Genomic DNA, 57,671 nt, shown 5'->3' with positions numbered 1-57,671 from the left:
TTTCCAAATCGTTAGTCCATTGGCACCTAATACTCTTTGCATGACATCTACAGGCATGTCCTGTATTGTTTTTACCTGTCTAACTCCTAGATTGCGAAGTGTCTGAAATGTTTTATCACCTACCATCGGAATTTTTTTAATAGATAGTGGAGCGAGAAAAGGTTTTTCTTTACCAAAATCAATTTTTAATTGGTTATTGGGTTTCGCTTCATTAGTAGCTACTTTAGAAACTACTTTGTTTTGAGCAAAACCTAAAGAGATCGGTAATCCAGTTTCGGATATAATTTTTTGCCTTAATTCTGATGCATATTTATAGGCACCAAAGAATTTATCCATTCCAGAAAGATCTGCATAAAACTCATCGATACTGGATTTTTCTAATACAGGAACTTTTTCTTTGATGATTTCTGTAACGATATCAGAATATTTACTGTAGGTACCTGCATTACCTTTTATAACAGTAGCTTCAGGACATAATTCTTTAGCTATTTTCATAGACATTCCTGAATGCACACCAAATGTTCTAGTCTCATAACTACAAGCCGCTACAACACCTCGATCGCTAATTCCCCCTACTAGCAAAGGTTTTTGTTGCAAAGAACTGTCTATGAGTCGCTCTACAGATACATAAAATGTATCCAAGTCTAAATGTAATATAGTTCTCAATTTTACTTTTTTTGGAATAATTCCAAATTTATGGAATTATTCCAAATTATTCAAAATTGATACTTTGTTTTGTTCTGATTACAGCAAAAAAAACGACACTTAGTTAAAAGTGCCGTCCCTGAAAAATTTTATTTTGGGGCTACAAAATAAAATTCAATCGTATTAATTTTCTGTGTAACCAGCGAATTGTTGCATAGCACTCTTGGTTAGTTCTTTTGCTCTATTTACGTAGAAACTTTTTGTATCGTCAAGAGTTTCGTTCATTAAATCGTTTTCACTTCTTACATAATCTTTCTGAGTTTCAAATGTAGAGTTGTCATCAAAAGCAATACTTAATTCTTGCAAAGCACTTTCTAATTTTTGTAATGCCTGCTCAGCTTTCGCTTTTACTGCAGTTTGTTGCTTTAATTCTGCTGCACGTTGTGCTTCAAATTCTGCTTGTGCTTTTTGCTGTGCTGCAATTTGCTCTTGTAATTTTTGTTGTTCGATTTCTAACTGACGTCTTTGCGCTTCTAATTCTTTTTGCTTTTGAGCCACTTCTTCAGAAGCAGCAGCAATAGCTTCTTCTTCCTCACTTACATCAGCAATATCTTCAGAATAAGAATCACTACCTTTATTTGCTTGACAATTTGTTAATTGCTCTAATAATTTAGGACCAAGCTCCTTCGCTTGTTTAGCATAGTATCTACTACGCTCATAAGTGTCCTGATCCATAGAGCTTACCATTTTGGTTTTAGCTTGATAAGCTGTTTCATTAGCATCATCACATCCACATTTGTCAGCAAGAGCTTCTACTTTTTCGAAAGCTTCTATAGCTTTATCAGCATATTCTTGAGTGTGGAATACATTGTTGGCACCATGAGCTTTCTTAGAGTGAGAGTATGCATAGCTAGCGGCTGTTAAGGCATCTTCATAAAGATCTTGGGCATTAATTTGGTTAACAAAACAAAGTAAAAATAAAATTGATGCTATCCTTTTCATTTGTATGGGGCTTTTTAATGAACAGTACAAGTATACAATATTTTCCAAGTAACATCCAAAAATAAACGTCATTAATCGATGAAATGCGCACTTTGTCTTAATTTTTATGGAAAACCCATAAGTAAAGTGATAGATATCCTACTGTTTACCAACGGCGGTTATCATTTGATTTATCAATAACGATATTGGATATTGAGTAGTATATACTTCTCTGCGTTATTTATAATTTTAACGTTTTTCAAAAGTTATTATGTAAGTTTATTGTGTATCTTACGTCAATATTCCCTATGAAAGAACTTATAATATCCTCAATAAACCACAATCTCAATAATGCAATTGCATTATTAGACGCAATAGATTTAAAAACTTACTGTAATGCTTCTGTAGGACCTTATTACTCAAGTATTGGTTCGCATATAAGACATACTCTTGATTTTTTTGATTGTATTATAGACGGATTAGATACAAATGATATTGATCTTACTGCACGTAAAAGAGATGAAATTTTATCTACCAATATTGATGCAGCAAAGGACCATATATATATGTTGCAGAAAACATTACTCTCTTATATAGATGCTAACACAGACTATTTGATTCATGTTACTGATAATATGGGGCAAGGTAAAGTAACTGTTAATTATACATTAGAAAGTATCTTGGCACATGCTAATAGCCATGCGATTCATCATTATGCTACTATAGGATATATTCTAAACCAATTGAATGTAGAATTAGAAATTTCTGGGTTTGGTTATAATCCTACTACTCCAATAAATAAAAGAGAAGGAATTTAGTAAATGACAAACTTATTCGATAATCTCTTTTATTATTATTTAATTTCCGCGGTTCGCTAATGTTTTAGTTATAATCAATCTAAAATAAGTTTTAAGCGTTTATCTTTGATATACTATTATCTAAGTATGTATTGATTCATACTTTAATCATCACCAACTATGATCAAAGTAAAAGATATATTTATATTCATTTTTTGCCTTACCAATATCAATATATATACTCAGAGCTTAGAAGATCATTGTGATTTATGGAGAAAACAAAAGGATACGATTACAAGTTCGGAGTCTTTATCAAAACTAAATAGCTATATAATTAATAAAGTTGATGATGCGTGTAAATTTGAAATTTACATAGCATCAGGATCATTATATACTATTTTAGGTAAAAGTAATTTTTCTCTAGAGTATTTTAATAAGGCAGAAAAAATTGCAGAAAAACTCAATGATAGTCTAATCTTACTAAAAGCTTATTCAGAAAAGGCGTATGCCTTGGCAGTTAGTAATGCTAATGATAAAGAAGTATTAAAATACTTAAATAAGATAAGATTAGTTTTAGAAAATAACCCTGAAAATGAAAATTGGCTTCCTTACTATGATTCGTTAGCTCAAATTGCAAGAGGTAATGAAGATTATTTTCGAGCTATAAAATACACGGATACTTTAATAACATTCCTGAAAAAATTTGGGTATACCGCGGGACTTCCTAATAGATATCAAAATAGAGGTTTATATTATTTTAATATGTCAAATTATGAAGCTGCAGCAAAGGATTTACTGCACTCTATAGAATTGAATGAAAAATTAGGTAGTCCAATATTAATAGAAGATACATATTACTTTCTAGGGCTTAGTTATCTAAAATGGAAACAATATGATGTAGCTATTAAGTATTTAGAAAAAAGTATCTCTATAGCAAAAGTTAAAGAAAATTATAAAACATTAATTTTTGGATTTTCTGATTTGTCAAAATGCTTTTTGGAGTCCAATCATATAGACAAATCCATTACTTATGTAGATTCGGCCTTATATTACAATAAGCTATTAAAAAATGATCTTGTTCAAGCAGAGGTTTTAAATCAAAAAGGAAATATATTTTTTAAAGGTTATAAAGAATTAGATGATGCAGAGAACCTTTTTACTGAATCTTTTGAATTAGCAAATGTCTCTAAAGATCGTAAAGTATTATATATTTCTACGTTGAGTTTGATAGAACTTTATAACGATAAAAAAGAGTATAATAAATCAAGCAAATATATTTCCATACTTCGAAAAATATCCAAACAAAGAGACATTTTATTATGGAAACAAAGATCGTATAAAATCTATAGTGAATATTTTGAAGGAATACGTCAATTTGATTCAGCTATGAGATATTTGAAAAAGTATTATAAGATTAAAGACTCTGTGTCTAATCAACAAGTTCAAACTAAAGTTGCAGATCTAGAAAAGAAGTATGATACCAAAAAGAAAGAACTTAAAATAGTTACTCTCAATAAACAAAAAGAAGAGCAAGAACGGATTGCTCAACAAGCAAAAAATCAACAATACTTATACCTGATCATTACTGCTTTTTTATTACTATTCTTAGGAATTGGAACCTGGACATATAGAAAACTTAGAAAACAGCAAAAGAAGTTGGTCTCAACGAATCAAATTAAAAATCGTCTTTTTTCTATTATCGCTCATGATTTAAGAGGTATGATTATTCCGTTTCAGAGATCAGGAAAAATATTAAAATATCACATTCAAAAGGAAAATTATGATAAAACAATAGAACTCTCTCAGGCTTTAGAACAAAACTCTGAGCGTTTGTCTAATATGCTAGATAATTTATTAAACTGGTCATTAGAACAAATGAATGGATATAAAATCAATCCTGAGAAAATCATAGTTGGAAAAGAACTAAAAGATATTATTTCTGGATATAAACAACAAGCCTCTTATAAAAACACGAAACTAGAATTAAAATATAAAAATGAATTATCAATTGATTTTGATAAAGGTGCTTTCCATGTTATTTTCAGAAATCTAATTAATAACGCATTGAAGTATACAGAAAATGGTAGTATAAGAATAGAGTTTACAACCAAGGGTAATGTGTTTGTATGCTCAGTTGTTGATACTGGAATAGGAATGTCTTCTGATCAATTAACACATCTTTTTGCTTTAGAAGAAAGAAAATCTACTATAGGTACGCAAGGTGAAAAAGGAACAGGATTAGGTCTTAACCTTGTATATGGTTTTATAAAAATGCACAAAGGAACGATAACTGTTTCATCAGAAAAGAGAATTGGCACGCGATTTGACTTAAGTGTTCCTACAACATTAACTTTGATAGAGAAAGATAGTGCTACTACCGAACCTTTATCTGCCTAATTAAAAGCATAAGTCATGGATATTTATATAGTGGAAGATAATATATTTCATTTAGAAGATATTAAAATCACTTTAGAAGAATTAGAATATAATTGTGTAGGTACTTCAGATGATCCTTTTGAGGCTTTGGAACAGATTGGAGACTTAATGCCGGATGCAGTTATTTTAGATATTCATCTTCATGAGAAAGATTCAGGAATAGCACTGGGACATCAAATAAAGTCTTTATATCATATTCCTGTATTTTTTACCACCTCTGATACAGATAAAAATGTAATGAATAAAGCAGCCGAAATCCATCCCGTTGCTTATTTAACAAAACCCATCGATAAAGATGATCTACAGGCAGCTTTAATTTTGGCCCAGAAGCAGGAGGTAATCTTAAGGAACAATGGTGGTGCCGGAAAAGAATATATCTTTATTAAAAGTGGTAATAAATTGGTGAAAGTACATTTAGATTCCATATTATTTGCGCATACAGATTCAAAAAACTATTGTACCATTGTCACTACAGATCATAAAAAGCTATCAGTGCGTTATTCTATTTTAAAACTTAGTAAAAAGTTAAAAGGGTTAGAGTTTGTACAAACTCATCGATCTTATATTATTAATTGGAATAAGATTGATTCGCTACATGAATATGATCAAACAATAGAAATACAAGGACATCATATCCCTATAGGCAGAACGTTTAAAGAAGATATCTATAAACGCTTGAAAGTGATATGAAAAAGTCAAATAGACTATAACTTATTAATGCTATATCCTTGTGTAGCTATTATATACAAACACAAGTTCGACCACTGATAGGGACTGTTTTTGTAGAAATACCACAATCCCAAACGGTTTTAGCGCAGATGGTGGGTTTCGTAAAACAAACTTCTGGATCAAAAGTTTCTGTATCCGTATCTTCTTGTTGCCCTCCTTTAAATGAATCAAGATGATCAAGTTTGGCAATCTTTATTTTATCTAGAGTTAGCTTTTTTTTGTTGTTTTTCATCATAATTTGGTTATGATTATTTAAATGCAAACACAAGTTTGACCACTAACGGGAACTGTTTTTGTGGATATACTTTCCCAACAAAAGAAGGGATGGGTTTCACAGTGTTCTGATTTAGAATCTGTAGGAAACTCATCGTTACCAATACCACCAGAAATTAGCTCAAGATTATGTAATCTTGCAATTTTGATCTTATCTAAACTTAACTTTTTGTTCCCTTTGTGTTTCATTTTTTTATGTTTTATTAATCGTTAGATATCATTTGGATCTATACTACCAGTACCGATAGGAACAGTTTTAGTAGAAGTCATACATTGATCATTAATACTCGCTAAATTATGGTCAGAAAGAGGCTCGGAATCCTCTTCTATGATGATGATAGATCCGCCTTTTATAGCATTTAGATTCGTTAATCGTGCAATTTTGATTTTATCGAGATTTAATTTTTTATATTTTTTCATATCAATATTTCTTAAAGATGAAGACTTCAGCGCCTAAATACAATTTCTAGTATTACTTACTGGAAAGGTTTTAGTAGAAGTATGTGTAAGCATACAATCTTTTTTAGAAGCTGTTTCCGTACAATTATCGATTAAGGTTGATTGGTTGGTTGCTGTATTTGGGTTAAATCCACCTCTTACTTTATATAGAGGATTTAATTGAGCAATCTTAATACGATCTAGGCTTAGTCGCTTTAATTTTTCCTTTTTCATTTAGATTTTTTGTGTTTCACACAATCTACGATTTTAAGAAGAAAAATACAGGTTATCATACTTGAAATTTATAAATTTCAAGAGATATAAGTGTTTTTATTTGTTTGAAAATTAATCTTTTAGATGTTTTATAAAGTATGAAGGGTAGATACCTGTTTTTTTATGAAAGGCCGAAGAAAATGATTGCGCATTTTTAAAACCAACTTCCTCCGCAATCGCTTGGATGGTATAAGATCGCAGAGCTTTGTTTGTGCTTAGTTGATCTACAGCAAAGTCAATTCTTAAATTATTTAGATAATTTGAAAAATTTACGCTCTTATAGACATTGATGATCTTAGAAAGATACGCACTGTTTGTATTAAGTTCTTTAGCTAGCGAATTAAGGGTGTAATGTTTTTTTGCGAATTGGTTTTTAGCTTCAAAATCTTGCAATTTCTTTAAAATAGTTTCAATTACATCTTCCGGAATATCTAAATCCTCTTTTTTGGTTAGATTAGATGTTATCTCTTTTTCAAGAGCGGCAGATTGATTTATTTTAGACTTTTCTTGTTGTTCTAATAATAATTTTTGGAATCTACTTTTGTTTAGGTAACTTCTTCTAAATCCATAAATAGCTAGTAGTACTAAAATTAATGAAAGTACTATCAAGAAAGTAATAGTGTTATTTTTTAAAAAAGTATCTTTCTCATATTTGGCTATTAATTTCTCTTTTTCTGAAATTAATTCTGCAGCATCATATTTTCTAGTAATATTTCTTGTTAAATAAACCTGATTAGCATGCCTAATACTATCCAATTCTAAGTGCGTATTAAGATAGTCTAATTGAAGTTTATAATCGCCTTTAGATTCAGCATCTTCTTTTAGATATTCATAAACTTTAATAGTTTCAGGAATTACATCTTTAGTCTTTCTTAGCGTGGTGTCTACTTTTTTAAAATATGATAAGCCTGTTTCTTTATTTCCAAGGTCTTTATAGCTTCGACCAATGTAATAATCACAAGTAGCAATTCTAGTTTCTACAGGATCAAATTTGCGTATTAATTCTTTTCCTTTTTGTAAACTATCTATAGCGTTTTGATAATTTTTTAGAAGATATTGATGAATTCCAGAAGTAACAATGATATAGGAATAGGTAGCAGAATCATTGGTTTTAAGGGTTTGCTCAATCCCTTTATCAATAATCTTTTCAACCAGATCTAAATCTTTAGTGTGGATGTAAGAATCTGCTAATGCAAATAATGCAGGATTATAATTAAATGTAGTTCGGTAATTGGCATTTTGTTCTAAAAATGTAATGTATTCTGCAAATATAGTTTTAGATTCTTCATAGTCACCAGCTTGATTTTTTAATAAACCAATGTTAAATTTAGCATCGGCATGCAATTTATCATTTCCATTTGTTTTAGCTTTCTCAGATGCTTGTACATAAGATTCTAAAGCTCCAATATAATCCCCTAATTCATATTTTATATTACCTTTTTCTAAATATGCTCCAGCAGGATATCTAGAATACCTTTTGTTTTTTGTAATAAGAATAATACTGTCTATAAAAGCGGATTTATCATTTGGTTTCAGAAAAGATAAAAAATGGTAGGCATTTGCCATTTTTAAAGTGTCAGAAGAACCCTTGTATTGATCAAGTAAATCCTCTGTGATCTTTATCCTTTTAGAAGTTTCAGTTTCTTTTCTTAAAAGTTCACGTAATTCCTCAAAATGATCTTGCGCTTTAGCCGTATAATTACATAGCAAGAAGAAAATAGTAGAAAAGAAGAATAAATATTTCATGTTATTAAAAGAAAACATTGTTATTGCTAAACCAGACAGCTTAAAACTGTTACGAATGTAAAGATTAAATATGTATCTAATGGAATTATGAAAAGAATTTATCAGTAGTTGAAATTTATAAATTTCAACTACTGATTTATAAATGCCAATAATAAGTCTTTGTAAAATAGCCTTTCAACTTACTAGATTTGAAATAGCGAACATCAAAAATCCCAATGTATGAAGACGTATCAAGTAGAAGCAAATGATTCTTATTTAAAAGAGATGAATATTGATATCGATGATCTTAAAAACACATCGTTAAGTAATTTGGATACTTCATTAATTATCCAAAAACAAGTAATTAAACACACTGTTGAAGGTATCATTATTGGATTTTATATTAAATCAAAGCATGCGGGTTTAGGCTTATCAAAAAAGGTAAATTCATTATATCAGAATTCGAAATCATTTCAGGAGTTTTCAGATGTGAAAAAAGTCCAAATTGAAGAACGCAAAAAGTCACATATCTTTGTTAAGTGTGGTAATAAGTTGGTGAAATTAGCGATATCCTCTATTATTTTTGCTCATACAGATTCTAAAAATTATTGTTCTATCGTAACTTGTGATGGCAGAAAATTATCAGTAAGACATTCTATAAGTAGTTTGCTCAAGGCTTTGAATAGAGATTTTTTTATTCAGACACATCGATCGTATATCGTAAACTGGCATAAAATAGAGTCTTTTTACGAATTAGATCAGACAATAAAAATTCAAGAACATCATATTCCCATCGGAAGAACTTTTAAAGAAAGGTTATACAATAAAATGAACATTATTTAGTCTGGTAAAGTGGATTGATTAAAATGCTGATATCAATCAGATCAATCCACATTTTTGCTAATTTCGAACAAATAAATAGTTTCTCTTTTTAATTCTTTTTTCCGTCAAATGAAACACGAAGAATTTTTCCATCGATTTCTAAATCATCAAATGACATATCAATTTCTATAGCAGAAGAATATACGCCCTCAATAATTACAGAAGTATACTCATCAAAATCATTTTTTCTTCCGAATTGAATATTATGAATAGAAGGGATACCATTGCTGAAATCTAATCGATATGTTTTACATCCAGTTTTTACAATAGTACAGATTCCTTTCTTTGTTTCGATTTCATAGGTTTTTAGTTTTCCTCGATAAATTCCAACAACTTTTGATGGAAGCGTACTGATTTCTGTAGAATTACAATGTATTAAACCTTCGTATACGTAGTCGTTATGCAAGAAACAACTTGCGATATGATTATTAGAAGCTGATGATGTAGAAATACTGATATTTCCAGTATCTATAGATGTACTTTCATGGTCTATATGAATCTCTGAATTTCCTGAATGCAAATTCGTTTCTCCGTTTTCAATAAGAATGTTAGTATTGCCTGTGCCAAGGCTTATAGTACTTCCATTATTAGTTACATTTATATTTTCAGTATCTGCATCCGCTTCATATTCATCGCTAATGCTACCAGAGAATGAGAATACTCCTTTTGCCGTTGATCCAATGAAAAGATCTCCATCTTCATCGAGTGTAATCGACAATGTTTTTCCTTGATGGATAATTGTTGATGTATAAGTATCATCATTTTTTATAAACTTTATATTTGATAATGAAGAAACTCCATTACCAAAGTTTAGATGGTACGTTCGAAATCCGCGCTTTTTAATAATACATTTTGCATCTGTATCAACACGAGTGCTAGAACCCGCTTCTGCAAGCACTCCCGTATATTCTGTAACTAAATATTTAGGCAGTTGTATACTGGTCTGTGCATTTAGAGTTATTGTTAGAGCAGTTAATAAAAAGAATATGACGATCAGAATTGTTCTTTTTAGTAGTTTGATTCGATGTAAAATTTCCATTGTTTGATTTGTTTAAAGCATTAATTAATAATATGAATAGATGAGATGATTGGTGTAGAATGTGTTTTATTTTAGAATTAGTTTGACTCCCAAGCCCGCATAAGGTGTAAACTCTCCGATTTCACTATTTACATGATACAGTTCATTTAATTTGAGATAAATTGTAATTACTGGAGAGATAAAGAAGTCTACATCTAACCCTGCATAAGCTCCATATATCACTTTATTTGTTTCTATAGCAAGCAATTGATTGTTTGGTAAATTGGTATCGTTATCATTAATAATTTCGTACCCAATTAATCCTCCGGCACCAAGAGAGAGCGAAAAGGTCCGCGAGTTGTTTCTAAGAATATCAAAAAAGAAACCAGTAGTAAAGGAATAAGTATCTACAGGAATATCTGCATTATTCTGCTCAAAAGAAGCGAAGCTTCCCTGTAGATTAAATTGTAGGTAATCAAACTCATTTACTTTATAATCTGCTGCTATTGTTGCGCCAAAACCATCTTGTACGATACCACCTGTAACAGTAACAGCTAACTTGTGACTTTGTGCTGTTATTTCATAAGTATAAGAAAGCGGTATTAGTAATAAAAGAATGAACCGTAATGGATTTTTGATTTGTTTCATTAGATGTGTTTTACCTTAATTAAGAAATTCAAAAAGTGAAATAAGCTTTTTAAATAATACCGAATATCATTTCGTGGATGTTTGTAAACATTTTATGGATTCGCGTTGGAGATTTTGGGTTTTTGGTTCAAATACCTAATAAAAGGGAATATAGTAGCGATAATTAGATATTAACATTATCAGCATACATTCATCCACAAAATGCTGCTATTAAACCACTCGGTTAACTAAAGCATCAACTTTTAAGACATATTTGTAATATCCAATTTAAATATTACTAAATGCTTGGTGCTATGAAGAATTTATATGTAAGAATACTTATTTTATGCTCATTTGTGGTCGTTTCTTGTACCAAAGAAATAGATGAAGATCTGGTAATGACAATTGTTCCAGATAGTTCTGATGAAGTATTTGACGTTCTATTAAAAATCATAGAAGATAACCCTAATAATTTGCTTAATTGGGATGGAAATGTCGACAATATAAATGCTTGGGAAGGGGTCGTGTTTGAAAATGAGAAACTCACAGGGTTAGATATTGAAAATAAAAACATTACAGTACTAACACCAACGATAAGTTTATTGGAGGATCTAAAGGAATTAAGGCTAAAGGGAAATAATTTAGACCGTATTCCAGATGAATTATTTGAATTAAAAATGTTAGAAAAGTTATCTATATCTGGTAACGATGCTACAATAACATTAGATAAGTTTTTAGCAGGGTTATTTTCTTTATCTTCCTTAACAGAATTGTCATTAGATCATTTTACAATAAATACTATTGAAGGAATCGGAGCACTGAGTAATTTAGAGATATTATTAATTGAAGACACATCGATTTCGGCTATTCCTTCAGATATAGGAAGACTTTCTCAATTAAGAGAAATCACATTGACTAATTGTGAGTTTTTTGAAATACCAGAAGATTTTTTCAGACTTAGTAATCTTGAAACTATTACATTTCGAAACAATGCAAATCTCACTACTTTACCAGAAGCTTTTGATACATTCGAAAAGTTAACCTCACTTACAATTACTGGAAGCCAAGGTATTCAAACGTTCAATAAAAGTGTTTTTGGGGCTGTCTCTTTGAGAAAATTAGATATGTCTCAAAATAATATAGGTTTTTTAACGATCGAAGATGGTATTCTTCCCGAAGATATAGGGATGTTAACACAACTCACTGAGCTAAATCTAGAAAAGAATACAATTAATACGATTAGTACAAGATTAGGAGAACTTATAAACCTGAAGACAATCAATTTTCGAGATAATACTATTAAGGATATTCCGAAGGAATTAGGTGCTTTAACAATTTTGGACGTTTTGGATATTTCTGGAAATTTACAGCTTAATGAAATCCCTGAAGAAGTATGTAAGTTAGAAGATTTAGGTACCATGATAATAACCGATGGAAGTTGTGGAGATCTAAGAGTAAGTTCTGAATATAGTTTTACCACTACAGAGGTTTTGACAAGCTCTCTGTTATTTGTTGATATCGTAGTTGATGCTGTAATTGATCCTGTTTTTGTTGATGGCGATGGACCTTTTGATTTAGATTTTGGAGAAATAGGCTTTGAGATTCATGAAGTGAATAAAGAAGATGTATTAATTCGAGATGATGTTTCTGATCAAGTCCTTATTACTCAGAGTACGACACAACAATTTGTGAATGTTGATGGCGCACTAAATCTGTCTTTTGAATTGGTTTCTCCATCCGTACCTAATGCTAACCTAGAAGAAGGGAGAACTTATAGAGTTAGATTATTTAATACAGAGGTTGGAACTGTAAAAACGTATTTACCAGCTTATGAACTTACTGTCTTAGAATAGTCTAGTATTTTTTGATATCATCGATCAATCATAAAAAACCCTCATCAATTTTTACTTTGATGAGGGTTTTACATTTCTAATTAAGAAAAAATGTCTTTAGTCACAATTTCTATGCGGACAAAAGAATGGCATATTCGTGTGTACTCCACAATCACATCCATCATATCCTCCGTTGACTAATTTCTGTACTTGTTTTTCTAGCACTTTTACTCCTTCTATTTTTAAAAAGTCTTTTTTCATTTTATATATTTTTTAATGACATTACATTTTACGACTATCGTAATATGCATAATTTACCGAATGGTGAACTTGGAACAGAAACACATTGATAATTATAGCTTGCCGTAAGGTCAACACAATCGCGATTATTGTGGCATGGCAATAATCCTCCGTTAATTGTTTTCTGCTGTTCTTTAGTTAATGAAGTTCCTAAATTTGATATGTTATGTATCATGATGTAAAAAAATAAGTTAGTTTATTACACGATGTAATAAGAGTACTTAAGATATTGTTTAGAAAGTAAATATTATGGGTGCTAGGGAATTTTGACCTTTATTTGTGGACAAACAACCTAATGTTGTGGAGGTATGAAATGAGTAAGTGTAGATGAGGTTTTTTCAACTATGTTAGTTTTTTTAAATACTAAAAAAACCAGTATCATCGGATAGTTTTTCTTGTTTGGGTAAGGGTTTGGTATCTTTGGTTTTTGACGGAGTAGAAGGAGTTGTTTTTTTAACACTTTTCCCAATTTTTTCACCTATTTCTAAGGTAGACTCCGATTTTTTATTTGTTTTTAGGGTAGTGCTGGTGGTTTTTTTCTGATTCTCTCCGATTTGTGCTTCCATTTGTAATGTAGGTGCTGTTTTTTTCTTAGTTTTTGAAGTTTTTTCTAAGCTTAGAAGACTAGCGCTCTCGGTTTTTTTCTCGGACTTTTTTGGTTTTGAAACATTTGTCTGGGCTGGTTTTGCAAGAGTCTTATTAAAATTAGATTGTATAGTTTCGTTTTTTAGTTCTTTTTCAGATTCTTTAAATTGTTGAAGAGGCGATGCTTTTTTCTTCTTTTTAGTTGTAAAGCGTTCTATAGATTTAGTTTTCCGTTCTTGTTTAGGAATTTCTATATCGCCAAGAATGATAGAAGGTTTGGAATTTTTTTTAGTCTTGCTGATTTTGACTTTATCTGTAGTAGAAGTAATCATTTTTTTAGTCGGAAACTCTTCTTCTTTTAATAAAGCTTCATCTTCTGCTTTGAACTCTAACATTTCATCTAATGAAAATTCTTCTACAGGGACTTGAATAAAACCTTCAAAATTATCAAAATTTTCATTTGCATCAACCTGACGTATCAATTCCTGACATTGAGTTTCATTTGCATATCGCTGTTGATGAATTTGATTTGTAACAATAGGAAATTCTACTAACCATTTTTGCTCAGCTACCCAAGAGAATCGTAATACATAATTATTATCGTTGATAATACTAATAAATGAGTTTACATCAGGTGATAAATCGTTGAAATATCCAATTACTTCACCTTTATTAGCAGAGATGCCATTAAGGTGCTGTTTTTTTACGATATCTTTTAGATAGGTTATCATTTGTTTGAAAAGTTTGGTGTTTTCAAGGTAAGCTATGAATTTTAGTAGATAATTTTAATTTTTCATCCAAGGTGCAATTTTCTCCTTTAAAAAATAGTTTTCATTTTCTTTCATAATACAGAAACCCATAGTTTTAAGACTTTTCATATAGTCAGGTCTTTCGTAAAACTCATTTAAATGTGTAATAGTTCTTTTAGAAGAAATTTGTTTTACCAAATTGATTTCTTCTTTAAAATTTAATTTTAACTTTTTACAAACTTCCCAAATAAGTGAAAGTCTCAAAATATTTTCTCTGGGGTCTAACTGAAAGTTTTCCAAAGCTTGGAGGATTAAGGCAGCCCTAATAAAATTTTGATTTTTATTTTTTATTGCAACTAATGCAAGTTTACCTGATGTTAAAATTATCTTTTTTTGTGTTTTATCAGATATTTCCCTGCTTAGCTTTTTAAACTCTGTTGGATTGATATCTTCAATGGGTAAAACTAAGTTAATCAGTTCTTTATATAAAAGATCGTTTTGTTCTTCAGACTGTTCTATTTTGGTTAAGATTTTACTTAATAAATTATTCATTTTAAGAAGGTTTTAATTCATCTCCTCTTATCTTATATCCTTGAGATTCTGCTTGTTTTATTTCCCTATCAAATATTGTATTTTCATAATCAGATCCTGGAGGATTAATTCTATTAGCGTCAGTTGGGTTAGAAGCTAAATAAAAAGTTTTATTTGCATCGATACCTCCTTGCATCCAAGAATCATTTACAGCAGGAGTCCATCCTTTAGGAACATGTAATCTTTGCATACCTAACTGACTAGCAGCTTCGGTATCATATAATCTACCTATTGCTAATTGTCTAAAAGCTTGGCTACTTTCTTTATATACTTGCCATCCAACAGCTGCTTCGGATCTACTCCCGAACCATCCTTTTGTATTCGATTGAAAAGTATTCCAGTCCGTAATTGGTTCTAAACCGAATATATCCACCCAACTATTGCTGTCATGAGTATATGCATACATCGTTGGATTATTTCCTGACAATCTGATAGGATCTTGGGAAATATAAACGCCTTCTTCGGGATTGTAATAACGAAATCTGTTATAAAACAAATCTATTTCCAGATCTTCATACTGACCTTGAAAACGAAACGGACAATCCTGCAATGAACCTGTTACAAGGTTACGAATTTTTCCATAGATGTCATATTCTGCATGCCAGGTTTTTTCTCCATTGCTGTTGTACATTTCCATTGGAGTTCCAAGATGATCTGTAATAATAGAATAAGTGTCATTTTCCGTTATTTTCGCGGCAGGTTTAAAACTACCTTGATCAAAAACCCAAGTAATAAGATTTTCTATAGGTTCTTTTTGATCTTTTGATAATGAACCAGATGCATCAACAATTGATTTAAGTTGATTCTTAAGATTATATTGCCATTCATGTAAGGGGACATTTCCATTCCATACAAAACGAGTAATTAAATCAGGAGTGTTCTCTGTTTTCTTTGATGGATGCTGTTTACTAATTTTTGTGGTTCTTCTTCCCAGTGCATCATATTCCATTTCAATGATACTTCGGTCTGGACGATAAATACTTTTAAGCATTCCGTTGGCGTACCAATCATATTTCCAAATTCCTTTGGGAGAGGATTTCTTAATTAGGTTTCCTTCATCGTCAAATTCATAGATGGTCTTTCCAGAAGTTAACAGTTGACCATTGGCACCATATGTTCGATCCTTTTGAGTTTTTGTTCTGTATAGATTACCAACTTCATCTGGTAATTTGTAATCATAGGATTGATCTTCATATTTGGCCCAAGCCAAATTATTGAAATCATCATAAGCAAAATTGACAATTCCTTGGGTTAGGTTATCTACAATTTTCTTTAGTTTATGATTGACATCCCAGGTGTAAGTTTTTCGTCTAGTTTCAACTTCTCTTTTTTGTACAAATTGTTGTCTGTGTCGTCCTGCTTGATCATAACTCCAATTAGTTTTTATTCCGCCTGGTAAAGAACGTTCAGTTTCCATACCTAGACTATTGTATTTAAAATTAGCTTTCCATATGTTATCATCCTGATTTTTAGCTTTTACGGAAGAAACTTCTCCCAGTTCTGTATATTTTAGACGTATGGAAGCACCTAAACTACTTTGTATTTTTGATTGCTGTCCTTTGTCATTATAGCTAAAGGATATCGTATGTCCATCCTGTTCTTCAGAAACAACTCTTCCAGCTTCGTCTCTATTGATTTTTGTTATTGAGTTTGGATTAACCGCTTGTGTTAATAATCCGTTTTTATTATAATCAAATGTGACCCAGGAATCATCATGATATTCTATCCTTGATACACGCCCACCTTTATCATATTCATAGGTGCTATACTTATTATTGGATTTTTCTTCTTTGACAATTTTTCCGGCTTTATCTCTTATGAAATTTCTGGTAATTTGATCAAAACCTTCTTCTCTAATAATATTCCCTAATGCATCTCTGGTAAAATGATAGGACTCTTTATGTTCATTGATAACACCAATAAGTTTTTCTTCTTTATCATATCTAAACAAAACTTTTCGACCATCTTGTTCTCTTGATTTTAGATTTCCTAATATGGTGTATTCGTAATTTAGTATACGATTGTTATCTATGGCTTGTAAAATTCTACCATAGCTATCATAAGTAAGTTGAATATTTCCTTTGTCCGGAAGTCTTATTTTAGAAATGTTGCCTAGGTTATCATATGAAAATTGCTGTTGATGTTTTGCTGGGTTAACCGTTTTAATGCATTGCCCCCATGCATCGTATTCCCAGAAAGATTCTTCTCCTTTTGGAGAAATCATATGATTTAGGTTATAGTCATCATCATAAAATAGTTGTATTATATTTTCATTTGCATCTGCAATTTTGGAAATTAAACCATGCTCATTATATTCAAAAGTTTGCATAGTTTGATCTGGATACATAATAGTATTCAGCTTATTGTTTTTGAAGAATCGCGAAAAGACACCTCCTTCTGGAGATGTTTGTAAGAGTAAATTTCCTTGATCATCATAAGAAGATTCTATCCCAGCCCCATCTGGATAACGGACTGATGTTTGATTGCCACGAGTATCATATGAATATTTCGTTTGTAATCCTTCCTGGTCTGTTATTCTTATTAGTTCATCAAATTGATTATACTGATTGATAGTAATACCACCTAACGGGTCAATAATCTTTACAGGGTTATTGTTTTCATGGTGATAAGTGGTTTTATTTCCATAAGAATCCCATACCTCGTTGTATTTTTCATGATACTGGAATTTGTAGTCTAAAGTGCCTCCTTCTAACCAAGTACGAGTACACCTAGCACCAGTTTGATATGATTCATATTCCCAATAACAAGTAGCACCTTCGCGATGCGTTTTAGAAACCATTAAATGATTCTTGTAAACTGCGATTACCGATTTACTGGAAGCATCTGTAATTTTAGCTAAATCTCCAGCTTCATTATATCCATAGGACACCAGAGTTCGTTTTTCAGATCGATGATGTTGTGTGATTTTTTCTATTCTTTGTGCTGTATCATAATGAATCTTGATTCGCCTGTTAGCAGTGTCTATAATTTCATCGAGGTAGTTATCTTGATAATTAAATTGTATGAAGACTTGCTCATCCTTTATGATTTTGGAAATCTTATAAGTTCTCGAATGAGCGGTTAATACATAAGTAAGCTGTGTTTTATAGTCATAAAGATGATACGTAGATGAATTGATATAGGTTAGTTGAAGTTTTTCAGATCTGTTATATTCAGATTTATTCTGTTTATTTAATAATGAGAAAAATGCTAATCTACCATCAGCAAGAGTAAGCAATGAATCTTCTGATCTATGCGTAAGATGTATATCATAATTATGATGTACTCCATGTCCTAAAGGGCCTATATATGCAGAGTCAGAATACCAGACTCTTTTCCAGAAAATTGGAATAATTCCGGGGATTTCAAAATCAACAAAATCATAAATATTTACTCCGGTAATTACATCTACAGGATCACCTTTACGCGTACTGTTTTTATTGGTGTTTTGTGATCCATTTTGAGAGTTTTGGGGATTGGTATTTTGATTTTTATTGGTTTCTTGAGGTTTTTTAGGATTTTCTTTTGGAGGTTCTTCATGAAATAATTTCGGACCCTTTCCTTCGTTGATAGCTTTTGCCAAAGCTTTCATTTCCTGAGCAGCTTTTTTATAATCACCTGTTGTTTTGGCTTTATCTAGAATTTTCAATGCATCTCGTACCGCAGGGAATTTACTTGCTAATCCGGCAGTCAAAATGTTAGCAGCATAATCTTTAGCAGTGGTTTTGAGATTAAGACCAGTCCAAAAATCTTTTGTAAATACTTTTCTTCCTGCTTTTACTGCTTTACCAAATCCAATAAGTTCTACTACAGATCGACCTACTTCTTTCATAGCTTGATCGGTAGGTGTGTTAAGAATTTTATCTTCTTTTTTATCCATCCATTTTCCGACGCCATCAGGAATATTTTTAAATTTTTCAGGAAACTCTTCCACTTGTTTGTTCATCCATTCTTTTAGTTGAGCATCGGTAGCAATGTTTTTAGCTAATTGTTCTGCATAGAGTTTGTCGTCTGTTAATTCTAGACCTTTTAAATATACTGGGTGTCTTTCCGCTACATAAATAGCAAGATCACCAGAAGTGGCTCCAATGTTTACAAGTAGATCTACACTTTTCTTGAAATCATCCCATAATTGAGAGGCGATACCAGTACCATAATGCCATAGATTAGGGATGAGTTCCATAGGATTCGCATGCCTTCCCATGTCTTTTACAAAATCCCATATTTTCTGGCCAGTGGAATCTTCGAAATTATTTTTTCTTTCTTCCTCACGCTTTAATGCTAGTTTTCTTAATTCTGCAGCGCGTCTTTGTCTAGGATTGGCATATTTTTTTTCTTCATTTTCCGATGGAGTTTTGTTGGAACTATCTTGATCAGCACCATCATCAGAATTTTTACTAGCAAAATCTTCATGTTGTTCTGCCGGTGATATTTCTTCCAGATCAATTTCAATAAGTCCACTATAAGAAGTACACATTGTTTTACTGGAGCTTAATAAAAATTTATTTCCACCGTTATTTACTGATTGAGCAACAGTGTTTGGCAACCATTTTTGCAATTTTGGAGTGCACGTTTTGCTTACATTGGCAGGACAAGTACAACTTTTAAATGGAGTGATTTTGCAATCCGCTTCAGTAGCCCATTTCTTTTTAAACATAATAGTTGTACTAGGTCTATCTACAATAAGATTTGAAGAGCCTTTTCCAAACGAACATTTTATTGTTTCTCCATCTGGTACAAATTGTCTAGCCATTTTGCATGTTTTAGTTTACAGAAACTTCTCCTCCCTTAACAGAGCACTTTGATTTACCTACAATTTTTGTTTTCCCCCCAATGACTCCAATTCCTAATGCTGTTAATGTAAGCCCTATAGAAGCTTGTATGTTCGCTAAAACAGAGGCAGTTATCGAGACATGCTTTCCGCTAATTCTAGTAGATTTACCACTTAACGAGGCAGTAGATTTCGCTTTTGCTCTTAAGCTACTTCCTGCATTTAGAGAAATACTAGATGATGCTTTCGCACTAAAACTATTAGATGCACTTGTGTTAATATTATTTCCAGCATTTACAGTAACATCGTTACTAGCTTCTATGGCAATATCGGTAGAGGAGAAGGTAATTTTGTTAGGTGCGCTAATAGTTATTTCACCATTACCAGCCATCACAATAGTATTACCACTTGGATCTGCAATAGTAACACTACCATCATTATCATTTAACGTTACCTGATTACCACTTCTTGTTTTAATGGCTTTTAAGTGATTATTACCACTTTTAAAACTTTCTGGAACAGATGATGAATTAGTAACACTTCCTTTTACTATAGGTAATTCAGCATTGTCACCTTCGTGGTCAACAATAACTTCATCACCCTTTTCTGGTACAAAATACATTCCTTGTCCTGGTCCTCCTGCTAGACTAGCTTGACGAATCCATGGCGAAGTTTCTCCAGTCTCTTTTTGCCAAGCATATTGTATCTTCACTCTACCCATCCCTTCAGGATCTACATTATCTACAACTACAGCAGTCTGTGACTTGCTTTTGGGGAATGCTTTTATAGAGGTTTTAGGATATACATCAGACTCTGCCGTAATAGCCTCAAATGTATTTTCGTACCTACCATTTTCGCTACAATTATGAATTACCTTTGTAATTCTGTATCCGCCATAAGAAGTACTTTCTCCATCTATAAGTATTTTACTTCCAATCGTAATACTTGGATTGCTGCTTTTTCCGGTTACTTTTATTTGATTTATCTCATTGGCTCTTTTTTGATGAAGTATCTGATCGTCTATTCTGGACTTCATTCTGGGATCATCATGTGAGCTTACTAAAATCTGAGTTTCCTTTTGAAATAACTTGTCGCTTTTTTGATTGATTGTAGAAATAAAACCTTTAGAATGAGAGTGTAATTCTTTAGTTTTTACCTCATGGAAAGCATCGGTTAGATAGTCGTTAGTGAAATATTTAAAATTATTTGGGATAGCTTCTAATTTCATGGATAATTCTAATAAATCATATCCATATCTCAGCGTAACAGCATCTTTACTTTCTGGTTTTCCAAATATCAATTGGGTACCATCATAATAAAACCATTCTCCATACTGTGCGGCAAGTCTGCTGGCGTATTGGAATGCACTTTCTTCCTGTTGTACACTATAATGAATGGGAGTGACCATATTTGGTGAAATGGAACATTGTAGAATACCTTTGTCATATCCCGTAAACGTCTTTTCAAGAATTTCGGAGATCGCGATATCTTGATGAGAAGAGTAATGAGGTCCATCATCTGCGATGATACTACAACTTTTTCCTGAAATATGAATGAGGTCACCTGTTTTATGATAGTAGCCTTTCACGGTTTTTACAGAAGTGACAATTCCTTTGAACTCTAAAATTTCATTTTCTGAAAAACCATTTACTGATTGGATTCTAATTAGAAAAACACCACCTAAAAATTGAACGCTTTCTCCAGAAATATGATCATTGTTTTCCTCTAGTACATCTTTTCTGCAAATGAGTTCAAAATGATGATGGGCATCTATTTCCTGATGTAGTGATAAGTTTTTAAAGGCTGGGATGGGATTACCATCTATAAATAATTGTATGTGTGTATCTGCTGCCATGGTTTATCTAATTGATAAATGAGTTGGTGTTGATACACTTAAATTAGTGTATTAAATTATCTCAAATAACGAAATAGTGACGAATAGTAACTATTGTAGGAAGTTTGTATTGAATTTTGTGGTTCTATAGAATTGCCTATAGTGTCAACTACTATGATATTTATTCTTTTAGAAGATCTAAAGCGTATTATCTCAAAAAAGGAGATAGAATCAAATTTCCTTTCATTCCTGCTAAACAGCACCACAATCTTACCGAACCTCCACATTAATGCACTCTTAGTATAGAAGTACATTAAGTTTACCAAAGAATTTAAACTCATTTAAAATTTTTAAAGCAATGAAATTACAAAACAAATTATTTGGGAAATTAACTAAAGTTATGCTTGTTTTATCTGTAATGTTTATCTCATCTTGTGGGAGTGATGATGATGGAACAGTACCTGCAGAACCATTTGTAGCACTTCCTTCTGAAGTTCTAACTACTTTTAGCGGAGAGTTGACTTACACTCCTGCGAGCGGTATGGGTATAGTAGCCGGAGTACAAGGTACCGCTACTATTTCTGTTTCAGGAACCAATCATACAATTAGTTTTAGTGACGGAGTTCCATCCATTACTGGAATACGATTCTTAGGAAGTTCTAATGGGAATTATGCGTCTGTAGGTACCAGTGGTTCAGTAGCAGGTATTGTTATAGAAGGTAACGAGTTAACTATTGGAGCAACAATGGATAGTAATGTTTGGGCTTTTGTACCAAACTAATACGTTAAGTAAATTTATAAAGTTAAGAGTGATTTTTTTCTAAAGTCACTCTTTTTTGTTTTTGGGAAAAGATGTTTGTATTGAGTTTTGTGTTTTTAAAGAATTACTTGAGGGTTTTATCACATATGATATTTATTTTTTTAGAAAATCTAAAGCTTACTATTTAAAAAGGAGATAAGAACGAAAATCATTTTATTTTGGCTAAACAGCATCACAATTCTGACAAAGATCCACATGATCATATTTTGGAATAAGAAGAGAACTAAGTTTACAGTGGAATTAAAATCATTTTAAAATTTAAAAGCAATGAAGTTTAAAAACAAATTTTTAGGGAAATTTTGTAAAGTTATTTTGGTATTGTCAATAGTGTTTATATCGTCTTGTGGGAGTGATGATGCAAAAGATTTAATTAATGATGTAGCTTGCGAAAATCAAACATTAGCATCACGACTTAATGTAGAAACTGCCATTGATACATATAATACTACACCAAATTCAACTACATGCACCATGTTAAGAGAGTTGATAGAGGTTTATAGAGATTTTGAGTGTATCCCTGATAATGCATTTGCAGCTGAGTATGATGCTTTACCAGACGATTGCAATGATGCAGGGAATTAATAATGTTTTGTTTGTCTAAAAAAAGAGTGATTTTTTTCTAAAGTCACTCTTTTTTGTATTGTAATATTATAGGGGGAAGTTTATAAACCATCTTACTTTTTCCCAAAGATGGCATCCATAATAGTTTTTAATCCTCTAAACGCCATAAATATAGCAAAAGACGCTCCTAATAATCCTAAAACTAAAACCAGGTAATAATAAGGATGATCCTGATTTTTAAAGGCTGAATGGATAATCACTGGACTAATAAACATAAAAATCAAAGAAATAGCCATACGTTGTATTCCTTTTCCTAATAACTCTTTATCTGTTCTTTTAGGCTCCATAATTATCAATTGCATTTCGTACACTACCATGTTTCTCTAATAAATCTGCTGCAAGAGTTCGTTCGATACCTAATTCTTCCATAATCATTCGTGTACCTCTATCAACTAGTTTGTTATTACTAAGTTGCATGTCTACCATTTTATTTCCTTTTACTTTGCCTAACTGAATCATAACTGAAGTTGATATCATGTTAAGCACTAGTTTTTGGGCAGTACCTGCTTTCATTCTAGAACTTCCGGTAACAAATTCGGGTCCTACAGTTACCACAATAGGATATTGTGCAGTAATAGCTAACGGACTACCTTCATTACAGGTTATACACCCTGTAATGATATTGGATTGATTGCATTTTTCTAATGCCGAAATTACATAAGGAGTAGTACCAGAAGCTGCTATACCAATTACCACATCTTTGTCAGAAATTTGATAAGATTGTAGATCTTTCCATCCTTGTTCGGTACTATCTTCTGCAAATTCCACAGCCTTGCGTATAGCAGTATCACCACCAGCAATTAATCCTATAACAAGATCATGAGATACTCCAAAAGTGGGAGGACATTCGCTGGCATCTACAATACCTAATCTACCACTAGTACCTGCACCTATATAAAACAGCCTTCCACCAACTTTTAGCTTTTCAACAATTTTAGTGACTAAAACTTCAATCTGTGGAATTGATTTTTCTACCGCTTCGGGTACGGTTTTGTCTTCTTTATTGATATTACTAAGCAAATCAGAAATACTCATCTTTTCCAGATGATTATACTTAGAAGCCTGTTCTGTTGTTTTGGTAAAACTCATGCTTCAAAAATACAGCTTTTTCGGATCACTCTTCAATAGTAAATTGAAAACGATTTGCTTCAGAAAGGTTAAAATATCCTAAAGCATAATTATCGGGATTAGTTGTATTTATAATATTACCTCTTATTTGAGCAGGTGGTGTTTGAAAAGGGTTTCCACCTTCTTGTTCGCTTTGTTCAATTAAAATATTAGAGTAATTAAAATACCTTTCATCTATACCTAGTATTTTTATAGTAACTTCTTCACCACCGACCATATCTTCGTAGAAGTAAGAGAAATTAAATGATTCTCCTTGATAAAATCTGTCTTCGCTTGGAAGGTATAAGTTAAAGTCAAAATCGAATAAGTAAAAATCTTCTCGGTTGCCATCATCTGTAAAGAAAACGATTATTTCAGTTTCATCACCTTCAAACAAAGTTCCATCTCCTTGTTCTATATTGTCAATAGCTACTGTAGGGATTAATTGAGTGGTAGCTTTATAAGTTTCTTCATTATAGATTACAGTAAGTTCATAATCAATATCAAATTCTGGAATTACATTTGGATCTTCTGGAATGAAAAAGCCTGGTTCACCTAAAGATTCTACAAAATTAATGATAGAATTGTCCGAAAGATTAGTGATAAAAACAGTGGCATCACTAACGGTAGGAACGCTATCATCAAAGAAAGGTGCAGAAAGTGAAAGTCTTACGCCACCTAAAGCATCAATAGGTGTTTCATCTAAGTAAATTTCAAAAGAAGCGTCAATAACCAGTCTAGGTTCTCCATTAGGTACATCAACATCAATAACATCCTCACAACTAGTGATGATTAAAAGTCCTATGATATAAAAGCATAATTTTTTCATAATGCTAAAATTTAAAATTATAAGTTACAGCTGGCACGATTCCGAATATAGAAGTACGTACCGCTTCATTTACGCGGGTTTCTGTGTTTTGGCTAAAATTTATAGACGCAGCATTTCTACGATTATATAGATTATACACACTAAAAACCCATTCGCCTTGCCATTTTCTATTTTTATTTTTTCCAGGTGTAAGTGTAGCCGAAATATCCAAACGATGATATGATGGTAATCGTTGATCGTTACGCAAACCATCAAATACCGGAACTACTAAACCTTGAAATTCAAATTGTCCTGTTGGATAATTGGTAGGTTGTCCTGTTTGGAATAAAAAATTGGCATTGAATTTCCATTTTTCATTTAGCTCATAACTTCCATTAAAGGATATATCATGAGTTTTGTCGTATGGAGTATTATACCATTCGCCATTATTGATTCCTGTTTCTGTTGGTGTTCTTCCTGGTGTACGTTGTTCAGATTTAGAAAGGGTATATGCAAGCCAACCTTTGAATTTTCCTTCGTTTTTACGAATTAATAATTCTAATCCATAAGCTCTGGCTTCTCCATTTAGAATTTCGCGTTCTATAGCATCATTAGCAATAAGTTCGGCACCATCTATATAATCAATTCTGTTTTCTATATCCTTATAAAATATTTCTGTTTCAATAGAATAAGCATCATCCTTAATACTTTTAAAATATCCAATGGCATATTGATTAAGCATTTGGGGTTTTACAAATCTTCCACTAGGTGTCCAAACATCCAGTGGAGTAGGAGAGCTGGTATTGGATAGAAGGTGTAGATATTGTGCCATTCTATTATAACTCGCTTTTATTGAAGTATTATCATTAAAAGCATATGCTAAGGCAACTCTAGGTTCTAGATTTGTAAAGTTGGCTAATTGAGCACTTCTACTTACGCTTTCAGTTCCAATAGGATCTGCAGACTCGTAAATTTGTAACTCTTCATTAAATAGAAGTGGATTGTCATTTTCGTAGATGTTTATTTCATCCTGACCCAATCGTATGAAGTTACTTAACCGAATTCCATATTGCAATGATAAGTTGTTAGATATTTTGTGTTCTGCATCTACATATACTCCAAATTCATTCGCGTATTTGTCAATTAATTTATCTCTAATGATACCAGAATCATCACTATTTGGTTTAATCTCCCCAGGATTGAATCGATAATAAATATTGTTAATTCCATAGTTCAACTGAAAATTATCACTTAGATAGTGTTTCAGATCGTATTTTAAATTAAAATTTCGGATACCAGAATCCCATTCAAATCCTACAAAGTCGAGTTCTAATCCGTAGAAGTAATCTGAATAGATGAGCGATAAGTTAGAAAATAATTTGTCAGAGAATAGGTGATTCCATCGTAGATTTAAAACCGTATTACCATATGTGTTTCTAAAGCTTTCACTAATCGCGAAAACGTCTCTACCAAAATATCCTGATAAGAAGATATTGTTGTTTTCGTTGATTTTGTAATTAAGTTTTGTGTTCAGGTCGTAGAAATAAGCAACATTATCATTTCCATCATCTACAAGAGGCAGAAATAGGTGTGCGTAGGATGCTCGACCACCTACCAGGAAAGCTCCTTTGTTTTTTACGATGGGGCCTTCGGCTAATAGTCTACTGGCTACTAACCCTAATCCTCCATTGATATGATATTCTTTACTGTTTCCTTCTTTTTGATAAATATCCAAAACCGATGATACACGGCCACCGTAGCGAGCTGGAATTCCACCTTTATAAAGTTTTATATCCTTAATAGCATCTGGATTAAAAACGGAAAAGAATCCAAAAAGGTGAGACGAGTTAAAAATAGTAGCTTCGTCTAATAAGATCAGATTCTGATCTGCTGCACCACCTCTTACATTAAACCCAGAAGCTCCTTCACCACCACTGGTTACTCCTGGTAGCAATACGATGGATTTAATCACATCTGCCTCACCAAGTACTACAGGAATTTGTTTTATAGTTCCTGCTGTAAGTTTGTTAAGACTCATTTGTGGTGTTTTGATGTTTACTTTTTCTACATTTTCGGTGATAACTACCTCGTCTAACATCTCCGAAGCTTCTACTAATTGAAAATTGAGTTTCTTATCTTCATTTAGATTAATTTCCTGAATAATATCTTTGAATCCCAAATAACTAACTTGTAGTTTGTAAGTACCTTCGGGTAAGGTGATAGAATAAAACCCATATTCATTAGTAACTACACCTTTTCCAATTTCTGGGAAAAGTACATTAACACCAATTAAGGTTTCGTTACTGGATTTTTCTGAAATTGTTCCGTTAATTGTGAATTTTTCTTGGCCGTATATGGCAAACTGCAGAGTACAAATAGCCAAAAGGCTACATAAAATGTTCTTTTTCAAAAGCTGTATTTTTAATATTTGTACGGTTTTAAAAGTATTTGCAATACGTACGATTATTTCAAAAGTACTAAATAATAGAGCTTTAAAACCGTATACATTTCCTAAATATATGTTATTTATTGATAGCCTTACATACTCAATTCTTTATAGAATTAAGGACTTGTTTTATGAAATATACCAATAAGAAGATCGTATTGATAATTTGTTACATTATCGAATTGTAAATAAAAACTGCATGGTATTACATAACCAGACAGACCTATTATTGGTAACAAAAAATTAACTGGATTTTAGTTCAGGTTTCCAGCAAAAAGCAATGGGCAACCATTCTTCGGAGCATACAGAATTACTATTTGTGGAATTAGTATTTGATTTGCGTTTAAGATATACCTGGTTGTTTTCTGAAAATACATAGTTAGTCTCTATTTTTTTGGTTTCAACAATAACTTTAGTTTTCATTTGGGGCTTTTGTAACATTTTATAAATAATTAATATCAACATCTGTGCCTAAATTTAATTTGTTATTAAAATCTGTATCCAATTCCTATTTTAAGTAACTGTATTTGTGTGTTAAATGAAGTATCTGGAATATCATTTGGCGCACTGATACTACTAAAATCATATTGTACCTGAGCAAAGATTTTTTTGGTGATATCATATGCAATTCCAAGATTAAGATTTAAACCACCTTCGGTTGATGGGGTTTCTAAATTGGAATCTCCAGATACATTAAAACCGATTATAGTATATCCAATTCCTAAAGAAGGGTGAATTTTATCAAGAACGATTAATTCTCCAAATAATCTTGGTTGTACTATATATGCAGTAGTGGTTACATTTTGAAATGAATCATTTACGAATACGCCTCCGTTTAAAGAAGCTCCAACACTGAAAGCTGATTTAGTAAAAAACTTATAATCAATTCCGATATCAGCTATTCCATCATAAAATTTTCCAATAAAATTATCACCCAATGGTATAGGGTAATTCACTTCTAAATTTATTTTAGAATCCTGTGAAAATGACTTTAAACTGAAAATTAATACGGTAATAAGAAACAATAGTTTTTTCATGATATCATATTTTAAGTTTTGTATATAAGGTTTCGTTTCAACTCGTAAATAGTCGAATGAATTAAATTGGATGAATAGATTTTATTTATTAATCTTTTGGTGGATTTTTCTTGTACCTGTTTTTGCCAAGATTAAATACTCCGATTTTTGTACCAATATTTAAAGAAACTCCATTGATATTATCCAAGGTATTTGGTATTGGATCTATTGGTGTGGAGAATCTATATTTTATAGCAGCTTCAAATTGTATGTACTTAGATAAATTATACAAGACACCAAATCCAGGTTCTACTACTAATGTAATATCCTCACTAGTTGATATTGGACCCGAAATTTGAGTATATCCTAAACCTATTAAAAAAGGAAACGAAAAATTAAAATTAGAGGAACGGATTAAAATATTTTCCGAATGAAGACCACCGTAAATAACCAATAAGTCATAATCGGCTCCAAACGAACGATCAACAGATCTTAAATCTGAGGCCAATGCTTTAACCGCTATTCCAAGCTCCATTTTTTTATTGTAGACATATGCTAGTTTCATTCCGCTAGATATTGTTGCGTTTTTCTTAATGAAACCAGCAGCCATTTCTCCTCCTAGATAAACACCATGTAGGATATTATTTCTATCATTAAATTCTATATAATCTTTATCCTGTGCTTTTGTGTAAAAACAGTTAATGAAGATAAATATGAATAATACTATTTTCCTTTTTTTCATAATGTTTAGTGCTATTAATGTCAATCAACTTTATGGTTGAGAATTTTGTTTGATCATTTTTATTCTTTAGAGTATCTCTCTTAGTTTTTAGGTGCTTTTTTCTTATATCTATTTTTTCCAAGATTAAAAACACCAATCTTTATCCCCAATCCAGCAGAAAACCCATTAATTCTATCAATTCCACTAGGATGAATATTAAACTTACTAGAGAATCTGTATTTTACTCCTGCTTCAAGCTGTATGAATCGTGAAATATTAAATAATACATTTACTCCAGGTTCTGCTACAAATATGGCATCCCATTCATAATCATCTTCATTGAACTCACCATCATTTAATTGTCCATCGATATAACCAACTCCTCCAAAACCAACAAGTAACGGAAATGATAGGTTTACTCTGGATTTACTGAATAATATAGGTTCGAAATGCATTCCGGCATATCCTCCGATCAAGTCTTCATCATTAGAAGCAGATATTCCTGGTAAGTTTTGTTGCGAATAGAAACCTTTCATTCCGAAACCAACTTCAAACTGTCGATTAGCAACATATGCTAATTTAAGTCCGATTAATCCGGTCTCTTCTCCGTCAATCTCACCATAACTGGTGCTAAAACCAAGATATACTCCGTGAACGATATTTTTACGGTCATTAAATTCTATATAATCACTGTCATTTTTATCTTGAGAATATATTTGGCTAGAGCTAACGATTAGCAGTGTGATTAGTAGTTGGATTGTTTTTTTCATTGATATTGATTTGTTTTGTTGAATTGATAAATGGTTGTAATTGTAATGTTGTTATTCCTTTAGTATGATTACCCCTTTTCTTCCTGTAATCTTGAATACTCCTTTCTCTAGATTTGAACCGTAGGTACCCTGAATCTCGCGTAGTCTTTTTTTGTCATCAATCATTTTATTTTTAATGTTTTTGAAGGTTTTAGGAATTCTTAATAAACCTTGCTCTAACGATGCTTCGAAATCAAAGTTGAGATTAGAAATATCAATATTGATTTCTGAAGATTTTTGATTGATATCCACATTTGCAGTAGGATTTGTAATCCTATCCACTTTAAAATCTGCGACATCCATAATGAGGTCAATTTCATGAATAAGATTGTCTAGCCAAACTGTAGAAAATTTTAGTTCTCCTTTTATTTTTTCTATACTTCCTAAAAAGATTTTGTCTTTACTGGAATATAGTTGAAGCTGATTCACTTTTTCAATATTGATCGTTGATCCATTACTGAGTATTCTCAGGTTTTTAGAGGTTTGAAGGTCAAATTCACTGTTTTTTAATTCGACCTTTCCATAGGATATTGATTTGGTCTGTAGCTTACCAAATGTCATGTTTATATTGGCATTGATAATATCATTATTGATCCACATATCGCCATGTTGTGAATCTGATGTCAGTTTACCATCCCATTCACTAATTATGATATCTCCAAACTTGTTTGTAAGTTGAATTTCGGCATTTATGGGTAAGCTGATTTTGTAGTCTATTTGTACATTTCCTTTGTCGAAATCAAATGGGTTTACACTATTAAAAATTTTTGTAAAGAAGTTGTCATTTTTTTCTTCTATATCCGAAACAATCTTTATAAAGCCATTAGCCTGATGAATAGATGGGCGAATTCTATCTAGTAATTCCTGAGCATCGTCTTTTTCCTTTTTTGAGACAGAGACATTTATTGTAATTGCTATTTTATTTTGATCCCATCCATCAATAATAATGTTACCATATTTGTTTTCTAATTGCAGGGTTCCTGAATTTGTGAAATCATATGTTTTTTCAATCGATTTTGATAGTTTTTCCTGAGCTTGCAGATGATAACACTGGAGAATTATCAATAAGATGAGAGTTGTTCTTTTATAATATATATCCTTCATTATCATCAGATTTTTTGGAATCTTTAATTTGTTCTAAAAGATTTTCTATTAGTTCAATTCTTTTTTTATAGTTCTGTACAATGGCTTCTAAAATGTATTCGTTATTTAGATTAGCGTTCATTTCTTCCTTCAATACCATATATTCTTTATCCAGGTCATCCATAAAAGAGAGGAATTCTTCTTTATCACTCGCCGATAATTTTGAATGTTCTTTTACCAGCGCAACTTGAAAGGATACTAACCCTTTATAGTAATTATCAATATCATTTAGTTCTTGATGAATCGCAGCATTTTTGTGAGTAGTATTGGTGTTAATTTTTGTAACAAGTTTTAGCATTGTAAAACTTCCTAAAAGGACACATATAACGGCTGCAATTTTTATAAATGGAGATTTCCAAATAACAAATCTTACCGACTCTTTTTTGTTTTCGATATCAAGTTTTGATTCGATGTCTGCCCAGATTTTATCTTCATCAGCTTTATGTTCATCAAATAGTAATTTATTTTCTCTTATATATTTTTCAAAATCATCCATAATATTATAATGTGTTTATGATTTGAATTAGTTTTTTCTTAGCTCTGTGGTATTGCGATTTAGATGTGGAATGAGTAATTCCTAATATTTCCGAAATTTCCTTATGATCGTATCCTTCGATAAGATAGAGGGCAATAATCTGTTTATATCCATCTGGTAATGCTGCAATTCCTTGTTTAATTTTTTTTATATCTGGTGTTATATTTGATTTGTTAATCTCTTCACTGATATGATATTCATGATGATCTAATGGTATTACAGGTATTTTTTTTGCTTTTAGATGATTAATACTTTTATTAACAACTATTCTCTTTAACCAAGAACCAAAAGTGCTTTCATATCGAAATGAGTTTAGGTTTTTAAAAGCATCTACGAAACTATCCTGAATAATATCTTCAGCATCTTCCTTAATATTCAATATTCGCATACTCACGTTGTACATAGCATCTACGTATAACTTATATAGCTGATATTGCGAAACCCGATCGCCAGATTTGCTTTTTTCTATAAGATCTTTATGCGTATAAAGAATATTTGTTTTCAATTATTTATGATTAGTTATCAGTCTTTCTAGAGTAACTTTTTATTTCTAACTATTATTATTGACAAACTAAAAAACAAAGGGTTGCATCTACTTATAAATTTTCGTAGATATTTATAAAAAAAAGCCTGAAAACGCAATGCTTTCAGGCTTTTATATAAGTTGTTTTTTGTTTAAAAACTTATGAAATGATTTTATTTAATGTTTCACTTGGTCTCATTGCGTTTTCTACTTTGACTACATCAGGCCAGTAATAACCTCCCATATCCACAGCATTTCCTTGAGCGCCATTCAGCTCTTCGATAATTTTAGCTTCATTATCACCTAAATCCTTAGCAATTGAAGAAAACTGTTGTTGCAATTCAGTATCTTTTGTTTGTTCCGACAATGCCTGAGCCCAATATAAAGCAAGATAGTAGTGACTTCCTCTATTATCAAGTTCATTCACTTTTCTAGATGGAGATTTTTTATTTTCTAAAAACTCCTCTGTTGCTTTATCTAATGCTTCTGCTATTACAAGTGCTTTTTGGTTATCATTAACTTCTCCTAAATGTTCTAAGGAAACGGCTAGTGCTAAAAACTCTCCCAAAGAATCCCAACGTAAATGACCTTCTTGATTAAACTGTTGTACATGCTTTGGTGCTGATCCTCCAGCTCCTGTTTCAAACAATCCTCCACCATTCATTAATGGCACAATAGAAAGCATTTTTGCACTTGTTCCTAATTCTAAAATAGGGAAGAGGTCTGTATTATAATCACGTAGTACATTTCCTGTAACGGATATGGTATCTTTACCTTCTTTAATTCTTTCTAATGAGAATCGAGTAGCTTCTACCGGAGACATGATTCTAATATCTAAACCATCAGTATTGTGCTCAGGAAGATATTTTTCAACTTTCGTTATTAAGCTTGCATCATGAGCTCTTTCTTTATTTAACCAAAATATAGCAGGAGTATCTGTTGCTCTAGCTCTACTAACAGCTAATTTTACCCAATCTTTTACAGGAGCGTCTTTTGTTTGACACATTCTCCAAATATCTCCTTGCTCTACTTCATGCTCGATTAACACAGTGCCAGTCGCATCTACAACACGAACAGTTCCGTTTTCTTTAATTTCAAAAGTTTTGTCATGAGATCCATATTCTTCTGCTTTTTTAGCCATTAGTCCTACATTAGGCACAGTTCCCATCGTAGTTGGATCAAAAGCACCATGTTTTTTACAAAAATCAATTGTTTCTTGATAAATACCTGCATAACTACTATCTGGAATTACAGCTTTAGTATCTTGAGTATTTCCATCAGCATCCCACATCTGACCAGAATTTCTAATCATAGCAGGCATTGAAGCATCAATAATTACATCACTAGGTACATGAAGATTGGTAATTCCTTGATCAGAATTTACCATGGCTAGTTTAGGACCATTTTCATAACATGCTTTGATATCTGCTTCTATCTCAGCTCTTTTAGCAGTGTCAGTAACTCTTTTTAGTTTGTTTACAAGATCACCGAATCCATTATTCACTTCTACACCGATTTCTTCTAAGGTTTCACCATGTTTTTCAAAAACATCTTTGAAAAATACTTCTACGGCGTGACCAAAAATAATCGGATCGGATACTTTCATCATGGTTGCCTTCATGTGCAAAGAGAATAAAACGTTTTTCTCTTTGGCATCTGCAACTTGCTCTTCTAAGAAAGCTATTAATGCTTTTTTGCTCATTACCGTAGCATCGATAATTTCACCTTCTAGTAAAGCGGTTTTTTCCTTTAATATAGTAGTGTTTCCATCTGTACCAACCAACTCAATTTTTACATCTCCAGCATTAGCCATCGTTACAGACTTTTCATTAGATCTGAAATCTCCACTAGACATTGTGGCAACGTGTGTCTTAGAATCACTACTCCAAGCACCCATAGAGTGTGGATTCTTTCGAGCGTATTGCTTTACAGGCTTTGGCGCTCTTCTGTCGGAGTTTCCTTCTCGTAATACAGGATTCACGGCACTACCTTTTATTTTATCATATCTTCCTTTAATCTCTTTTTCGGAATCATTTTCTGGCTCTTCTGGATAATTAGGAATATTAAAACCTTGTAACTGTAATTCTGCAATTGCAGCTTTTAACTGTGGAACAGAAGCACTAATATTAGGAAGCTTAATAATGTTAGCTTCTGGTTTTAATGCTAATTCACCAAGTTCTGCTAAAGCATTTGCTTGTTTTTGTTTATCAGAAAGGTTTTCTGGGAATACAGCTAAAATTCTTGCTGCTAGTGAAATATCTTTTGTTTCAACCTCTATATTGGCTGCTTTAGTGAATTTTTTTACTATCGGTAAAAAAGAGTATGTAGCTAATGCAGGTGCTTCATCAGTTTTAGTGTACACAATTTTGGAGGATTCAATTCCCATATTTTTTAATTTTTAGTAAGATATCCGGTTGCCTTTCGGTGTAATATCTTGTGTGTATTATACGATCTGTTTAGAAAACGATAGGTTGTTTAACCTTTCATACTTTATATTACAAGATTACCAGTGTAAGGCTATGGTAATTCCCAGTAATATTTTCCGAGCGCGAAGATACAAATATAGGCAGGTAAATGCAACCTGTTTACTGTTAGTTTTGCGTTAAAGAGCTTGAATTAAATATCTTTAAAAAAGATTAAGGTCAAAAAATGGGACTCGCAAAAAAAGAAGAGAATTTTAAGAATCGTTTTAAAAATTAAAAAGCCATATCATAATACGAATACCTTGATATGGCTTTTGTACAGAAATAAAGTTTTGTTAGCTGTTTTACCCGCTATGAAATAATAACTTTCGTTTGTTATACCAAAAAGATAGTTTCTGTAAGATAGGCAGTTTTAAACTGATAACAGTATATGAGATTTAAATACTACCTTTAGACTATTGCGAACGCTTTTGTGTATAAATTACTTATGTAATTTTGCGTTTTTTCATCCGAATAGTCTATTTCCACTTAAAATTAAAAAGGTGTCAAAACTTAATTTTTTCCTTTGGATTTCATGCTGAAAATGATTTTAAAGTAGATCTTTAAATTAATTTCAATGATGTATTCAAAAAAATAACTTTCATTTTATATTTATCCTAATCTTAAGATGGTTTATGTAAAATGTTCAAAGAACGAGTTTAGAAAAATTATAAAATAGGAATCCTTGTGTCATCACTATCAGCTATTATAAAATTTCTTATTTAAAATTACTTAAAATTAATTTGCAATACAATTTTTTGTATAAGTTTAGTTATCAACTGGTTATGAACTTAAGATGTTAACTTTTGTTCATAAAAAAAAGTTGCCTAATGACAACCTTTTTGTATTGTGAAATAAAGAATAATTTAGTTTCTTTTTTCTTTGATTCGAGCTTTCTTACCCGTAAGTTCTCTAAAGTAAAAGATACGTGCTCTACGTACTTTTCCTCTCTTATTCACTTCGATTTTCTGAAGTGCAGGTAAATTAACTGGGAAAATACGCTCAACACCTACAGTACCAGACATTTTTCTAATTGTAAATGTTTCACTAGCACCAGAACCTCTTCTTTGGATTACAACACCTCTAAAAAACTGAGTACGTGTTTTGTTTCCTTCTTTAATTTCGTAATATACTGTGATTGTATCACCTGCAGAAAACTCAGGTAATTCTTTTTTTGTAACAAATTCGTTCTGTACGAATTTTACTAAATCTTCCATTTTTGAAGTAGTTTACTTATGTTTTATCAAAACAACATTCACGATTTTCGCCAGAGGTTATTTTAATCAGGGTGCAAAAATAAGTATTATTTAATGATTTGCAAGTATTTTTTAGTAAATGTTACTTGCTGTTTTTGAGCGGTCTATCTTTAATTTCTAATCTGTGATTTAATGATTTGGACTTTTTTATAAAATAAAATATGTCCGTTTATTCTTCTAATAAATCAGGTCTTCTTTCTTTGGTTCTTTGATAGGCTTGTTCTTCTCTCCAAGCTTCTATTTTAGGGAAATTACCTGACGTTAGAACTTCAGGTACTTTCCATCCTTTATAATCCGCTGGCCTTGTATAAATTGGTGGAGCCAATAAGTCGTCTTGAAAAGAGTCTGTCAATGCAGAGGTTTCATTACCTAGAACTCCAGGAATTAATCTAATAACGGCATCACAAAGAATTAGTGCTCCTAATTCTCCCCCCGATAAGACATAATCTCCTACAGAGATTTCTTTGGTGATAAAATGATCTCTTACTCTTTGATCAACACCTTTATAATGTCCACAAAGGATGATAAGATTGCCTTTTAGAGATAATTGATTTGCAATTCCTTGATTTAGAGTTTCTCCATCAGGAGTCATATAAATGACTTCATCATAAGTGCGCTCAGATTTCAGTTTAGAGATACATTTATCTATAGGTTCTACCATCATAACCATACCTGCACCGCCACCAAATTGGTAATCATCTACTTGTTTGTAGTTATTAGAAGTATAGTCTCTAAGATTGTGTAAGTGCACTTCTACCAGTCCTTTTTCTATCGAACGCTTCATAATTGAAGCTTCAAAAGGACTTTTTAAGATATCAGGAACTACGGTAATTATATCTATTCGCATTTCTTATTGTTAGAATATGCAAAGATGCAAAACTATATGATAAAATCCAGAAAAATGATCTACTTAGCGCCAGCTTTGCGTTGCTTGTTGATCTCGTCCTGGAGTTTACGCATTACTTTTTGTTCTCTTTCTAATGCTCTACGTCTATGATCTTCAAATTCTGCTTCTGTCTCGGCTAAAGCCTTTTTAGCCTGAATTGTTACAGAATTACTATTCTTAAACTTGAACACAAAAAATGCTAACAAAGCGAGCAGGGCACCAACAATAGTCCACATCATCGTTTTATAACTTCCTTTGGTAAATGACATTCCTAAAAATGTCATGTTATCTTTTTCTTCGGTAACTGCGGATAAATCTTCGTTAGTTTTTGCTAAAGAGGCTTCTAGGTTTGTAATAGAAGTTTGCTGTGCTATAATTTTTTGATTAGAACTATTTAATTTCGATTCTAATGTTTTAAGTGAATCGATAGTATTTCCTTTAAGTTTATCTAACCATACTCGTTTTACTACCTTGTATTCTTGATATCTTCCAGATTTTTTAATTACGACATCAAATTGAGTTTTGATATTCTCTTTCTTAAGTGCTTGTTCTGCAGTTAGTTCTTCTTCTTGTGCCTGAATGGTTTCAAAGATGGGGAGAAAAGCTATGAAAACTAATAGGTACTTTGATAATTTCATGTGTGAGTTTTTGTAATTTTAATGGTCGATTGAAGCCTGAATTGTTTTGGATCTATTTATGTTACTTGCAAAATTCTATGATCCTTTGGGTAAACAGATTTCATTCTTTTACGTTAGTCTTTAATTTATTCTAACGATAATAAATATACGATATTGTAAGCGATTTAAAAGATTTAAATGCATGATATTTATTTATCAGTCTCTAAATTGAGGATTTGAAAAAGCAATAACGAGGCTATTATAAATAGTACGATTGTCTATTATATGCTGACATAAAGAGTTTTACGGCAGTCATGATAATAACTAACAAAAAAAGTCGCTACACGATGATAACGACTTTTTGATATTATTTCTAACGGAATTAATTATTAGTAATATGTAAACCTTCTCACTTTAGCAATGTATTTAGAAAGTCTAATGACTTGATGACTATATCCATATTCATTGTCATACCAAACATATAAAACTGCATTTTTTCCTTTGGTATCAACTATGGTAGCATTACTATCATAAATTGAAGGAGCAGAAGAACCAACGATATCACTTGATACTAATTCATTATCAAGAGAGTATTTGATCTGCTCTACTAAATTTCCTTCTAGCGCATATTTTTTAATAATAGCATTCATGCTTTCTTTGGTAGTGTTTTTCTCTAAGTTTAGATTAAGTATAGCCAAAGAACCATTAGGAACAGGAACTCTAATTGCATTAGAAGTTAGTTTTCCTTCAAAACTAGGTAATGCTTTCGAAACAGCCTTTCCTGCACCAGTTTCAGTGATAACCATATTTAAAGCTGCTGCGCGACCTCTTCGGTATTTTTTATGCATATTATCTACTAAGTTCTGATCGTTAGTATATGCATGGATGGTTTCTAAATGGCCATTGATAACTCCGAAGCTTTCATCTACTGCCTGTAGTATTGGAGTGATAGCATTCGTGGTACAAGATGCCGCTGAAAAGATGTTTACTTTATCAGGGTTGTGTTCTTGATGATTTACACCATGTACGATATTAGGGATTCCTTTTCCTGGTGCTGTTAATAATACTTTGTCTATACCTTTGGCGATAAGATGTCTACTTAAAGCCTCTTTATCTCTAAAAGCACCTGTATTATCTATTAATAAAGCATTTTCAATGCCAAAAGAAGTATAATCTACGTCTTCTGGGTTATTAGTGCTAATAATTTTTACAGTAGTACCATTAATAATTAAAGAGCTATTGGCAATATCAGTTTCCACTAAACCAGCAAACTCACCATGTACAGAATCGTTTCTTAAAAGAGAGGCTCTTTTTTCCAAGATTTCTTCCGTAATAGCACCTCTAGTTACAATTGCTCTTAAACGCAGCTGACTCCCTTTGCCAGTAATGGTCATAAGTTCTCTTGCAACTAATCGCCCTATTCTTCCGAAACCGTAAAGAACTACATCTTTTGGAGAAATATTTTTGAATTTTTTAGCATCCTTAAGCTTGTTCATAACGAAGCTCGTTGCAGAGTCATATTCATTTCCTGCAAGGTGATATTCATATGTTAATTTACCGATATCTAATTTTGCTGGAGGTAAATCCATCAATTTTATCGCTTGAGCAATTTCAACCGAATCAAATATTGATATAGGCTTTTGAACAAATTCTCCTGCATACTCATGTAAATTAAGAATTTCACTTACATTTTTGTCGATTAGTTGATTACGGAATAAAACTAATTCAATAGAATTATCGTACCATAAATCACTTACAGTTTTAATAAATGCTACCGTAGCACGGCGTCTATCTGCCTGAAAGGCAAGTTCTTTCTCATAAACTTCGTTAGAACTCATAGTTGTTGTGTTTTACTATCTTGAAATTTCGCGCAAAAGTATGAATTTCAAACGTTTTCGTAAAGCTTTTTTTAAATAAAAATCCCATTGCTTTTTGTAAACAATGGGATTCTATATATAATGCTCAATAATTCTTAATTCTGAAAAACAAATTCTCTCTTTTCTCCATTACGATCTATCAAACTGATCGTGATATCGTCCTCAGGATATTTGCTTTCTATGATCTGTTTTACTTGTAAAACGTTTTTAACTTTTTTGTTATCAATCTCACTAATAATTAAGCCTTCTAAATTGTATCGCTGCATTCTTGGGCTTAGTGCTTTGCTAATGATAACTCCATGGTCTAAATTAAATTTCTTTAAATAATCTGGATTAGGATTAGCTACCTCTACACCTACATCTTCAATGTTATATCTTTGTATTACGTATTTGGTTAAGGTAACAGGTACACTTAATTCTCTGTTTTCTCGTAATATTTTTACAGTAATAACATCATTCGGACTTTTACTGTTAACATATCCAGTTAGATCTGAGAATTTCTTGATTTTTAAGCCATCAATTTCTTTAATTACGTCTCCTTCTTTAAGCCCTGCTTTTTTAGCACCACTATCTTCTCCTACATTTGTTATAACAACTCCCTGTGTTTCATTAAGGTCGTATTTTTCCATTACTTGCTTCGTAAGATTATCTCCATTGATACCTAAAATACCTCTTTGTACATCTCCAAATTCTAAAATGTCTTCCACGATTTTTCTGGCATTATTGGAGGGAACGGCAAAAGCATATCCTACATAACTTCCTGTTTGTGAGGTGATAGCAGTGTTTATTCCGATTAATTCTCCTCTCGTATTTACCAAAGCACCACCGCTGTTTCCTGGATTTATGGCTGCGTCTGTTTGGATGAAGGATTGAAAATTACCATCATATTCATTTAAATCTCTTGATTTTGCACTAATAATACCTGCAGTCACGGTAGAGGTTAGGTTAAAAGGGTTTCCAACCGCAAGTACCCATTCTCCAATTTTGGCAGTATTAGAATTTCCAAATGGGATATACGATAATTTTTCATCGGTATTAATTTTAATCAACGCAATATCCGATTGTGGAGCAGTACCAATGATTTCTGCTTTATATGATTTATTATTATTTAAAGTAACTTCTAAATCTGTAGCTCCATCAATTACATGATTATTAGTAACAATATAACCGTCTTCTGTTATAATAACTCCAGAACCTGCTCCTTGAATTCTTCTTTCTGTAGAACCACCGTTTCTGAAATATTCCATCAGATTTCTAGGAGTTTTCGTAATTCCGTATTGTTTTACGTGCACAACTGCATTTACTGTTTTTTCTGCTGCAACGGTAAAATCAATATTTGTTGGAGCGGTACCTAAATTTGTAGCATTATATGCTGTGGGTATTACATTTGTTTTTGGAGTAGTTTCGTTTTTGGTAATTACGATAGGTTCTGTTTCCAGAAATATTTTATACGCTCCTAACGTCATTACACCTGCTAAAATAGCGACAACCAATAAGCTCAAAAATCTTTTCATCTTCTTTTCTTTTTTCGTTTAATTTGACTAGTACTATATTATAGACTGTTGATAACAATTAAAATTACAATTATAGTATATTTTTTTTCGATATTTAACGCTCTATTAACAACGATTATATGGATACTTTCTTTGTACCTTTGTTGTTTACATTTGAATTAAAATAATGAACTTAACTTTTTATAAATACCAAGGTACAGGTAATGATTTTGTAATCATCGATAACAGAGATTCGATATTGTCCAAAAATGATACCAAATTATTCGCAAGACTTTGTGACAGAAAATTTGGTATTGGTGCAGATGGTCTAATGTTATTAGAGCTTCCAGGAAATGAAGAGGATGATTTTACCATGGTTTATTTTAATGCCGATGGAAACGAAAGTACTATGTGTGGTAATGGCGGACGATGCCTAGTTGCTTTTGCGGCGTACTTAGGAGTTATTAAAGATAAAGCTGTTTTTACAGCAATAGACGGTAAGCATATAGCTGAAATTAAAGATGGTTTGGTGTATTTGCAAATGCAAAATGTTTCTGAGATAGAAAAGCATGATTCCCATCTGTTTTTGGATACTGGTTCTCCGCATCATGTTACTATGGTTGATGATATAGTAAATTATGATGTTACTAATGTTGGACGTAAAATTAGAAATGGAGCACCTTATTTTGAAGCTGGAAGTAATGTGAATTTTGTTCAAAAACAAAATGATGATATGTTTGCAGTAAGAACTTATGAGCGAGGAGTAGAAGACGAAACATTATCTTGTGGAACAGGAGTTACTGCGGTAGCACTATCTATGCACGCTACCAAAAATACAAACAAAGAAGAGGTTAAGGTCAAAACTCCAGGAGGAGAATTGAAAGTTACCTTCCGTGAAACTGATAATGGTTATGAAGATGTATTTCTTATTGGACCGGCAGAACAAGTTTTTAAAGGTGAAATTACATGTTAACATTAAAAGGTGAGCATATATATCTACGAGCACTAGAGCCCGAAGATTTAGATTTTATATATATTATTGAGAATGATGAGCGGATTTGGGAAATGAGTACAACACAGACCCCTTATTCACGCTTTTTGATCAAGCAATATCTAGAAAATGCACATCAAGATATATATGATGCTAAACAATTAAGACTTTTAATAAGTACTAATGACGGAGCTTCTATTGGATTAATTGACTTGTTTGATTTTAATCCAACACATAATAGAGCAGGAGTAGGGATTCTCATTGCTGAGCCAGAGCAACGAGGAAAAGGTTATGGTAAAGAAGCCTTACGGCTAATTAAAAAATATGGCGATACTCATCTACGATTACACCAACTATATGCGAATATTGCAGATGATAATTTAGCAAGCATAGGACTTTTTGAAGGAGAAGGATTTCAGAAAATAGGAATAAAAAAAGAATGGAATCTTGTAAATGGTATTTACAAGAATGAATTATTATATCAATATATATATGTACATTAAAAGAATATTATTATTAATAGCACTTATAGGTTTATTAGCAGGAGGATGGTTTGCGTATTATGTATATAACGCTGTATTTTCTCCTAATACAAATTTTGAAGTAGAGACTAAGACCGTATTTATTCCTTCAGGAACTACTTTTCAGGAATTGAAAAAAGAAATACACCCTTTATTAAAGGATCCTTATAGTTTTGATAAAATTGCTGCAAAAAAAGGGTATGCTAATAAAGTGAAAGCAGGAAGATATATTATTAAAAAAGGGCTTAATAATAATGAACTTGTGGATCTGTTAAGAAGTAAAAATACTCCTATTCAATTGACATTTAATAATCAAGAGCGTTTAGAGAATTTAGCAGGTAGAGTAGCACAACAGATAGAGGCGGATAGTATTTCTCTTGTAAAAGCTTTTAAGGATGAAAGTTTTATTAACGAAAATGGATTTACTATCGATAATGCGTTATCCATGTATATACCTAACAAGTATGAATTTTTTTGGAATACATCAGCAGAGCAGTTTAGAAGCCGTATGCTGAAGGAGTATAATCGTTTTTGGAATGATGAAAGAAAAGCGAAAGCTAAAAAAATAGGTTTAACTGCTACTGAAGTTATTACTGTAGCCTCTATTGTTCAAAAAGAAACTGCTAAAGTGGATGAACGACCTCGAGTAGCTGGAGTTTATATGAATCGGTATAATAATGGATGGAAACTCGATGCAGATCCTACCGTAATATATGCACTTAAGAAGCATAGGAATGACTGGGATATAGTAATCAAAAGAGTTTTGTTTAAAGATTTAGAGTTAGATAGTCCTTATAATACTTATAAATACAATACATTACCACCAGGTCCAATTACGATGCCTGATATCTCTTCAATTGACGCTGTTCTTAATTATGAAAAGCATGAGTACTATTTTTTCGTAGCGAATGTGGAAAACTTCGGTTATCACAAATTCGCTAAGAGTATTGAACAACATAATCGTAATAAAAAGCAATATATAAATTGGATTAATAAGCAAGGCGTAAGGCGATAAATCACTTAGCTTTTTTGTAGGAAAAAATAAAGATTTTACGGAAGACTTATTGTTTTTCGACTTTATTTATTAACAAAATCGTTTGAGTTGTTGTGGATTTCTTCACGGTACTTTGATTTAATTTTTATCGACAAAAGTTACTTGTTAGACGTTTAAGTGTAAGAATTAAGATTTTTTTTGACTTTTTCAGTGCTTTTTTAACTCTTTTTTTAGTGTAAAATACTGTTTTTCAGCATTATAATAAATTTAACATAAGCATCTATTTTGTTTAAAAAAAAGCCGTATATTTGCACCGCAAAAATTTAAGTAGAGGGGAACGCTTTTTTAGTGTCTACTTAGAAATTTTTTATATGATAAAAAGGATAATTGGACTTTTTGTAATTCTTACAATTGGGGGAGTTGTTTTAGTAAGTTTTACACCAAAAAAAAGAGTAGATCTAAGTTCTTATAGCACTGAGGGCTTGGATCTCTACTACATCGCACCTAATTTCAATGAGATTGAAGATGATCTTAACGATATTATAATTTATCCAGAATTAGGTAATTCATATGTAGGTTTTAAAGAAGCTTTAGCTTTTAAGGAATCTAGAGGAGATTATGGGGTAGTGAATCAATTTGGCTACATGGGTAAATATCAATTTGGTATGGGAACACTAGCCTTAATTGGTATTAAGAATAAAAACGATTTTCTTAATAACCCAGAATTACAGGAAAAAGCATTTTACGCAAATCTTTCTAGAAATAAATGGATTTTACGTAGAGATCTTAAATGGTTTACTGGTAAGAGGATGAATGGGGTAGTTGTTACCGAGTCTGGAGTATTAGCTGCGGCACATCTTGCTGGTCCAGGAGCTGTTAAGAAATACCTTCGTAGTGGAGGGGTTGATGGTTTTTCGGATGCTTTTGGTACTACAATTCGTTATTACATGAAACGTTTTTCAGGATTTGATACTTCTTTTGTGGTTCCTAATCGAAAAGCTAAAGTTCAGTTTTAGTTTAATTTTTGTATTTTCTAAAAATCTCTTTGGATAATAAAAATTGTAGGTTTCTTATGAAGCTCAATTTGTTCTTTTCTCCATTCTTCTACGGTTTTGGTGCGTATGTATTCTGTAGTAAGTGTAATATCACTTGCAATACATAATCTAGTGTTTGGATTTAGAATAGCGGTAAGATCAGCTAGCATTTTATCATTTCTATACGGAGTCTCTATAAAGATTTGAGCTTGATTCTTTTCTAAAGAATTTTTTTCAAGGGATTTGATAGTGGACTTTCTGTCAGCTTTATCTATTGGTAAATATCCATTAAAACAAAAGTTCTGGCCATTCATTCCGCTACTCATCATTGCTAAAAATATGGAAGATGGTCCTACCAACGGTGTTACTTGGATTCCTTTTTCATGTGCTAATCTCACAACTTCTGCTCCTGGATCTGCAATACCAGGGCATCCTGCGTCTGATAATAATCCAATAGATTCTCCATTTAAACAGGGAGCTAAATAATTTGGTATTTCCGTAGCATCTGTGTATTTATTCACTGAGTGAATGATTAGCGATCTCTGAGATTTACTTGGACTTACCTTTTTAATAAACCTTCTTGCAGGCTTTTCGTTTTCGACAATATAGTGGTTTACTTGTTCTAAAACTTTTTTTATTGATATCGGTAATACTTCTAAAGGAACATCATCACCTAATCGAGTTGGTATTAGATATAGTTTTCCTTTGGGATCTAGGGGTTTTGATTCCATAATTATAAAATAATAGTTTTTTGATTAAATGAACTAATGTGGTTGTTGTTAATATGATTAGATGTATGATGAATACATATTAAATTATCATAAAACGCTGTAATGTTTTTCAAAGAATGTAATATTTTAAGTAGTTAATGCTTACTAAATATACAAAAACTTTGTTTTGTAAGATCTTTATTTGTTATAACTCTTGGATTAGTTGGTCACAAGCTTTATCTAACATTTCAAATACATTTTCAAATCCTTGATCTCCTCCGTAGTATGGATCTGGCACATCTAGATTTTCGTTAGGATGCAATTCGTTTAAAATCAGTTTTACTTTTTTTCTATCGCTAGAATTGCGAGACAATTTTATGATGTTTTGATAGTTTGAGTTGTCCATGGCATAGATGATGTCGTATAAATCAAAGTCACTAACAGTGAATTGTGCAGCTCTTTGATTACTAATGTCTATACCATGATTTCTAGCTGTTTGTATAGATCTCATATCTGGTTTTTCTCCGATATGATAATTACTTGTTCCAGCAGAACTGATTTGATAGAGATCAGGATCAAGTTTAGAAGCTAAAATACCTTCTGCCAATGGAGACCTGCAAATGTTTCCAAGGCAAACCATTAGAATTTTAGTCTTCATTAATTAAATGTTTTGTTTATAATGTAAGTTTTTTACCTAAGTCTTCTACGTATTTTCTAAACTGTTTGTCTGTAGAAGAAAGATTGTCCACAGTTTTGCAAGCGTGCAGTACTGTCGCGTGATCTCTTTTTCCAATTTGAGTACCGATACTAGCCAATGAAGCTTTTGTTAGCTTTTTTGCAAAAAACATAGCTAATTGTCTTGCTTGTACGATATGGCGTTTACGAGTTTTGGACTGCAGAGTTTCTACATCCATTTGGAAATAGTCACTTACTACTTTTTGAATATAATCAATTGAAACTTCTCGTTTAGTGTTTTTAACGTAGTTGTCTACAATTGCTTTCGCTAAGTCGATTGTAATATCCTTTTTGTTAAAAGAAGAATGAGCTATTAAAGAGATAATGGCGCCTTCTAGTTCTCGGATATTTGTTTTTATATTATTAGCTAAAAACTCAACTATATCTTCTGGCATTTCTACACCGTCTCTATAAAGTTTGTTTTTAATTATAGATATACGGGTTTCAAAGTCTGGTTGATGTAATTCTGCTGATAATCCCCACTTAAAACGTGATAGTAATCGCTGCTCGATATCTTGCATATCTACAGGAGCCTTATCACTGGTAAGAATTACCTGTTTTCCATTTTGATGTAAATGATTAAAGATATGGAAGAAAACATCTTGAGTTCCAGCTTTTCCAGATAATAACTGTATATCGTCAACAATAAGAACGTCTATAATTTGGTAGAAATGTATAAAATCATTTCTATTGTTCTTTTTAACAGACTCTATATATTGCTGTGTGAATTTTTCTGCAGAAATATATAAAACTGTTTTTTCTGGATAATTATCTTTTATGTTTACACCTATTGCATGTGCCAAATGTGTCTTACCTAATCCAACTCCTCCAAAAATCAACAAAGGATTAAAAGAAGTTCCTCCTGGTTTGTTAGCTACTGCCATACCTGCAGATCTTGCTAAACGGTTAGAGTCTCCTTCTAGGAAATTATCAAAATTATAGCTTGGATTTAGTTGAGATTCAATTTTTACATTTCGAATACCAGGAATTACAAAAGGATTCTTAAGTTCTGGATTTTTACTCTTAATAGGTACGTCTACTTCTTGAGAAGTTACAGGTGTTCTGTTAGAGCTAGGAATCTTTTCTGTAAATGGTTTTTTATTACCGTAAGTGTTTTCCATTTTTATAATGTAAACCAGCTTTGCCGTTTCTCCTAATTCTCGAGTAAGAGAAACCTTCAAAAGGTTTACATAATGTTCTTCGAGCCACTCGTAAAAAAACTTGCTAGGTACCTGGATGCTCAAAGCACTATCAGTAAGCTTTACAGCTTTAATAGGTTCAAACCAGGTTTTAAAAGCTTGTGGGGTAATGTTATCTTCTATAAACGACAGACAATTATCCCAAACTGATTGCGCAGTTAAATTCATTAGAGTGGTTAGATTACTTTAATATCGTTATTAACGGAAAATTGTTGAAAAAGTTCCTTCTTTTTTTGCTTGACAAATATGTGAACAAAAAATGTAAAAAAAAAACGAATTTGGGGTTGAATTTTAAATAATTTTTTCGCATACTTTAATGATTCTAATGCCAAATGGCTCATTTTTTTTATAATTAAATATATGTCAATCACTTCCGAAACTTCACTAAAAGTTAGATATTCTGAAACAGACCAAATGGGTGTTGTACACCACGGTAATTACGCACAATACCTAGAGTTAGCCCGTATTGATTGGTTGTCTCGTTTAGGTATTTCATATAAGAATATGGAGGAGAACGGTGTGATGCTTCCTGTTTTTACCTTAGACTTTAAATTTAAGAAATCTGCCTTCTTTGACGATGAATTAACTGTTAAAACTTTCCTTAAGAAAATTCCTACGGCTCGTATTGTTTTTGACTACGAAATATACAATCAGAATCAAGATTTATTAACAATTGCCTCTTCCACTTTGGTGTTTGTCGATACGAAAACACGAAAGCCGATTTTATGTCCTCCCTACTTATTAGAAATTATAGAAAATACCTTAACTAGCTAATCTTTCAATTTCTACTTCATACAACGTAGAGAAAAGATCATTTATTTCACTGGAGACTGTTTTTCTTACAGAAATAAATATTTTACAGTTTAATTCTAGTTTTTGATCTAATATCTTGATCTTTTTTTCTTTGATAATTCGCATTACTTTATTCATGTTTTTGTATTCAAAAGTGATGCAAAACTTAATATCAATTGTTTTTTCTATAACATTTGAAGCTTCGAGTGATAATTTAGCAGACGTTTTATAGGCGTTAATTAATCCGCCAACACCAAGCTTAACACCACCAAAATATCGTACAACTACCACAAGGATATTAGTAACATCAAAAGATTGTATTTGACCATAAATTGGTTGTCCGGCAGAATTGGAAGGTTCTCCATCATCATTGCTTCTATATTGGATAGTTTCTACACCTAATTGCCAGGCATAGCACCAATGCCTAGCGGCATGATGTTGTTTTTTTAAAGATTCAATTATTGGTTTAACATCTTCCTCCCTAGAAATAGGAAATGAATATCCAAAGAATTTACTGTTTTTATCTTTAAATAAGACTTCTTCTCCTGGAGAGTCTATGGTTTTATATAAATCGCTATTGTTCAATATTATTAAATAGAGTAAGTAACTAACAGAATGCTAATTATTGCTAATATAATACCTAACCAGTTTTTTTGTATTAATTTTTCTTTGAAAAATAGCACTCCTACAATGGTAGATAATAATAATATAGCAACGTTGTTAATGATAAAAACCGTTGAGCTATCTAAAGTATCGTTTCTTAGTGCTTGAATCAAAAAATAAATTGAAAAATAATTCGGAATACCTAAGCAGATTCCTGCAATGATGTTTTTTCGAGCTATTTTTAAAGTTTTTTTAAATAATTTATAAGATAAGGTACAAATTCCTATAACAGCGGCGGAACCAAATATACAAGCCGAAAACAAAGCGGTTTCTTCTTCAGTTACATGATTTTTTTCCATAAACTTTAAACTTGTGTCGATAATTCCTCCACCAAGAAAAACTAATAATGGAAATATTAAGTTTTGTGTCTTTATAGAGATTCCACTGGTGTTTTTTACCGATGTTAGATAAACAGCAATCAGTGCAATTAAAATACCTGAGATTTTTAAAAATCCTGTACTTTCTTTATAAACTAGAATGCCGAATATTACAGGGATTGCTACACTCATTTTACTTGCAACTGCAGCTACAGAAAGCCCGTTTTTTTGTGTGGTTATAGCCATGAGATTAAAAACCAATATAAAAACTAAACCTAAAATAATGGTGGTGTAAAACCAACTGAATTCAGCAATTTTACTAACCTCTATAGTTTTTTGGTATGCGATAAAACCAGAAATAGAAGCAACAATGTAATTAACAACGATTGCTTGTAACGTATCTACTTTGTATTTGCTAAATAATTTAAAAGTAATTAATATCCAGCTCGAAGAAAGTATGCTTAATAAAAGGTATATCAAAATAAATCAGATTTTATAGAAAATAATTCTGTGACATCCTCGGTTACTGGATTATTGTTCCATGTTTTTATCCCTAATCGTTGAGCAGCTATCGTATTTTCTTCAGTGTCATCGATAAATAGAGTGTTTTCGGGAGTTAACTTGTGTTCTTCTAAAACGTATTGAAAAATATCAGAATCAGGTTTTCTTAAGTTAATCTCATGAGATAGATAAAAGGAATCAAAGCAAGACTTGAAATCATGATAAAAAGAAATGTTTTCTTGTATCCAATTAATATGCAATTCATTGGTATTGCTTAATAATAATAATTTATATTTCTTTTCAATTGAAAGTTTTTTGATAAAGTCTAATCGCTTATCTGGAAATTCTTTCAAAATAGCATTCCATGCATAAACAATCTGTTCTTTTGTAGTGTTTGGGATGATTTTTTGATAATGATCAATAAAATCGGATGTAGTTATCTTACCAATTTCATATAACTTATTAAAATCTGATAGTTCTTTATTAATAGATGGCAAGCCTAATTTCTTAAGTTCTTTTTCGGTGGCTGGTTTATCCAGATTGATAAACACATCGCCAAAATCAAAAATGATTGTTGTGATCATTGATGTATATGCTTAGAGTGTCATTTAAAATTTTTTCAGAGGATGTTAGTTTTCCATGAATCTTAGGAGCTATTGTGCCTTTTGAGAAATTAGTGGTTCCTTTAAATATTCTTGCTTCGTCCCAAAGATTTTCATCAATAAAAGATTGTATGGTAAAACTACCACCTTCTATTATTACAGATTGTATTTCATGTTTGTGGAGAATTCTACAAATATCTGTTGTAACTTGTTTGCCCGGCTCAATAGTTTCATAAATCAGATTGGAGCTATTTTTATTGATATTATTCTTAGAGGTAATCACAATTGTTTTTACTGTTTTATCTAAAATTGAAGAATCTATTGGAGTTTTATTATACAAATCAATAAGAACCCTTACCGGATGATGTCCAGACCAATCTCTAGTAGTAAGTTTTGGGTTATCTTCAATAACAGTTTTGTTACCAACTAAAATAGCTTGCTCTTCTGCGCGCCATTTATGTACCAACTGTCTAGAATTTGAATTTGTGATCCAAACTGGAGCACGTTCAGAACTTTTTTCGGGAGCAATAAATCCATCTTGTGTTTGAGCCCATTTTAAAATAATGTAAGGCCGTTTCTTGTTGTGATAAGTGAAAAAACGTTTGTGATGTTTCCTGCACTCATCTTCTAATACGCCAACCGTTACATCACAACCAGCTTTCTTGAGTTTTTCGATGCCTCTGCCTGCTACTTTACTATGTGTGTCTATAGTACCGATAAATACTTTAGGGATTTGATTTCGAATAATCATGTCGCTACAGGGAGGAGTCTTTCCGAAATGGGAACAAGGTTCCAATGTTACATAAAGACTTGCTTCTTTTAATAAGGATTTATCTTTTACGGAATTCACTGCATTAACTTCTGCATGATTTCCTCCATAGGCACTAGTGAAGCCTTCTCCTATAATGTGTTCATCATGTACTATTACGCATCCAACCATTGGATTAGGTCTAGCGGATCCCAAGGCATTCTTTCCAATCTGAATGCATCGTTGCATATGTTTTTTGTGTATATCCAAAGTTTTATTTTAAACTAACTTTTTGTTCTTTGTTAATTTTATAGGGGTAAGAAAAACTTCCAAAATGATATTTTATATTCCCTTTGTATTGAATATGAATAGAATCAGTTTGAACGATTTTAAGCACGCTATTTAAGAGATTACTCTTGTTGTCTTCATATATTTTTGAAAGTGAAAATGTTCCTTCTAAAGGAATTTTAAATTCATTTTTCGATGGAACATCAAATTCTTTGGAGGATATCACACCAACATCAATGTTATCAACAAAAACGTGCATATCTTCGATAGAAAGTGTTCCATCTGCATTATTTGGATTGTTAAAAACAGCATCTGCGTGGATTGTTATATTACGCATACTTACGTTTTTAACATCTATTTTAGAGATACGCTCGAACTCAGGTTTCTTAGATAAAGAACAGCTTGGTAGTATAAGAAATATTGTTGATAAGAATAGAAACTTCTTCATTGATTACTGAGCAGATTTAATGTATATTTCAATTCGTTTATGAAACAAAATAAATTCACTTTTTGTAATCACAAAAGTAACATTTAATATTAGAATGGGTACTATAAAAATACGACCAGTTGCTCTAGAAGATAATAAAGCTTTAGCAGCTGTAATAAGAGAGGTTTTGATAGAAATGGGAGTTCCTAAGGTAGGTACTGCTTATGAGGATAAAGAGCTGGATATAATGTTTGAAACCTATGAAGGTGCAAGGAAAGAATATTTTGTGGTAGAAGAGGATGAGAAAATTATTGGAGGTGCAGGAATTGCTCAATTAGAAAAAGGAAGTGATGAGATTTGTGAACTTCAAAAAATGTATTTTTTACCAGAGGCTAGAGGAAAAGGATTAGGGCATCAAATGATGAATACCTGTCTTGATTTTGCCAGAGCACAAGGATTTACAAAATGTTATTTGGAGACAATGCCTTATATGAAAGACGCAAGGAAATTGTATGCTAAAGTTGGCTTTACTTATTTAGATGCCCCAATGGGAGATACAGGGCACTACAGTTGTCAGGCTTGGATGATTAAAGATTTATAGATTTGAAAATTAAAGATCTTAGAAAAGATTTTGTTGATGCACTATCGGAATTGTATGGTTTAGAAGAAGCTAGATCGTTCTTTTATTTACTTTCGGAGTATAAATTTGGTCTACAACGTGTGGATATAGCTTTAGAGTTGGATAGAATCATAAATAAAGAGGATGTCTTATATTTTCAAGAAGCGAAAAGAAGATTGTTAAATGAAGAGCCTATACAGTACATTATCGGGGATACCGAATTTTATGGACTTTTATTAAAGGTGAATCAGCACGTATTAATTCCCAGACCAGAAACTGAAGAATTGGTAGATTGGATTGTGAAAGATTGGCAGTCTATCAACGATACTCGTAAACTTGCTATTTTAGATATAGGAACGGGTAGTGGTTGTATAGCTATTTCATTAGCTAAAGCGCTTCCTAATGCTGATGTTTATGCTATAGATATTTCTGAAAAAGCTTTGGAAGTAGCTAAATTTAACGCCAAGCATCATGAAGTGGATATTCGGTTTATGCAATCGGATATTTTAGAAATGAATTCTTTACCTCAAAAGTTTGATATTATTGTTTCAAACCCTCCATATGTAAGAGAATTAGAAAAAGAAGAAATTCAGGCTAATGTATTAGAAAATGAACCAAGTACCGCACTGTTCGTTTCTGATGAAAATCCTTTAGTTTTTTATAAAAAAATTACTGCTCTTGCTAAAGAATGTTTGACAGAAACCGGTGCTTTATATTTTGAAATTAATCAATACCTTGGTCTCGAAACAAAAAATATGATTCAGGAATACGAATATGAATTTATTGATCTTCGTAAAGATATAAATGGTAACGATCGAATGATCCGTGCTTGTAATACTAAAAAATATAATTAATGAATAATCTAACTTCTATTTGCGTTTTTTGTGGAAGTAGCGAAGGCAATGATACTAAAACGGTAAGTGATGCTCTATTACTCGGAGAAAAATTAGCTAATTTGGGAATTACCTTGGTGTATGGAGCAGCTAAGATTGGTGTCATGGGAAAAGTAGCAGAAGGCGCTCTTAGTCAACAAGGAAAGGTAATAGGAGTTATTCCTGATTTCCTAAAATTAAAAGAAGTTGTTCATCTTGGGTTAACCGAACTGATAACAACTAAAAATATGCACGAACGTAAAATGAAAATGCATAATCTTAGTGATGGGTTTATTACTTTACCTGGTGGTTTCGGAACACTAGAAGAATTATTTGAAATCATTACTTGGTCTCAGTTAGGGTTGCATCAAAAACCTATTGGCTTATTGAATGTCAATGGATTTTATGATCATTTATTACTTTTACTGGAGAATATGGTGAAAAGTGGATTTCTAAAACAAGAAAACTATGATCTTCTAATTGTGGATGATCAAATCGATTCGTTATTAGAAAAAATGAAGTCATTTGAACCTGCACAAGTTCCAAAGTGGTTGCAACCGGATAGGACGTAAATTACAAATAACAATACAACATATACTGGTATCATAACAATGAATATAGAACAACAAATCAATCAATTAAGAGAAGAATTAAGACAACATAATTATAATTATTATGTCTTAGATGCAGCTACTATAAGTGATTATGAGTTCGATATGAAGCTTAAAGAACTTCAAGCTTTAGAAGAAAAACATCCTGAGTTTTATGATCCTAATTCTCCGACGTTGAGAGTTGGGGGGCAGGTTACTAAAAATTTTAATACAGTTGTTCATGAGCAGCGAATGTACTCTTTGGATAACTCTTACTCTAAAGAAGATTTGTTGGATTGGGAGACTAGAATTAAAAAATTGGTTGATGGCGATGTAAGTTATACTTGCGAGCTTAAATATGATGGTGCTTCCATTAGTCTTACATATGAAAATGGAGAATTATTACGTGCAGTAACCAGAGGTGATGGAATCCAAGGAGATGATGTTACGACCAATGTAAAAACAATTAAGTCGGTCCCTTTAAAATTAAAAGGAGATTATCCTGCAAAGTTTGATATTCGAGGAGAGATTGTGTTACCTTATGAAGGCTTTGCTAAAATGAATCAAGAGCGAATAGCTGCTGGAGAAGAGCCTTATGCAAATCCAAGAAATACTGCTTCAGGAAGTTTGAAGCTTCAGGATAGTAGTGAAACTGCAAAAAGACCATTAGATTGTTTGTTGTATAATTTGGCTGGAGATCGATTAGGTATTTTTTCACAATATGAAAGTTTAGAAAAAGCTAGAGATTGGGGGTTTAAAGTTCCAGAAGAATCACGTTTAGTTCATTCTATAGATGAAGTGTTGGAGTTTGTGAATATTTGGGATGTAAAAAGAAGAGATTTACCTTATGAAACAGATGGTGTAGTTATAAAAGTAAATGATTTACAGCAACAAGAAGAGCTTGGTTTTACTTCAAAAGCTCCAAGATGGGCAATGGCTTATAAGTTTAAGGCAGAACAAGCTGTTACCAAGCTAAATAAAATCACATATCAGGTGGGGCGTACAGGAGCTATTACACCAGTTGCTAATTTAGAGCCTGTTCAGCTCGCTGGTACTACAGTGAAAAGAGCTTCATTGCATAACGCAGATCAAATTGAAAAGCTTGATATCCGAGAGGGTGATACGGTGTTTGTAGAAAAAGGAGGGGAGATCATTCCAAAAATTGTAAGTGTGGATTTTACAAAAAGAGATCAAGATTCTAAATCTACTGTATACATATCTTCTTGTCCAGAATGTGGTACGGAATTAATAAGAAAAGAAGGAGAAGCACAACATTACTGCCCGAATATAGATGGATGCCCGCCGCAGATTGTTGGTAGAATCCAGCATTATATATCTCGTAAAGCACTGGATATAGAAGGTCTTGGAGGAGAAACCGTAGCATTATTGGTAAAAGAAGGCTTAATTAGAGATTATGCAGATTTGTATACACTTAAAAAAGAACAAATTATTCCACTGGAACGTATGGCCGAAAAAAGTGCGGATAATCTCATCGAGGGAATTGCTAAATCTAAAGAGATTCCTTTCGAAAGAGTTTTGTTTGGCTTAGGAATTCGGTATGTAGGAGAAACTGTAGCTAAAAAATTAGCAAAACATTACAAGACAATCGAAGCGATTATGCAAGCTTCAGAAGAAGATTTGGTAAGTGTTGACGAAATTGGAATCAAAATAGCGCAGAGTGTTAAGGAGTTTTTCAATACAGAATCTAGTAAAACTCTGATTACAAGACTTATAGATTATGGGGTGCAATTGCAAATCTCGGCAGAGAAATTAGCAAATCAAAAAGATACATTAAACGGGCAAACATTTGTTGTTTCGGGAGTTTTTGAGAAGGTTTCTCGTAATGAGTTAAAGAAGCTTATTGAAGATAATGGAGGAAAAGTTTCCAGTTCCATTTCTTCTAAAACATCTTATGTAGTGGCTGGAGCTAATATGGGACCGAGTAAGTTGGAAAAAGCAAATAAGCTAGGAATAGCTATTATTACCGAAGATGATTTCTTAAATTTATTGGAGTAAAGAGATAATTGTAATTGAATTTTGAATCATATGAACATAACGGATTTCGTATGAATTCTGATATATTAATTATAACTACGTGAAAATAAGAACACTTATCAAAATATTGTTGTTGCTAACGGGAAGTTTATGTGTTCTTAGTACAATCTTGCAGAATTCTGCTTTGGAGTTGTATGTAAAACCAATGACTGTTCCCCTGTTTTTTATGTTATATTGGTTTAATGTAAAAAAGGTTGATTCATTATTTGCAGTTGTTTTACTCCTCTGTTTTTTAGGTGATATTTTTTTACTTACGGGAATAGAAAATGGGTTTAGATATGTTTTGTTAAGCTATACCTTATGTTACTTTATCTTATTCTATTTTCTATATCGGAATCATAAAAAAATAGATTACAATAATATAGATATTGTATATCTGACAGCTTTTTTAGTTTTGTGGACGCTTATTGTCTATGAGATATATGCTGTTACGAATCAGAATATGGGCGCTATAAGATCATTTGGTATTATCTATATAATCATTCTTTATCTGCTTTTAATAGGTGCTGTCTTTCAGTACGTAAACATTAGGTCTCCTAGATCTCTTTGGTTTGTAATTGCGATACTTAATTTTGTAATTAGTGATGCTTGTTTTGCGTTAGATCGATTTTATGTTCCTTCATTAGAATTAAAAATTATTAACTCCATCTACCAATTGTTAGCAGTATACTTTCTAGTGAAATTTAAAATTTCAAGTCCTGATTCTCTTAAAATAAAAAATTAATTGAAGTTTAATTCCTGTTTTAGGTATTTATTTGAAATTTAGTATCTTAACCAAAGGAAAAATTGTTAAACGGAGTAAGGAGTGAGGGATATTTGCACTTTTTTACATTAAATTATAATGGATGGAGGAAAACTACTAAGATTTTTAATTTCTTTTTTGATTGTTTTACAGGTAATAGGTTTTGTGTTTCAGTTTCCGCTGTTATACACTTATAGCAAACCTTTCCTGTTTATGATTATTTTGATATTTTATTTTTGGAGTAGTAAAAAAAGTAAACTACTTCATTTTATTGTTCTTTCCATATTTTTTTTCGCAGAATTAATAGGAATATTAGGTCATCAAATAACAATTGGAGATATTATGTTTATCAGAATTATTGGATATCTGATATTGTTTTATTTTCTGTATTACAATCATAAATCTTTTAAATACAATCAAAGAGATGTTTTTACTTTGGTATTAGGTAGCTCTTTATACACGGCTATATTTTTTATGACTTATTTTGTGCTTAGAGGACCTATGGGGAGTCTAAGTTTAATAGGTTTTCTTCATCTGTTGTTGCTGTATGTTCTGCTGATTGTAGCTGCAATGCACTACATTAATATTAGATCAGAAAAGTCATTATGGTTTTTTTTAGCCATGTTGAATTTTTCCTTTAGTGATTTTATTTTACTTATTGATCATTTTTATCTGGAATCCAATGAGTTAAAAGTGATTCGTTTAATCTGTGAACCATTGGCTTTAGTGTTTTTGGTTAACTACATGATTACAAAATATAAGTATCTTAAATCAGAAGAGTTCGAAGGATTTTAGAATGTAAATTAAAGTAATTTTGGATAGAACTAAACTTTCTTATCGGCTATTGTATATCTCTGGGGTTTTACTTCTAATAACAGCAATTTTTAATGAAAATTGGTTAGTTTATACTAAAACTTTAGTGGTTTCTTCTGTGTTTTTGATCTATGTGTCTAAGGTAGAAAGGATACAATATTTAGTTATTTTGGGATTGTTGTTCGTATTGATTTCTGAAATCTTAGCGGTCATTGATTTTAAAAAATATTTCAGGATAATTAATGTATTGATGTCTTTGTACTACTGTTTTAATATTCTGCTACTACGCAAGAGTTTAAAAAGAATTAAAATACAATTTAAAAAGATCTTTACGATACAGTTGTTAATTACCATGGGATTGATATCTTATGTGATTTATTCTGTTGCAGACATGATTTCGGGTAGTATATCGGAGGATCAATTGTATCTCAATGTTTTTATTGTTTTATTTATTTTGTTCATAGGGCTTTGTTATTATATTTATTTAAACAGTAGAACAGTAATCAGTTATTCGCTTATGGTAGCTGCCTCGAGCTTTCTGATTGTGAATATTATTACGGTATTGAATAAGTTGTATATTCATTTAGACGTATTTGTTATTCTGAGCAATGTTCTGCAAGTTTTTGGTCACTACTTTTTAATTAAATTTTTTATTGAACAAAATGACCTGAAACCTAATACTGTTGAGTTTTTTTGATACCATATTTGAAATGATTATTTTGAAAGCGGAATTAAAGTTACCAAGACTGAGTTAGGTGGAGAAGAATAGTAGATTAGCATATTTATTTTTTGGTTTTTCCTTTATTGTGGTTGTGTTTACTGCAGTGCTTTG

At 31.8% G+C, this 57,671-nt stretch carries 58 protein-coding genes (1 of these 58 only partly in view); 18 read left to right on the top strand and 40 right to left on the bottom strand.

What is annotated here, in order from left to right; genetic code table 11:
• Nucleotides 1-666, bottom strand: the 5' portion of a protein-coding gene (gene dinB / locus Q1B37_RS21460; RefSeq protein WP_299902360.1) for a DNA polymerase IV. 546 nt of this gene lie to the left of the window's left edge; the window shows 666 of its 1,212 coding nt (coding positions 1-666); it begins with the start codon at nt 664-666; its stop codon lies off the left edge, out of view.
• A gap of 162 nt (nt 667-828) precedes the next feature.
• Nucleotides 829-1,647 (bottom strand): hypothetical protein, encoded by an 819-nt coding sequence (locus tag Q1B37_RS21455; RefSeq protein WP_299602550.1) that lies wholly within the window; start codon nt 1,645-1,647, stop codon nt 829-831.
• A 287-nt stretch (nt 1,648-1,934) separates the two neighbouring features.
• Between Q1B37_RS21455 and Q1B37_RS21450 the strand changes: the two genes are divergently transcribed.
• From Q1B37_RS21450 to Q1B37_RS21440, 3 genes are all read left to right on the top strand, one after another.
• A complete protein-coding gene (locus Q1B37_RS21450; protein WP_299602548.1) occupies nt 1,935-2,444 on the top strand; it encodes a DinB family protein in 510 nt (169 codons plus the stop codon).
• A gap of 159 nt (nt 2,445-2,603) precedes the next feature.
• On the top strand, nt 2,604-4,820 hold the full coding sequence (locus tag Q1B37_RS21445; RefSeq protein WP_299902357.1) for a tetratricopeptide repeat-containing sensor histidine kinase: 2,217 nt from the start codon (nt 2,604-2,606) through the stop codon (nt 4,818-4,820).
• A gap of 15 nt (nt 4,821-4,835) precedes the next feature.
• Nucleotides 4,836-5,549 carry a LytTR family DNA-binding domain-containing protein gene (locus Q1B37_RS21440; protein WP_299902354.1) on the top strand — a complete coding sequence of 238 codons (714 nt, stop codon included), beginning with the start codon at nt 4,836-4,838 and terminating at the stop codon, nt 5,547-5,549.
• 49 nt (nt 5,550-5,598) lie between these two features.
• Here Q1B37_RS21440 and Q1B37_RS21435 read toward each other — a convergent pair whose 3' ends face one another.
• From Q1B37_RS21435 to Q1B37_RS21415, 5 genes are all read right to left on the bottom strand, one after another.
• Nucleotides 5,599-5,820, bottom strand: a complete 222-nt coding sequence (locus Q1B37_RS21435) for a hypothetical protein (protein ID WP_299902352.1) — start codon at nt 5,818-5,820, stop codon at nt 5,599-5,601.
• Between the two features lie 20 nt (nt 5,821-5,840).
• A complete protein-coding gene (locus Q1B37_RS21430; protein WP_299902349.1) occupies nt 5,841-6,050 on the bottom strand; it encodes a hypothetical protein in 210 nt (69 codons plus the stop codon).
• A 21-nt stretch (nt 6,051-6,071) separates the two neighbouring features.
• Nucleotides 6,072-6,281 carry a hypothetical protein gene (locus tag Q1B37_RS21425; protein ID WP_299902346.1) on the bottom strand — a complete coding sequence of 70 codons (210 nt, stop codon included), beginning with the start codon at nt 6,279-6,281 and terminating at the stop codon, nt 6,072-6,074.
• Nucleotides 6,282-6,314: 33 nt separating this feature from the next.
• Entirely contained in the window at nt 6,315-6,533 is a 219-nt protein-coding gene (locus Q1B37_RS21420; protein WP_299902343.1) for a hypothetical protein, read from the bottom strand.
• A 111-nt stretch (nt 6,534-6,644) separates the two neighbouring features.
• Complete coding sequence (locus Q1B37_RS21415) at nt 6,645-8,318, bottom strand: helix-turn-helix transcriptional regulator (RefSeq protein ID WP_299902341.1); 1,674 nt, start codon at nt 8,316-8,318, stop codon at nt 6,645-6,647.
• Nucleotides 8,319-8,537: 219 nt separating this feature from the next.
• Here Q1B37_RS21415 and Q1B37_RS21410 point away from each other — a divergent pair, with 219 nt between their 5' ends.
• Nucleotides 8,538-9,140, top strand: coding sequence for a LytTR family DNA-binding domain-containing protein (locus tag Q1B37_RS21410; protein ID WP_299902338.1), 603 nt, complete (start codon nt 8,538-8,540; stop codon nt 9,138-9,140).
• Nucleotides 9,141-9,228: 88 nt separating this feature from the next.
• On the opposite strand, the gene Q1B37_RS21405 is transcribed toward Q1B37_RS21410, so the two are convergent.
• Nucleotides 9,229-10,218 (bottom strand): hypothetical protein, encoded by a 990-nt coding sequence (locus tag Q1B37_RS21405; RefSeq protein ID WP_299902336.1) that lies wholly within the window; start codon nt 10,216-10,218, stop codon nt 9,229-9,231.
• A 66-nt stretch (nt 10,219-10,284) separates the two neighbouring features.
• Complete coding sequence (locus Q1B37_RS21400; protein WP_299902333.1) at nt 10,285-10,845, bottom strand: conjugal transfer protein TraO; 561 nt, start codon at nt 10,843-10,845, stop codon at nt 10,285-10,287.
• Between the two features lie 293 nt (nt 10,846-11,138).
• Here Q1B37_RS21400 and Q1B37_RS21395 point away from each other — a divergent pair, with 293 nt between their 5' ends.
• The gene (locus tag Q1B37_RS21395; RefSeq protein WP_299902330.1) at nt 11,139-12,677 is read left to right on the top strand and encodes a leucine-rich repeat protein; all 1,539 of its coding nucleotides are present in this window, start codon (nt 11,139-11,141) and stop codon (nt 12,675-12,677) included.
• A 96-nt stretch (nt 12,678-12,773) separates the two neighbouring features.
• Here Q1B37_RS21395 and Q1B37_RS21390 read toward each other — a convergent pair whose 3' ends face one another.
• From Q1B37_RS21390 to Q1B37_RS21365, 6 genes are all read right to left on the bottom strand, one after another.
• Entirely contained in the window at nt 12,774-12,917 is a 144-nt protein-coding gene (locus Q1B37_RS21390; protein ID WP_299902328.1) for a hypothetical protein, read from the bottom strand.
• Nucleotides 12,918-12,951: 34 nt separating this feature from the next.
• Complete coding sequence (locus tag Q1B37_RS21385) at nt 12,952-13,131, bottom strand: hypothetical protein (protein WP_299902325.1); 180 nt, start codon at nt 13,129-13,131, stop codon at nt 12,952-12,954.
• Between the two features lie 181 nt (nt 13,132-13,312).
• Nucleotides 13,313-14,272 (bottom strand): hypothetical protein, encoded by a 960-nt coding sequence (locus Q1B37_RS21380; RefSeq protein ID WP_299902322.1) that lies wholly within the window; start codon nt 14,270-14,272, stop codon nt 13,313-13,315.
• A gap of 54 nt (nt 14,273-14,326) precedes the next feature.
• Nucleotides 14,327-14,842, bottom strand: a complete 516-nt coding sequence (locus tag Q1B37_RS21375; protein ID WP_299902319.1) for a hypothetical protein — start codon at nt 14,840-14,842, stop codon at nt 14,327-14,329.
• Between the two features lies 1 nt (nt 14,843).
• Nucleotides 14,844-19,634 (bottom strand): DUF6531 domain-containing protein, encoded by a 4,791-nt coding sequence (locus Q1B37_RS21370; protein WP_299902316.1) that lies wholly within the window; start codon nt 19,632-19,634, stop codon nt 14,844-14,846.
• Nucleotides 19,635-19,644: 10 nt separating this feature from the next.
• Nucleotides 19,645-21,507, bottom strand: a complete 1,863-nt coding sequence (locus tag Q1B37_RS21365; protein ID WP_299902314.1) for a phage baseplate assembly protein V — start codon at nt 21,505-21,507, stop codon at nt 19,645-19,647.
• 337 nt (nt 21,508-21,844) lie between these two features.
• Here Q1B37_RS21365 and Q1B37_RS21360 point away from each other — a divergent pair, with 337 nt between their 5' ends.
• Together Q1B37_RS21360 and Q1B37_RS21355 are read left to right on the top strand one after the other, a co-directional pair.
• Nucleotides 21,845-22,267: a hypothetical protein gene (locus Q1B37_RS21360; protein ID WP_299902311.1), complete on the top strand. Its 423-nt coding sequence runs from the start codon at nt 21,845-21,847 to the stop codon at nt 22,265-22,267.
• Between the two features lie 306 nt (nt 22,268-22,573).
• A complete protein-coding gene (locus tag Q1B37_RS21355; protein ID WP_299902308.1) occupies nt 22,574-22,888 on the top strand; it encodes a hypothetical protein in 315 nt (104 codons plus the stop codon).
• 92 nt (nt 22,889-22,980) lie between these two features.
• Here the strand turns inward: Q1B37_RS21355 and Q1B37_RS21350 are convergent, their stop codons facing one another.
• The 17 genes from Q1B37_RS21350 to Q1B37_RS21270 form a co-directional block, all read right to left on the bottom strand.
• Nucleotides 22,981-23,229 carry a DUF6095 family protein gene (locus tag Q1B37_RS21350; RefSeq protein ID WP_299902305.1) on the bottom strand — a complete coding sequence of 83 codons (249 nt, stop codon included), beginning with the start codon at nt 23,227-23,229 and terminating at the stop codon, nt 22,981-22,983.
• Entirely contained in the window at nt 23,204-24,016 is an 813-nt protein-coding gene (murQ, locus tag Q1B37_RS21345; RefSeq protein ID WP_299902302.1) for an N-acetylmuramic acid 6-phosphate etherase, read from the bottom strand. Before murQ ends, Q1B37_RS21350 begins: the two co-directional genes overlap by 26 nt.
• A gap of 25 nt (nt 24,017-24,041) precedes the next feature.
• The gene (locus Q1B37_RS21340) at nt 24,042-24,863 is read right to left on the bottom strand and encodes a DUF4249 domain-containing protein (RefSeq protein ID WP_299902300.1); all 822 of its coding nucleotides are present in this window, start codon (nt 24,861-24,863) and stop codon (nt 24,042-24,044) included.
• 4 nt (nt 24,864-24,867) lie between these two features.
• Nucleotides 24,868-27,240 carry a TonB-dependent receptor gene (locus Q1B37_RS21335; RefSeq protein ID WP_299902378.1) on the bottom strand — a complete coding sequence of 791 codons (2,373 nt, stop codon included), beginning with the start codon at nt 27,238-27,240 and terminating at the stop codon, nt 24,868-24,870.
• A 291-nt stretch (nt 27,241-27,531) separates the two neighbouring features.
• Nucleotides 27,532-27,711, bottom strand: a complete 180-nt coding sequence (locus Q1B37_RS21330; protein ID WP_299602536.1) for a hypothetical protein — start codon at nt 27,709-27,711, stop codon at nt 27,532-27,534.
• A 65-nt stretch (nt 27,712-27,776) separates the two neighbouring features.
• Entirely contained in the window at nt 27,777-28,325 is a 549-nt protein-coding gene (locus Q1B37_RS21325; RefSeq protein WP_299902298.1) for an outer membrane beta-barrel protein, read from the bottom strand.
• Nucleotides 28,326-28,413: 88 nt separating this feature from the next.
• Nucleotides 28,414-29,046 carry a hypothetical protein gene (locus Q1B37_RS21320; RefSeq protein WP_299902295.1) on the bottom strand — a complete coding sequence of 211 codons (633 nt, stop codon included), beginning with the start codon at nt 29,044-29,046 and terminating at the stop codon, nt 28,414-28,416.
• Nucleotides 29,047-29,126: 80 nt separating this feature from the next.
• The gene (locus tag Q1B37_RS21315; protein ID WP_299602532.1) at nt 29,127-29,795 is read right to left on the bottom strand and encodes a hypothetical protein; all 669 of its coding nucleotides are present in this window, start codon (nt 29,793-29,795) and stop codon (nt 29,127-29,129) included.
• Between the two features lie 51 nt (nt 29,796-29,846).
• Nucleotides 29,847-30,938, bottom strand: a complete 1,092-nt coding sequence (locus Q1B37_RS21310) for a hypothetical protein (RefSeq protein ID WP_299902294.1) — start codon at nt 30,936-30,938, stop codon at nt 29,847-29,849.
• Nucleotides 30,919-31,473 (bottom strand): hypothetical protein, encoded by a 555-nt coding sequence (locus Q1B37_RS21305; RefSeq protein WP_299902293.1) that lies wholly within the window; start codon nt 31,471-31,473, stop codon nt 30,919-30,921. Before Q1B37_RS21305 ends, Q1B37_RS21310 begins: the two co-directional genes overlap by 20 nt.
• Before the next feature lie 4 nt (nt 31,474-31,477).
• Nucleotides 31,478-32,017, bottom strand: coding sequence for a sigma-70 family RNA polymerase sigma factor (locus Q1B37_RS21300; RefSeq protein ID WP_299902290.1), 540 nt, complete (start codon nt 32,015-32,017; stop codon nt 31,478-31,480).
• A gap of 178 nt (nt 32,018-32,195) precedes the next feature.
• On the bottom strand, nt 32,196-34,421 hold the full coding sequence (locus tag Q1B37_RS21295) for an NADP-dependent isocitrate dehydrogenase (RefSeq protein WP_299902287.1): 2,226 nt from the start codon (nt 34,419-34,421) through the stop codon (nt 32,196-32,198).
• 942 nt (nt 34,422-35,363) lie between these two features.
• A complete protein-coding gene (rplS, locus tag Q1B37_RS21290; RefSeq protein WP_299602520.1) occupies nt 35,364-35,714 on the bottom strand; it encodes a 50S ribosomal protein L19 in 351 nt (116 codons plus the stop codon).
• A 208-nt stretch (nt 35,715-35,922) separates the two neighbouring features.
• Nucleotides 35,923-36,600, bottom strand: a complete 678-nt coding sequence (gene trmD / locus Q1B37_RS21285) for a tRNA (guanosine(37)-N1)-methyltransferase TrmD (protein WP_299902284.1) — start codon at nt 36,598-36,600, stop codon at nt 35,923-35,925.
• Between the two features lie 59 nt (nt 36,601-36,659).
• Complete coding sequence (locus tag Q1B37_RS21280) at nt 36,660-37,277, bottom strand: tRNA (guanine-N1)-methyltransferase (protein WP_299602514.1); 618 nt, start codon at nt 37,275-37,277, stop codon at nt 36,660-36,662.
• Between the two features lie 368 nt (nt 37,278-37,645).
• The gene (locus Q1B37_RS21275; protein ID WP_299902281.1) at nt 37,646-39,094 is read right to left on the bottom strand and encodes a glyceraldehyde-3-phosphate dehydrogenase; all 1,449 of its coding nucleotides are present in this window, start codon (nt 39,092-39,094) and stop codon (nt 37,646-37,648) included.
• Between the two features lie 134 nt (nt 39,095-39,228).
• Nucleotides 39,229-40,647, bottom strand: coding sequence for a trypsin-like peptidase domain-containing protein (locus Q1B37_RS21270; RefSeq protein ID WP_299902278.1), 1,419 nt, complete (start codon nt 40,645-40,647; stop codon nt 39,229-39,231).
• Between the two features lie 166 nt (nt 40,648-40,813).
• On the opposite strand from Q1B37_RS21270, the gene dapF reads away from it, so the two are divergent.
• The 4 genes from dapF (at nt 40,814) to Q1B37_RS21250 (ending at nt 44,148) form a co-directional block, all read left to right on the top strand.
• The gene (gene dapF, locus Q1B37_RS21265; RefSeq protein WP_299902275.1) at nt 40,814-41,599 is read left to right on the top strand and encodes a diaminopimelate epimerase; all 786 of its coding nucleotides are present in this window, start codon (nt 40,814-40,816) and stop codon (nt 41,597-41,599) included.
• Entirely contained in the window at nt 41,593-42,120 is a 528-nt protein-coding gene (locus Q1B37_RS21260; protein ID WP_299902272.1) for a GNAT family N-acetyltransferase, read from the top strand. The genes dapF and Q1B37_RS21260 overlap by 7 nt, the downstream gene beginning before the upstream one ends.
• Nucleotides 42,110-43,153 (top strand): endolytic transglycosylase MltG, encoded by a 1,044-nt coding sequence (mltG, locus tag Q1B37_RS21255; protein ID WP_299902269.1) that lies wholly within the window; start codon nt 42,110-42,112, stop codon nt 43,151-43,153. The genes Q1B37_RS21260 and mltG overlap by 11 nt, the downstream gene beginning before the upstream one ends.
• Before the next feature lie 350 nt (nt 43,154-43,503).
• Nucleotides 43,504-44,148, top strand: coding sequence for a peptidoglycan-binding protein LysM (locus Q1B37_RS21250; RefSeq protein ID WP_299902266.1), 645 nt, complete (start codon nt 43,504-43,506; stop codon nt 44,146-44,148).
• 17 nt (nt 44,149-44,165) lie between these two features.
• On the opposite strand, the gene Q1B37_RS21245 is transcribed toward Q1B37_RS21250, so the two are convergent.
• The 3 genes from Q1B37_RS21245 to dnaA all read right to left on the bottom strand — a co-directional run bounded on the left by Q1B37_RS21245 (nt 44,166) and on the right by dnaA (nt 46,978).
• On the bottom strand, nt 44,166-44,897 hold the full coding sequence (locus tag Q1B37_RS21245; protein ID WP_299902263.1) for an SAM-dependent methyltransferase: 732 nt from the start codon (nt 44,895-44,897) through the stop codon (nt 44,166-44,168).
• Between the two features lie 184 nt (nt 44,898-45,081).
• Nucleotides 45,082-45,534, bottom strand: a complete 453-nt coding sequence (locus tag Q1B37_RS21240) for a low molecular weight protein-tyrosine-phosphatase (RefSeq protein WP_299602494.1) — start codon at nt 45,532-45,534, stop codon at nt 45,082-45,084.
• A gap of 16 nt (nt 45,535-45,550) precedes the next feature.
• Nucleotides 45,551-46,978, bottom strand: coding sequence for a chromosomal replication initiator protein DnaA (gene dnaA, locus Q1B37_RS21235; RefSeq protein WP_219010186.1), 1,428 nt, complete (start codon nt 46,976-46,978; stop codon nt 45,551-45,553).
• 192 nt (nt 46,979-47,170) lie between these two features.
• Here dnaA and Q1B37_RS21230 point away from each other — a divergent pair, with 192 nt between their 5' ends.
• Nucleotides 47,171-47,584 carry a thioesterase family protein gene (locus Q1B37_RS21230; protein WP_299602488.1) on the top strand — a complete coding sequence of 138 codons (414 nt, stop codon included), beginning with the start codon at nt 47,171-47,173 and terminating at the stop codon, nt 47,582-47,584.
• Here the strand turns inward: Q1B37_RS21230 and Q1B37_RS21225 are convergent.
• The 5 genes from Q1B37_RS21225 to Q1B37_RS21205 are packed head-to-tail and all read right to left on the bottom strand — an operon-like array spanning nt 47,573 to nt 51,169.
• Entirely contained in the window at nt 47,573-48,187 is a 615-nt protein-coding gene (locus tag Q1B37_RS21225) for a YigZ family protein (RefSeq protein ID WP_299902260.1), read from the bottom strand. The two genes, Q1B37_RS21230 and Q1B37_RS21225, sit on opposite strands and share 12 nt — an antisense overlap.
• 5 nt (nt 48,188-48,192) lie before the next feature.
• Nucleotides 48,193-49,062, bottom strand: coding sequence for an EamA family transporter (locus Q1B37_RS21220; RefSeq protein ID WP_299902257.1), 870 nt, complete (start codon nt 49,060-49,062; stop codon nt 48,193-48,195).
• Nucleotides 49,059-49,667, bottom strand: coding sequence for an HAD family phosphatase (locus Q1B37_RS21215; protein ID WP_299902254.1), 609 nt, complete (start codon nt 49,665-49,667; stop codon nt 49,059-49,061). The genes Q1B37_RS21220 and Q1B37_RS21215 overlap by 4 nt, the downstream gene beginning before the upstream one ends.
• Nucleotides 49,645-50,682: a bifunctional diaminohydroxyphosphoribosylaminopyrimidine deaminase/5-amino-6-(5-phosphoribosylamino)uracil reductase RibD gene (gene ribD / locus Q1B37_RS21210; protein ID WP_299902251.1), complete on the bottom strand. Its 1,038-nt coding sequence runs from the start codon at nt 50,680-50,682 to the stop codon at nt 49,645-49,647. The genes Q1B37_RS21215 and ribD overlap by 23 nt, the downstream gene beginning before the upstream one ends.
• Before the next feature lie 25 nt (nt 50,683-50,707).
• Nucleotides 50,708-51,169, bottom strand: coding sequence for a hypothetical protein (locus Q1B37_RS21205; RefSeq protein WP_299902246.1), 462 nt, complete (start codon nt 51,167-51,169; stop codon nt 50,708-50,710).
• 94 nt (nt 51,170-51,263) lie between these two features.
• Here Q1B37_RS21205 and Q1B37_RS21200 point away from each other — a divergent pair, with 94 nt between their 5' ends.
• The 6 genes from Q1B37_RS21200 (at nt 51,264) to Q1B37_RS21175 (ending at nt 56,821) form a co-directional block, all read left to right on the top strand.
• Nucleotides 51,264-51,749, top strand: coding sequence for a GNAT family N-acetyltransferase (locus tag Q1B37_RS21200; RefSeq protein WP_299902242.1), 486 nt, complete (start codon nt 51,264-51,266; stop codon nt 51,747-51,749).
• Nucleotides 51,750-51,751: 2 nt separating this feature from the next.
• Nucleotides 51,752-52,621: a peptide chain release factor N(5)-glutamine methyltransferase gene (gene prmC / locus Q1B37_RS21195; protein WP_299902239.1), complete on the top strand. Its 870-nt coding sequence runs from the start codon at nt 51,752-51,754 to the stop codon at nt 52,619-52,621.
• On the top strand, nt 52,621-53,211 hold the full coding sequence (locus tag Q1B37_RS21190) for a TIGR00730 family Rossman fold protein (protein WP_299902236.1): 591 nt from the start codon (nt 52,621-52,623) through the stop codon (nt 53,209-53,211). Before prmC ends, Q1B37_RS21190 begins: the two co-directional genes overlap by 1 nt.
• A 39-nt stretch (nt 53,212-53,250) precedes the next feature.
• Complete coding sequence (gene ligA / locus Q1B37_RS21185) at nt 53,251-55,245, top strand: NAD-dependent DNA ligase LigA (protein WP_299902233.1); 1,995 nt, start codon at nt 53,251-53,253, stop codon at nt 55,243-55,245.
• A 79-nt stretch (nt 55,246-55,324) separates the two neighbouring features.
• Complete coding sequence (locus Q1B37_RS21180) at nt 55,325-56,008, top strand: lysoplasmalogenase family protein (RefSeq protein ID WP_299902230.1); 684 nt, start codon at nt 55,325-55,327, stop codon at nt 56,006-56,008.
• Between the two features lie 231 nt (nt 56,009-56,239).
• Nucleotides 56,240-56,821 (top strand): hypothetical protein, encoded by a 582-nt coding sequence (locus Q1B37_RS21175; RefSeq protein WP_299902227.1) that lies wholly within the window; start codon nt 56,240-56,242, stop codon nt 56,819-56,821.
• Nucleotides 56,822-57,671 lie beyond the last annotated feature (850 nt).

This window comes from uncultured Aquimarina sp. (assembly GCF_947492965.1).
Lineage (GTDB): Bacteria > Bacteroidota > Bacteroidia > Flavobacteriales > Flavobacteriaceae > Aquimarina.
This window is presented reverse-complemented; position numbering and strand designations above follow the sequence as displayed.

Excerpts from the sequence above, each read along its gene's own strand:
- Q1B37_RS21440 (WP_299902354.1), top strand. The coding sequence starts at position 4,836 with ATGGATATTTATATAGTGGAAGATAATATATTTCATTTAGAAGATATT.
- Q1B37_RS21270 (WP_299902278.1), bottom strand. The coding sequence starts at position 40,647 with ATGAAAAGATTTTTGAGCTTATTGGTTGTCGCTATTTTAGCAGGTGTA.
- rplS (WP_299602520.1), bottom strand. The coding sequence starts at position 35,714 with ATGGAAGATTTAGTAAAATTCGTACAGAACGAATTTGTTACAAAAAAA.
- Q1B37_RS21455 (WP_299602550.1), bottom strand. The coding sequence starts at position 1,647 with ATGAAAAGGATAGCATCAATTTTATTTTTACTTTGTTTTGTTAACCAA.
- Q1B37_RS21410 (WP_299902338.1), top strand. The coding sequence starts at position 8,538 with ATGAAGACGTATCAAGTAGAAGCAAATGATTCTTATTTAAAAGAGATG.
- Q1B37_RS21400 (WP_299902333.1), bottom strand. The coding sequence starts at position 10,845 with ATGAAACAAATCAAAAATCCATTACGGTTCATTCTTTTATTACTAATA.
- Q1B37_RS21200 (WP_299902242.1), top strand. The coding sequence starts at position 51,264 with ATGGGTACTATAAAAATACGACCAGTTGCTCTAGAAGATAATAAAGCT.
- Q1B37_RS21445 (WP_299902357.1), top strand. The coding sequence starts at position 2,604 with ATGATCAAAGTAAAAGATATATTTATATTCATTTTTTGCCTTACCAAT.
- Q1B37_RS21245 (WP_299902263.1), bottom strand. The coding sequence starts at position 44,897 with ATGGAATCAAAACCCCTAGATCCCAAAGGAAAACTATATCTAATACCA.
- Q1B37_RS21425 (WP_299902346.1), bottom strand. The coding sequence starts at position 6,281 with ATGAAAAAATATAAAAAATTAAATCTCGATAAAATCAAAATTGCACGA.
- Q1B37_RS21215 (WP_299902254.1), bottom strand. The coding sequence starts at position 49,667 with ATGATCACAACAATCATTTTTGATTTTGGCGATGTGTTTATCAATCTG.
- Q1B37_RS21405 (WP_299902336.1), bottom strand. The coding sequence starts at position 10,218 with ATGGAAATTTTACATCGAATCAAACTACTAAAAAGAACAATTCTGATC.
- Q1B37_RS21395 (WP_299902330.1), top strand. The coding sequence starts at position 11,139 with ATGAAGAATTTATATGTAAGAATACTTATTTTATGCTCATTTGTGGTC.
- Q1B37_RS21435 (WP_299902352.1), bottom strand. The coding sequence starts at position 5,820 with ATGAAAAACAACAAAAAAAAGCTAACTCTAGATAAAATAAAGATTGCC.
- mltG (WP_299902269.1), top strand. The coding sequence starts at position 42,110 with ATGTACATTAAAAGAATATTATTATTAATAGCACTTATAGGTTTATTA.
- Q1B37_RS21450 (WP_299602548.1), top strand. The coding sequence starts at position 1,935 with ATGAAAGAACTTATAATATCCTCAATAAACCACAATCTCAATAATGCA.
- ligA (WP_299902233.1), top strand. The coding sequence starts at position 53,251 with ATGAATATAGAACAACAAATCAATCAATTAAGAGAAGAATTAAGACAA.
- Q1B37_RS21295 (WP_299902287.1), bottom strand. The coding sequence starts at position 34,421 with ATGGGAATTGAATCCTCCAAAATTGTGTACACTAAAACTGATGAAGCA.
- Q1B37_RS21250 (WP_299902266.1), top strand. The coding sequence starts at position 43,504 with ATGATAAAAAGGATAATTGGACTTTTTGTAATTCTTACAATTGGGGGA.
- dapF (WP_299902275.1), top strand. The coding sequence starts at position 40,814 with ATGAACTTAACTTTTTATAAATACCAAGGTACAGGTAATGATTTTGTA.
- Q1B37_RS21280 (WP_299602514.1), bottom strand. The coding sequence starts at position 37,277 with ATGAAATTATCAAAGTACCTATTAGTTTTCATAGCTTTTCTCCCCATC.
- Q1B37_RS21315 (WP_299602532.1), bottom strand. The coding sequence starts at position 29,795 with ATGAAAAAAACAATCCAACTACTAATCACACTGCTAATCGTTAGCTCT.
- Q1B37_RS21360 (WP_299902311.1), top strand. The coding sequence starts at position 21,845 with ATGAAATTACAAAACAAATTATTTGGGAAATTAACTAAAGTTATGCTT.
- Q1B37_RS21340 (WP_299902300.1), bottom strand. The coding sequence starts at position 24,863 with ATGAAAAAATTATGCTTTTATATCATAGGACTTTTAATCATCACTAGT.
- Q1B37_RS21275 (WP_299902281.1), bottom strand. The coding sequence starts at position 39,094 with ATGAGTTCTAACGAAGTTTATGAGAAAGAACTTGCCTTTCAGGCAGAT.
- Q1B37_RS21230 (WP_299602488.1), top strand. The coding sequence starts at position 47,171 with ATGTCAATCACTTCCGAAACTTCACTAAAAGTTAGATATTCTGAAACA.
- trmD (WP_299902284.1), bottom strand. The coding sequence starts at position 36,600 with ATGCGAATAGATATAATTACCGTAGTTCCTGATATCTTAAAAAGTCCT.
- Q1B37_RS21415 (WP_299902341.1), bottom strand. The coding sequence starts at position 8,318 with ATGAAATATTTATTCTTCTTTTCTACTATTTTCTTCTTGCTATGTAAT.
- ribD (WP_299902251.1), bottom strand. The coding sequence starts at position 50,682 with ATGCAACGATGCATTCAGATTGGAAAGAATGCCTTGGGATCCGCTAGA.
- Q1B37_RS21320 (WP_299902295.1), bottom strand. The coding sequence starts at position 29,046 with ATGAAAAAAAGGAAAATAGTATTATTCATATTTATCTTCATTAACTGT.
- dnaA (WP_219010186.1), bottom strand. The coding sequence starts at position 46,978 with ATGAATTTAACTGCGCAATCAGTTTGGGATAATTGTCTGTCGTTTATA.
- Q1B37_RS21380 (WP_299902322.1), bottom strand. The coding sequence starts at position 14,272 with ATGATAACCTATCTAAAAGATATCGTAAAAAAACAGCACCTTAATGGC.
- Q1B37_RS21305 (WP_299902293.1), bottom strand. The coding sequence starts at position 31,473 with ATGGATGATTTTGAAAAATATATAAGAGAAAATAAATTACTATTTGAT.
- Q1B37_RS21385 (WP_299902325.1), bottom strand. The coding sequence starts at position 13,131 with ATGATACATAACATATCAAATTTAGGAACTTCATTAACTAAAGAACAG.
- Q1B37_RS21350 (WP_299902305.1), bottom strand. The coding sequence starts at position 23,229 with ATGCAATTGATAATTATGGAGCCTAAAAGAACAGATAAAGAGTTATTA.
- Q1B37_RS21190 (WP_299902236.1), top strand. The coding sequence starts at position 52,621 with ATGAATAATCTAACTTCTATTTGCGTTTTTTGTGGAAGTAGCGAAGGC.
- Q1B37_RS21175 (WP_299902227.1), top strand. The coding sequence starts at position 56,240 with ATGATTATTTTGATATTTTATTTTTGGAGTAGTAAAAAAAGTAAACTA.
- Q1B37_RS21240 (WP_299602494.1), bottom strand. The coding sequence starts at position 45,534 with ATGAAGACTAAAATTCTAATGGTTTGCCTTGGAAACATTTGCAGGTCT.
- Q1B37_RS21430 (WP_299902349.1), bottom strand. The coding sequence starts at position 6,050 with ATGAAACACAAAGGGAACAAAAAGTTAAGTTTAGATAAGATCAAAATT.
- Q1B37_RS21390 (WP_299902328.1), bottom strand. The coding sequence starts at position 12,917 with ATGAAAAAAGACTTTTTAAAAATAGAAGGAGTAAAAGTGCTAGAAAAA.
- Q1B37_RS21325 (WP_299902298.1), bottom strand. The coding sequence starts at position 28,325 with ATGAAAAAACTATTGTTTCTTATTACCGTATTAATTTTCAGTTTAAAG.
- Q1B37_RS21370 (WP_299902316.1), bottom strand. The coding sequence starts at position 19,634 with ATGGCTAGACAATTTGTACCAGATGGAGAAACAATAAAATGTTCGTTT.
- Q1B37_RS21330 (WP_299602536.1), bottom strand. The coding sequence starts at position 27,711 with ATGAAAACTAAAGTTATTGTTGAAACCAAAAAAATAGAGACTAACTAT.
- Q1B37_RS21310 (WP_299902294.1), bottom strand. The coding sequence starts at position 30,938 with ATGAAGGATATATATTATAAAAGAACAACTCTCATCTTATTGATAATT.
- Q1B37_RS21365 (WP_299902314.1), bottom strand. The coding sequence starts at position 21,507 with ATGGCAGCAGATACACACATACAATTATTTATAGATGGTAATCCCATC.
- Q1B37_RS21355 (WP_299902308.1), top strand. The coding sequence starts at position 22,574 with ATGAAGTTTAAAAACAAATTTTTAGGGAAATTTTGTAAAGTTATTTTG.
- Q1B37_RS21205 (WP_299902246.1), bottom strand. The coding sequence starts at position 51,169 with ATGAAGAAGTTTCTATTCTTATCAACAATATTTCTTATACTACCAAGC.
- murQ (WP_299902302.1), bottom strand. The coding sequence starts at position 24,016 with ATGAGTTTTACCAAAACAACAGAACAGGCTTCTAAGTATAATCATCTG.
- Q1B37_RS21420 (WP_299902343.1), bottom strand. The coding sequence starts at position 6,533 with ATGAAAAAGGAAAAATTAAAGCGACTAAGCCTAGATCGTATTAAGATT.
- Q1B37_RS21260 (WP_299902272.1), top strand. The coding sequence starts at position 41,593 with ATGTTAACATTAAAAGGTGAGCATATATATCTACGAGCACTAGAGCCC.
- Q1B37_RS21375 (WP_299902319.1), bottom strand. The coding sequence starts at position 14,842 with ATGAATAATTTATTAAGTAAAATCTTAACCAAAATAGAACAGTCTGAA.